At 71.3% G+C, this 56815-nt stretch carries 53 protein-coding genes (2 of these 53 only partly in view); 22 read left to right on the plus strand and 31 right to left on the minus strand.

The genetic code is table 11. The annotated features are described in order from the left end of the window. Together ACIHFD_RS09690 and ACIHFD_RS09695 are read left to right on the plus strand one after the other, a co-directional pair. Positions 1-1639, plus strand: the 3' portion of a protein-coding gene (locus ACIHFD_RS09690) for a dipeptide ABC transporter ATP-binding protein (RefSeq protein WP_397366377.1). The gene continues 458 nt to the left of window position 1, outside the view; only the last 1639 of its 2097 coding nucleotides appear in the window; its start codon lies beyond the left edge, outside the window; the stop codon is at positions 1637-1639. Continuing rightward, on the plus strand, positions 1636-2514 hold the full coding sequence (locus tag ACIHFD_RS09695) for a sugar phosphate isomerase/epimerase family protein (protein WP_397366378.1): 879 nt from the start codon (positions 1636-1638) through the stop codon (positions 2512-2514). The genes ACIHFD_RS09690 and ACIHFD_RS09695 overlap by 4 nt, the downstream gene beginning before the upstream one ends. A gap of 9 nt (positions 2515-2523) precedes the next feature. Here ACIHFD_RS09695 and ACIHFD_RS09700 read toward each other — a convergent pair whose 3' ends face one another. After that, positions 2524-3321 carry an IclR family transcriptional regulator gene (locus tag ACIHFD_RS09700; protein ID WP_397366379.1) on the minus strand — a complete coding sequence of 266 codons (798 nt, stop codon included), beginning with the start codon at positions 3319-3321 and terminating at the stop codon, positions 2524-2526. 125 nt (positions 3322-3446) lie between these two features. Here ACIHFD_RS09700 and ACIHFD_RS09705 point away from each other — a divergent pair, with 125 nt between their 5' ends. Further along, positions 3447-4256 (plus strand): alpha/beta fold hydrolase, encoded by an 810-nt coding sequence (locus ACIHFD_RS09705; RefSeq protein WP_397366380.1) that lies wholly within the window; start codon positions 3447-3449, stop codon positions 4254-4256. Here ACIHFD_RS09705 and ACIHFD_RS09710 read toward each other — a convergent pair whose 3' ends face one another. The 8 genes from ACIHFD_RS09710 to ACIHFD_RS09745 form a co-directional block, all read right to left on the minus strand. Beyond that, entirely contained in the window at positions 4257-5081 is an 825-nt protein-coding gene (locus ACIHFD_RS09710) for an IclR family transcriptional regulator (protein WP_350727480.1), read from the minus strand. It lies immediately after the preceding gene. Positions 5082-5151: 70 nt separating this feature from the next. After that, positions 5152-6102, minus strand: coding sequence for a zinc-binding alcohol dehydrogenase family protein (locus ACIHFD_RS09715; protein ID WP_397366381.1), 951 nt, complete (start codon positions 6100-6102; stop codon positions 5152-5154). Further along, entirely contained in the window at positions 6099-6980 is an 882-nt protein-coding gene (locus ACIHFD_RS09720; RefSeq protein ID WP_397366382.1) for an alpha/beta fold hydrolase, read from the minus strand. The genes ACIHFD_RS09715 and ACIHFD_RS09720 overlap by 4 nt, the downstream gene beginning before the upstream one ends. Positions 6981-6993: 13 nt before the next feature. Continuing rightward, positions 6994-7119, minus strand: a complete 126-nt coding sequence (locus ACIHFD_RS09725; protein ID WP_355200272.1) for a hypothetical protein — start codon at positions 7117-7119, stop codon at positions 6994-6996. Next, positions 7116-7964, minus strand: a complete 849-nt coding sequence (locus ACIHFD_RS09730) for an alpha/beta fold hydrolase (protein WP_397366383.1) — start codon at positions 7962-7964, stop codon at positions 7116-7118. The genes ACIHFD_RS09725 and ACIHFD_RS09730 overlap by 4 nt, the downstream gene beginning before the upstream one ends. A 9-nt stretch (positions 7965-7973) precedes the next feature. Then, positions 7974-9266, minus strand: a complete 1293-nt coding sequence (locus ACIHFD_RS09735) for a M20 family metallopeptidase (protein ID WP_397366385.1) — start codon at positions 9264-9266, stop codon at positions 7974-7976. Continuing rightward, positions 9263-10201: a hypothetical protein gene (locus ACIHFD_RS09740; protein ID WP_397366386.1), complete on the minus strand. Its 939-nt coding sequence runs from the start codon at positions 10199-10201 to the stop codon at positions 9263-9265. The genes ACIHFD_RS09735 and ACIHFD_RS09740 overlap by 4 nt, the downstream gene beginning before the upstream one ends. After that, positions 10201-11415, minus strand: coding sequence for a Rieske 2Fe-2S domain-containing protein (locus tag ACIHFD_RS09745; RefSeq protein WP_397366387.1), 1215 nt, complete (start codon positions 11413-11415; stop codon positions 10201-10203). Before ACIHFD_RS09745 ends, ACIHFD_RS09740 begins: the two co-directional genes overlap by 1 nt. 206 nt (positions 11416-11621) lie before the next feature. Here ACIHFD_RS09745 and ACIHFD_RS09750 point away from each other — a divergent pair, with 206 nt between their 5' ends. Both ACIHFD_RS09750 and ACIHFD_RS09755 read left to right on the plus strand, forming a co-directional pair. Then, the gene (locus ACIHFD_RS09750) at positions 11622-12596 is read left to right on the plus strand and encodes an NAD(P)/FAD-dependent oxidoreductase (RefSeq protein ID WP_397366388.1); all 975 of its coding nucleotides are present in this window, start codon (positions 11622-11624) and stop codon (positions 12594-12596) included. 15 nt (positions 12597-12611) lie between these two features. Continuing rightward, positions 12612-12953: an indolepyruvate ferredoxin oxidoreductase subunit alpha gene (locus ACIHFD_RS09755; protein WP_397366389.1), complete on the plus strand. Its 342-nt coding sequence runs from the start codon at positions 12612-12614 to the stop codon at positions 12951-12953. Here ACIHFD_RS09755 and ACIHFD_RS09760 read toward each other — a convergent pair whose 3' ends face one another. The 6 genes from ACIHFD_RS09760 to ACIHFD_RS09785 all read right to left on the minus strand — a co-directional run bounded on the left by ACIHFD_RS09760 (position 12954) and on the right by ACIHFD_RS09785 (position 22085). Further along, a complete protein-coding gene (locus ACIHFD_RS09760; RefSeq protein ID WP_397366390.1) occupies positions 12954-13724 on the minus strand; it encodes an enoyl-CoA hydratase/isomerase family protein in 771 nt (256 codons plus the stop codon). Between the two features lie 8 nt (positions 13725-13732). Then, positions 13733-16048 carry a CoA transferase gene (locus ACIHFD_RS09765; RefSeq protein ID WP_397366391.1) on the minus strand — a complete coding sequence of 772 codons (2316 nt, stop codon included), beginning with the start codon at positions 16046-16048 and terminating at the stop codon, positions 13733-13735. A gap of 92 nt (positions 16049-16140) precedes the next feature. Next, entirely contained in the window at positions 16141-17721 is a 1581-nt protein-coding gene (locus ACIHFD_RS09770; protein WP_397366392.1) for an AMP-binding protein, read from the minus strand. An 82-nt stretch (positions 17722-17803) separates the two neighbouring features. Beyond that, positions 17804-19756 (minus strand): ABC transporter ATP-binding protein, encoded by a 1953-nt coding sequence (locus ACIHFD_RS09775; RefSeq protein ID WP_397366393.1) that lies wholly within the window; start codon positions 19754-19756, stop codon positions 17804-17806. Then, positions 19753-21489, minus strand: coding sequence for an ABC transporter ATP-binding protein (locus ACIHFD_RS09780; RefSeq protein ID WP_397366394.1), 1737 nt, complete (start codon positions 21487-21489; stop codon positions 19753-19755). Before ACIHFD_RS09780 ends, ACIHFD_RS09775 begins: the two co-directional genes overlap by 4 nt. Next, positions 21489-22085 (minus strand): TetR/AcrR family transcriptional regulator, encoded by a 597-nt coding sequence (locus ACIHFD_RS09785; RefSeq protein WP_397366395.1) that lies wholly within the window; start codon positions 22083-22085, stop codon positions 21489-21491. Before ACIHFD_RS09785 ends, ACIHFD_RS09780 begins: the two co-directional genes overlap by 1 nt. Before the next feature lie 105 nt (positions 22086-22190). On the opposite strand from ACIHFD_RS09785, the gene ACIHFD_RS09790 reads away from it, so the two are divergent. The 5 genes from ACIHFD_RS09790 to ACIHFD_RS09810 all read left to right on the plus strand — a co-directional run bounded on the left by ACIHFD_RS09790 (position 22191) and on the right by ACIHFD_RS09810 (position 27639). Beyond that, a complete protein-coding gene (locus tag ACIHFD_RS09790; protein WP_397366396.1) occupies positions 22191-23132 on the plus strand; it encodes a DMT family transporter in 942 nt (313 codons plus the stop codon). A 105-nt stretch (positions 23133-23237) separates the two neighbouring features. Continuing rightward, positions 23238-24320 carry a hypothetical protein gene (locus tag ACIHFD_RS09795; protein WP_397366397.1) on the plus strand — a complete coding sequence of 361 codons (1083 nt, stop codon included), beginning with the start codon at positions 23238-23240 and terminating at the stop codon, positions 24318-24320. A 28-nt stretch (positions 24321-24348) separates the two neighbouring features. Then, positions 24349-25491 carry a toxic anion resistance protein gene (locus ACIHFD_RS09800; protein WP_397366399.1) on the plus strand — a complete coding sequence of 381 codons (1143 nt, stop codon included), beginning with the start codon at positions 24349-24351 and terminating at the stop codon, positions 25489-25491. Next, complete coding sequence (locus ACIHFD_RS09805; RefSeq protein ID WP_397366400.1) at positions 25488-27032, plus strand: substrate-binding domain-containing protein; 1545 nt, start codon at positions 25488-25490, stop codon at positions 27030-27032. Before ACIHFD_RS09800 ends, ACIHFD_RS09805 begins: the two co-directional genes overlap by 4 nt. Then, positions 27019-27639: a hypothetical protein gene (locus tag ACIHFD_RS09810; RefSeq protein ID WP_397366401.1), complete on the plus strand. Its 621-nt coding sequence runs from the start codon at positions 27019-27021 to the stop codon at positions 27637-27639. The genes ACIHFD_RS09805 and ACIHFD_RS09810 overlap by 14 nt, the downstream gene beginning before the upstream one ends. A gap of 28 nt (positions 27640-27667) precedes the next feature. Here the strand turns inward: ACIHFD_RS09810 and ACIHFD_RS09815 are convergent, their stop codons facing one another. Continuing rightward, a complete protein-coding gene (locus ACIHFD_RS09815; RefSeq protein ID WP_397366402.1) occupies positions 27668-28717 on the minus strand; it encodes an aldo/keto reductase in 1050 nt (349 codons plus the stop codon). A 72-nt stretch (positions 28718-28789) separates the two neighbouring features. After that, complete coding sequence (locus ACIHFD_RS09820; RefSeq protein ID WP_397366403.1) at positions 28790-30016, minus strand: cytochrome P450; 1227 nt, start codon at positions 30014-30016, stop codon at positions 28790-28792. 285 nt (positions 30017-30301) lie between these two features. Between ACIHFD_RS09820 and ACIHFD_RS09825 the strand changes: the two genes are divergently transcribed. Then, entirely contained in the window at positions 30302-30796 is a 495-nt protein-coding gene (locus ACIHFD_RS09825) for a hypothetical protein (RefSeq protein ID WP_397366404.1), read from the plus strand. Here ACIHFD_RS09825 and ACIHFD_RS09830 read toward each other — a convergent pair. Further along, the gene (locus tag ACIHFD_RS09830; protein ID WP_397366405.1) at positions 30745-32877 is read right to left on the minus strand and encodes an ATP-binding protein; all 2133 of its coding nucleotides are present in this window, start codon (positions 32875-32877) and stop codon (positions 30745-30747) included. The two genes, ACIHFD_RS09825 and ACIHFD_RS09830, sit on opposite strands and share 52 nt — an antisense overlap. 225 nt (positions 32878-33102) lie before the next feature. On the opposite strand from ACIHFD_RS09830, the gene ACIHFD_RS09835 reads away from it, so the two are divergent. From ACIHFD_RS09835 to ACIHFD_RS09845, 3 genes are all read left to right on the plus strand, one after another. Then, on the plus strand, positions 33103-34332 hold the full coding sequence (locus ACIHFD_RS09835) for an MFS transporter (RefSeq protein ID WP_397366406.1): 1230 nt from the start codon (positions 33103-33105) through the stop codon (positions 34330-34332). 514 nt (positions 34333-34846) lie between these two features. Beyond that, a complete protein-coding gene (locus tag ACIHFD_RS09840) occupies positions 34847-35026 on the plus strand; it encodes a hypothetical protein (RefSeq protein ID WP_397366407.1) in 180 nt (59 codons plus the stop codon). Positions 35027-35351: 325 nt separating this feature from the next. Further along, positions 35352-35771, plus strand: coding sequence for a hypothetical protein (locus ACIHFD_RS09845; protein WP_397366408.1), 420 nt, complete (start codon positions 35352-35354; stop codon positions 35769-35771). A 624-nt stretch (positions 35772-36395) separates the two neighbouring features. On the opposite strand, the gene ACIHFD_RS09850 is transcribed toward ACIHFD_RS09845, so the two are convergent. The 4 genes from ACIHFD_RS09850 to ACIHFD_RS09865 all read right to left on the minus strand — a co-directional run bounded on the left by ACIHFD_RS09850 (position 36396) and on the right by ACIHFD_RS09865 (position 39825). After that, positions 36396-36758 (minus strand): hypothetical protein, encoded by a 363-nt coding sequence (locus ACIHFD_RS09850; protein WP_355200293.1) that lies wholly within the window; start codon positions 36756-36758, stop codon positions 36396-36398. A 326-nt stretch (positions 36759-37084) separates the two neighbouring features. After that, positions 37085-38353 carry an MFS transporter gene (locus ACIHFD_RS09855; protein ID WP_397366409.1) on the minus strand — a complete coding sequence of 423 codons (1269 nt, stop codon included), beginning with the start codon at positions 38351-38353 and terminating at the stop codon, positions 37085-37087. Beyond that, on the minus strand, positions 38350-38925 hold the full coding sequence (locus ACIHFD_RS09860; RefSeq protein WP_397366410.1) for a hypothetical protein: 576 nt from the start codon (positions 38923-38925) through the stop codon (positions 38350-38352). Before ACIHFD_RS09860 ends, ACIHFD_RS09855 begins: the two co-directional genes overlap by 4 nt. Positions 38926-39093: 168 nt before the next feature. Further along, entirely contained in the window at positions 39094-39825 is a 732-nt protein-coding gene (locus tag ACIHFD_RS09865; RefSeq protein WP_397366411.1) for an SDR family oxidoreductase, read from the minus strand. On the opposite strand from ACIHFD_RS09865, the gene ACIHFD_RS09870 reads away from it, so the two are divergent. Both ACIHFD_RS09870 and ACIHFD_RS09875 read left to right on the plus strand, forming a co-directional pair. Next, a complete protein-coding gene (locus ACIHFD_RS09870; protein ID WP_397366412.1) occupies positions 39824-40900 on the plus strand; it encodes an AraC family transcriptional regulator in 1077 nt (358 codons plus the stop codon). The genes ACIHFD_RS09865 and ACIHFD_RS09870 overlap by 2 nt on opposite strands. A 248-nt stretch (positions 40901-41148) precedes the next feature. Beyond that, the gene (locus tag ACIHFD_RS09875; RefSeq protein ID WP_397366414.1) at positions 41149-41709 is read left to right on the plus strand and encodes a cysteine hydrolase; all 561 of its coding nucleotides are present in this window, start codon (positions 41149-41151) and stop codon (positions 41707-41709) included. Positions 41710-41757: 48 nt separating this feature from the next. On the opposite strand, the gene ACIHFD_RS09880 is transcribed toward ACIHFD_RS09875, so the two are convergent. The 3 genes from ACIHFD_RS09880 to ACIHFD_RS09890 form a co-directional block, all read right to left on the minus strand. Beyond that, on the minus strand, positions 41758-42174 hold the full coding sequence (locus tag ACIHFD_RS09880; RefSeq protein WP_397366416.1) for an HIT family protein: 417 nt from the start codon (positions 42172-42174) through the stop codon (positions 41758-41760). Between the two features lie 270 nt (positions 42175-42444). Then, the gene (locus tag ACIHFD_RS09885) at positions 42445-43485 is read right to left on the minus strand and encodes a hypothetical protein (RefSeq protein ID WP_397366417.1); all 1041 of its coding nucleotides are present in this window, start codon (positions 43483-43485) and stop codon (positions 42445-42447) included. Between the two features lie 24 nt (positions 43486-43509). Continuing rightward, positions 43510-44586, minus strand: a complete 1077-nt coding sequence (locus ACIHFD_RS09890) for a YeiH family protein (protein ID WP_397366418.1) — start codon at positions 44584-44586, stop codon at positions 43510-43512. 70 nt (positions 44587-44656) lie between these two features. Here ACIHFD_RS09890 and ACIHFD_RS09895 point away from each other — a divergent pair, with 70 nt between their 5' ends. The 3 genes from ACIHFD_RS09895 to ACIHFD_RS09905 all read left to right on the plus strand — a co-directional run bounded on the left by ACIHFD_RS09895 (position 44657) and on the right by ACIHFD_RS09905 (position 47313). Then, positions 44657-45553 carry a LysR family transcriptional regulator gene (locus ACIHFD_RS09895; protein ID WP_397366419.1) on the plus strand — a complete coding sequence of 299 codons (897 nt, stop codon included), beginning with the start codon at positions 44657-44659 and terminating at the stop codon, positions 45551-45553. Between the two features lie 45 nt (positions 45554-45598). After that, positions 45599-46066 (plus strand): hypothetical protein, encoded by a 468-nt coding sequence (locus ACIHFD_RS09900; protein WP_397366420.1) that lies wholly within the window; start codon positions 45599-45601, stop codon positions 46064-46066. Between the two features lie 134 nt (positions 46067-46200). Further along, positions 46201-47313, plus strand: a complete 1113-nt coding sequence (locus ACIHFD_RS09905; protein WP_397366421.1) for a hypothetical protein — start codon at positions 46201-46203, stop codon at positions 47311-47313. A 51-nt stretch (positions 47314-47364) separates the two neighbouring features. On the opposite strand, the gene ACIHFD_RS09910 is transcribed toward ACIHFD_RS09905, so the two are convergent. After that, entirely contained in the window at positions 47365-50139 is a 2775-nt protein-coding gene (locus ACIHFD_RS09910; protein ID WP_397366422.1) for a DUF6493 family protein, read from the minus strand. 293 nt (positions 50140-50432) lie between these two features. Next, entirely contained in the window at positions 50433-51791 is a 1359-nt protein-coding gene (locus ACIHFD_RS09915) for a hypothetical protein (protein WP_397366423.1), read from the minus strand. 336 nt (positions 51792-52127) lie between these two features. Between ACIHFD_RS09915 and ACIHFD_RS09920 the strand changes: the two genes are divergently transcribed. Next, complete coding sequence (locus ACIHFD_RS09920) at positions 52128-53189, plus strand: helix-turn-helix transcriptional regulator (protein WP_397366424.1); 1062 nt, start codon at positions 52128-52130, stop codon at positions 53187-53189. Positions 53190-53210: 21 nt separating this feature from the next. Here ACIHFD_RS09920 and ACIHFD_RS09925 read toward each other — a convergent pair whose 3' ends face one another. From ACIHFD_RS09925 to cobF, 4 genes are all read right to left on the minus strand, one after another. Continuing rightward, complete coding sequence (locus ACIHFD_RS09925) at positions 53211-54053, minus strand: SMP-30/gluconolactonase/LRE family protein (RefSeq protein WP_397366426.1); 843 nt, start codon at positions 54051-54053, stop codon at positions 53211-53213. 149 nt (positions 54054-54202) lie between these two features. Continuing rightward, entirely contained in the window at positions 54203-54805 is a 603-nt protein-coding gene (locus tag ACIHFD_RS09930; RefSeq protein WP_397366427.1) for a superoxide dismutase, read from the minus strand. A 52-nt stretch (positions 54806-54857) separates the two neighbouring features. Then, positions 54858-55292 carry a Fur family transcriptional regulator gene (locus ACIHFD_RS09935; RefSeq protein WP_397366428.1) on the minus strand — a complete coding sequence of 145 codons (435 nt, stop codon included), beginning with the start codon at positions 55290-55292 and terminating at the stop codon, positions 54858-54860. A 126-nt stretch (positions 55293-55418) separates the two neighbouring features. Continuing rightward, on the minus strand, positions 55419-56168 hold the full coding sequence (gene cobF, locus ACIHFD_RS09940) for a precorrin-6A synthase (deacetylating) (RefSeq protein ID WP_397366429.1): 750 nt from the start codon (positions 56166-56168) through the stop codon (positions 55419-55421). A gap of 62 nt (positions 56169-56230) precedes the next feature. Between cobF and ACIHFD_RS09945 the strand changes: the two genes are divergently transcribed. Next, positions 56231-56617 (plus strand): TIGR03618 family F420-dependent PPOX class oxidoreductase, encoded by a 387-nt coding sequence (locus tag ACIHFD_RS09945; RefSeq protein ID WP_364262131.1) that lies wholly within the window; start codon positions 56231-56233, stop codon positions 56615-56617. Next, a protein-coding gene (gene cbiE, locus ACIHFD_RS09950) for a precorrin-6y C5,15-methyltransferase (decarboxylating) subunit CbiE (RefSeq protein ID WP_397366430.1) crosses the window boundary here: on the plus strand, positions 56614-56815 show its start. 1013 nt of this gene lie beyond the right edge of the window; 202 of the gene's 1215 nt are visible here — the first part of the coding sequence; it begins with the start codon at positions 56614-56616; its stop codon lies beyond the right edge, outside the window. Before ACIHFD_RS09945 ends, cbiE begins: the two co-directional genes overlap by 4 nt.

Raw genomic sequence — 56815 nt, forward strand, 5'->3', positions numbered from 1 at the left:
CCCCGACGTCCGGACGAAGATCGACCATTACCCGCACCAGTTCTCCGGAGGCATGCGCCAGCGCGTCGTCATCGCGATCGCCCTGGCCAACGACCCCGCGCTGCTGATCGCGGACGAGCCCACGACCGCCCTCGACGTGACCATCCAGGCGCAGATCCTGCGCCTGCTCGCCCGGCTGCGCACCGAGCTCGGCATCGCCATCGCGATCATCACCCATGACATGGGGGTCGTGGCCGAGCTCTGCACCGACGTCGTCGTCATGTACGGCGGCCGCACGGTCGAGAAGGGCACCGTCGAGCAGGTCTTCGAGCAGCCGCGGCACCCCTACACCGCGGCGCTGCTGGCGGCCATGCCCCGCCTCGACGACGACCGGATCGGGCAGCCGCTGCCCGCGATCCCGGGAGCACCGCCCGACCCGGCCGCGCCGCCGCCCGGCTGCCCGTTCGCCCCCCGGTGCCGCTTCACCGAGGACGTCTGCGAGCACGAGCCGCCGGAGCTGCTCCAGATCGGCACCGACGGGCAGTCGGCGGCCTGCTTCGTCGCGCAGCGCGCCACCACCGACGTCTCGGTCCGCGACCCAGAGCCACCCCCCGCCGACATCTCGGTCCACACCCCAGAAGCGGCCGTGGCGGACGCCACGACGCCCGTCCTCGAGGTGCGCGACCTGCGGATCGACGTCGGGTCCCGGCGGCGCGGGCTGTTCCACCGCGACCCGCCCGTGTACGCGGTCGACTCGGTGAGCCTGTCGGTGCACGCCGGTCGCACGCTCGGGCTGGTGGGCGAGAGCGGCTGCGGCAAGTCGACGCTGTCCAGGAGCATCGTCGGGATCAACCGGGTCTCCGGCGGATCGGTCCTCGTGGACGGCGCCGACGTGAGCACGATGGGGCAGGCTGATCTCGGGCGGGTCAGGTCCTCGGTGCAGTACCTGTTCCAGGACCCGTACGCGTCGCTGAACCCGCGCCGCACCATCAGGCAGTCGCTGTCCGAGGCGCTCGCGTTCAGGGGCGTCGGCCGGCGGGAGCGCGAGGAGGCGGCGCGGTCGCTGATGGCGCAGGTCGGGCTGCGCGCCGAGCACCTCGACCGCTACCCCCACGCGTTCTCGGGCGGCCAGCGCCAGCGGATCGGCATCGCCCGCGCGCTGGCCAGGCAGCCGCGCGCGCTCATCCTCGACGAGCCGGTCTCCGCCCTGGACATGTCGATCCAGGCGCAGATCATCAACCTGCTGGAGCAGCTGCAGAACGAGCTCGGGCTCGGCTACCTGTTCATCGCCCACGACCTGTCGGTGGTGCGGCACCTCAGCGACACCGTCGCGGTCATGTACCTGGGCCGGATCGTGGAGTACGGCGACGCCGCCGACGTCTACGGCAACCCGCAGCACCCCTACACCGCCGCCCTGATGTCGTCCTCACCCGTCCCGTCGGTCTCCGCGCGCACGCGCGAGCGCATCGTCCTCCCCGGCGACCTACCCAGCCCCGCGAACCCGCCCTCGGGCTGCCGGTTCCGCACCAGGTGCCCGATAGGCCCGCTGGTCAACCCGGAACGGACGATCTGCACGGAGATCGACCCTCAGCTCACCCTCACGGCCACCGGCCAGCGGGCCGCCTGCCACTTTGCCGACAACGGAAAGGAAACCGAATGACCGCGAAGATCGCGCTCAACCCGATCCAGTGGATGGCCAGCGCCGACGGCTGGCTGGACCCGTCGCTGGCCCCCGCGCCGAAGGAGCTGCTGACCCAGATCAAGCGGGCCGGGTTCGACCACGTCATGTCGGAGGTGCCCGCCGGCCTCGACGTCGAGCAGTACCAAGCGCTGCTGGACGAGGTCGGCCTGGCGCTCGCGCCCGGCTACTTCCCCTGCCGCTCGGACGGCAGGGACGGCAACGAGGACACCGTCGTGGCCGCCGCCGCCGAGGTCGCGCGCACGCAGGCCCGGCTCGGCCTGACCGAGATCGGCCTGGGCCTGGGCATGGGCAAGGAGGCGCCGCGCGTCCTGACCCCCGCGCAGGGGCACGACGCCGACCCCTCGCGCGTCGAGGCGGTGACGGAGCTGATCGGGCGGATCTGCGACGCCATGGTGGCCGAGGGCGTCCGGCCGTGCCTGCACCCGCACGTCGGCACGTGGGTCGAGACCGAGGAGGAGGGCCGGGCGGTGCTCGAGGCCCTGCCGGAGTCCCGGCTCGGCTTCCTGCCCGACACGGGCCACCTGGCGTGGGCGGGCGCCGACGTCGCCCGGCTCGTGAAGGACTACGCCGAGCGGATCCCCTTCGTGCACGTGAAGGACTGCCGGCTCAGCGTCGCCGCCGAGGGCCGCGAGAAGGGGTGGGACTACCGGCAGACCGTGCTCGCGGGGCTCTGGGTCGAGCCCGGGCGGGGTGAGCTCGACCTGACCGGCATCATCGGCAACCTGCCCGACGCGTTCGACGGGTGGCTGATGGTGGAGGTGGACCGGCCCGACATCGCCGACCCGTACGAGAGCGCGCAGGCGTCGGCCGGCTGGATGCGCACCGCCTTCTGAGGATGATCGTCAGCACTCCCGCTCGACGGCGCGGGAGATGCCGTCGGCCGCCGCGAACAGCCCGGGCAGCAGCCGCTTCGCCACCAGGCGCGACAGCGGCGCGGCGGCCGACACGGACGCGAGGACCGTTCCATCGGCCCCCGCGACGGGCACGGCGATGCTGCCGAAGCCCAGCAGGATCTCCTGCCTCTCGATGGCGTAACCCCGTTCCCTGACGACCGCGAGCTGCCGGCGCAGGTCCTCCACGGACGCGATGGTGCGCGGCGTCAGGCGCGGCAGGCCGGTCCGGGCGAGGCGGCGCAGCCGTTCCTCGAGGTCGGGGAGGTTCGCGAGCAGGGCCTTCCCCGTCGCCGTGCACGCCGCGGGCAGGCGCCCGCCCACCCGGGAGTGGGTGTTCACGTTCTGCTCCCCGGCCACCTTCTCCACGTAGAGCACGTGACCGCGGTCGAGGACCGCCAGGTGGATGGTCGCCCTGGTGGCGGCGAACAGGTCGGTGAGGAGGGGCCGGGCCACGCGGCGCAGCACGGCGGAGACCGGCACCCGCTGGCCCAGCTCGAACATGCGCATGCCGAGCTGGTAGGAGTCCCCCTTGCGCTCCAGCAACCCCCATTGCACCAGCTCCTGCGCCAGCCGGTACGCCGACGCCTTCGGCACCCCCGAGCGCCGGCTGAGCTCGGTGAGCCGGAGCTGGACCGCCCCCGACTCGAACGCCCCGAAGATCAACTGAGCCTTGCCGAGCACCGAATTGGGGTATTCCTCCTCATCGTCGGGGCCGGCCGGCGCCGCCACGAACACCTGTGAGGACATCGGAACTCCCCTCGCGACCACTTTCCATTTGTCCCATGAATAGTGCAGAACGTCTGGAATGTATAGGTTTCGCCGGGCGGACCGATGTAAAGATCAGGTGACGACCCGGCATGAGGGAGGACCCCTTGGACATCACGGCGCCGCCGCGTTTCGGGTACGCCGACTCGCCCTTCGGCCAGCTCCACTACGCCGAGCAGGGCACAGGGCGACCCCTGCTGCTCCTGCATCAGACCCCCCGATCGTGGGACGAGTTCCGCGAGCTGATGCCCCTGCTGGCGCCCCACCGGCGCGTCCTGGCCATGGACATGGTCGGCTTCGGGGCCAGCGCGAAGCCCCCGGCGCCCCACACGATCGAGCTGTTCGCGGCCGGTGCGCTGGCGCTGCTGGACGGCCTCGGCATCGAGCGGGCCGACGTGCTCGGCCACCACACCGGCGGCGCGGTGGCCGTCGAGCTGGCGGCGTCCGCGCCGGAGCGGGTGGACCTGCTGGTGCTGTCGTCGGCCCCGTGGGCGGACGCCCGCTACCGCGCCTCCCACGCGCACGGCCCGGGGGTGGACGAGGCCGAGCCGTCCCCGGAGGGCGACCACCTGGTCAAGCTGTGGCGGCTGCGGCAGCCGTACTATCCCGAACCGGTCACCGGCCTCCTCGACCGGTTCGTCCGCGACGCCCTCGCGCCGGGGGTCGATCCGGCCGAAGGCCACCGGGCGTGCGCGCGCTACGTCATGGAGGACAGGATCGGCCTGGTGACGGCGCCCGTGCTGCTGCTGGCGGGCGCCGCGGACCCGTTCGCGCTGCCGAACATGACCCCGCTCCGGGAGCATCTCACCGGGGCGGCGAGCGTGACGTCGGCCGTCGTCGAGGGCGGCACGATCCCGCTCATGGAGCACAAGCCCGCCGAGGTCGCGGCGGCCGTGGCGGCGTTCCTGACGGCCTGATCAGGTCCGGCCGCCGTCGGCGGCCATGATCGACTTCGTGATGCGCCTGCTCACCATGCTGAGCAGGCCCACGTACTTGTTGACGTCGGCGCGGAAGGTCGGCGCCGTCACCGACAGCGCGGCGACCATGGTCCCGGTGGCCCCGGTGAGCGGGATCGCCACGCTGAGGTAGCCGACCCGGGTCTGCTCCCGCTCGACGGCGTACCCGGCCTTCCTGGCCTGCTGGATCTCCTGGGCGAGCAGCTTCGGGGCGGTGACCGTGCGCGGCGTCACGCGGGCCAGCGGGGTGGCCACGACGTCGCCGAAGAGGGCCGCCGGGCCGAACGCCAGCAGGGCCTTGCCGGTCGCCGTGCAGTGCAGCGGCATGCGCCCGGCGACGCGTGACGGCCTGGACACCTGGCCGTGGCCGGAGACCTTCTCCAGGTAGATGACCTCCAGCCCGTCCAGCACCGCCAGGTGGATGGTCTCCCCCGTCGCCTGGTAGAGGTCCTCCATGAAGGGCCGCGCCGCCTCCCGCAGGATCCGCTGGCGCGGCACGCGCTGCCCGATCTCGAACAGGCGCATGCCCAGCCAGTATTCGGACCCGCGCCGCTCCAGCAGGCCCCACTGCAGCAGCTCCTGGGCCAGCCGGTGGACCGACGCCTTGGCCACGCCGGTGCGGCGGACGATCTCGGACAGGCCCAGGCTCTCGTCGTCGGGGCCGAAGGCCTCCAGGATCAGCCGCACCTTGCCCAGTACGCTGTTCGCCGCCGCGTCGTGCTCGGGTGAAGGGACGATGGCCAGGGGCTTGACGTCAGGTGACGACGGGGAGTGCATAAGAGCCATTGCCCGATAATCGGGCCCCTGTCCGTTCCGGACAACGGCCCTGTCTCGCTGAGCGGAACGGGCCCGGCGGCTATCCGAACGTGACGACCGCACGCCCGCGTACCCGGCCCTCGCGCAACAGCTCCAGGGCCTTGGCGATCTCGGCCAGGTCGAACCGCTCGACCTCCACGCCGAGCTCGCCGGAGGCCAGGCGGCCGACCAGCGACGGGGCCACCTCGCGCGCCCGGCGCTCGTGCCGGACCATGTTCACGGGCAGCAGCGCCACGTCGTCGAGCAGCCACGACGGCAGATCGACCGTCACGGACGCGCCCAGCACGTACCCGATGACGACGGCCCGGCCGCCGGGTCGGACCCAGCGCGTGCGCTCGACCAGGCCGGCGCCTCCGAGCGTGTCGACCAGCAGGGACGCCGAGCGCGCCGAGGCCAGCTCCGCGACCGCCGCGGCGTCGTCGGCCGCCACGCCGCGCACCCCCTCGGGCACCCGATCGAGCTGGTCGGACCGCCCGACCAGCCCGGTCACCGTGGCCCCGGCCAGCCGCGCCTGCTGGGCGACCATCGCGCCGACCGCCCCGGTGGCGCCGGTCACGACGACCTCCTCCCCCGGCTCCAGGCGGGCGACGTCGTGCAGGGCGACGTACGCCGTGGTGGCCGGGACGAAGAACGACGCGGCGACCTCATGGGGCAGCGGCTCCGCCAGCGGGCTGACGGCCTTGGGGCTGACGCTGACCCGCTCGGTCCAGCAGCCGTCGCGCAGCAGGCCCAGCCCGCCCCCGCGCAGGAGCACCTGCGTGCCGGGGGCCAGGTCGTCCGCCTCCAGGACCACGCCGCTGGCCTCCACGCCGCCGACGTACGGGAGGGCCGGCTTCATCGCGAAGGACCCGGTGGCGACGGTCAGGTCCAGATGGCCCAGCGCCGCCGCCTTGACCTCGACCAGCACCCGGCCCGGCTCGTACGCGGGTTCGGGGACGTCCTCCACGACGGGGGACGCTCCCCACGCGTGGAAGCGCGCCGCGCGCGTCATCGGCCCGACGCCCGACCGGAGAAGCCCGCCGCCGAGCTCTTGGCCAGGAAGGACAGGCTGAGCGGGTTGTAGCGCGCGGCCTGCTCGTGCTGGGGCCAGTGGCCGCACTCCTCGAACAGCTCCAGCTGCGAGCCCGCGATGGCCTCGTGCATGGCGGTCGCCTCCGGCACGTCGCCGAACGGGTTCTTGCGGCCCCAGACGATCAGCGTCGGCTGGGAGATCCCGGCCAGGTCGCCGGGGCGCAGGATGTTGCGCTGCCGGGTCTCCATGTCCTGCAGGCAGAGCAGGTTGTCGACGCCTGCCACGAACGCGGGCTCGTGGTAGATGGCGTGGCGCACCTCCACCAGCTCCTCGGTGGCGTCGGCCGGGTCGGCCATCAGCAGCCGCAGCCGCTTGCGGGTGAGCTCCGCGTCGTCGCTGAGCACGGCCTCGCGCGTGCTCGTCCTGATGCGCTCCATGACCTGCGGGTTGGCGACGGTGCCGCCCGCGCAGAGCAGCTGCAGGCTCGCCACGCGGTCGGGGTGGTCGATCGCGGCGCGACCGCCGACCCAGCCGCCCAGCGACTCCCCCACGATGTGCGCGCGCTCGATGCCCACCGCGTCGAAGTACGCCAGCAGGTGCTCGACATAGCGCGGGATCTCATACGGATAGTCCGGCTTGCCGGTGTAGCCGTGGCCCAGCATGTCGATGGCGTGGCACTCGTACTGCTCCGCGTGGGCGGCCAGGTTGCGGGTGAACGCCTCCAGGTGCCCGCTGGTCCCGTGCAGGAACACCACGGGCTCGCCCGATCCGGCCCGCAGGCTGCGGGTCGGCACTCCCCCCGCGTCCACGTACGAGACGCTCAGGCTCAACGGGCTCAACTCGGTCCATATGGTCATCGTCACGTCACCTTCAACGGTCGAGAGCGGGTTTGTCCTGGTTGATGCGGTGCACCTGCGTGTTGCTGCGGGCCGCGAGCAGACGGGCGAGGAGCACGGCCAGCACGACGGCGGGCGCGGCGATCAGCAGTCGCTTCATCGGCCCGCCCCTGTCAGGAATCCGGTGACCACGGCGTGGTACGCCTCGGGACGCTCCTCCTGGAGGTGGTGTCCCGCGTGGTCCATGACGTACAGGTTGCCCCGGGGCACCATGCGCGCCAGCATGAGCGGATAGTCCGGCGTCAGGAACGCGTCCTGCATGCCCCACATGAACAGCGCCGGCGCCCGGATCTCGGCCAGCTCGGCGGTGAGGTCCTGCCATTCGCCGCGCGGCGAGTCGGACATGGCGGCCAGCGCCCGCTCCTCCGGGTCCAGGCTCTGCTCGTAACGCAGGTCCAGCGTGGACTCCGGCAGCCGGTCGCCGTCGTACCACTCCAGCCGGGTGATGAGGTCGCGCATCTTCTCCCGCGTGGGCCCCTCGCCGCCGTAGTAGACGTCCCGCGCGTTGCGGCCGCGGCGGCCGCCCTCGGGCAGGGGCGCGAGCGGGCCGTAGAAGACCGGCATGCTGCCGGTGATCACCAGCGAGCGCACCCGGTCGGGGTAGCGGGCGGCCAGGCACAGCGCGATGGTGCCGCCCCAGGAGTTGCAGACGAAGTCGGCCCGCTGCACGCCCAGCGCGTCCATGAGCGCGACGGTTCTGGCCGCGTGGAAGTCCCACATCGGGCCGGTGATGACGCACTTCTCCGACTTGCCGTACTGCAGGATGTCGACGATCAGGCAGCGGCGCTCGGCGGCGAACAGCGGCGCCACGGGGCCGAAGTCGCTCCACCCGGTGCAGCCGGGGCCGCCGCCGTGCAGGAAGATCGTGTCCGGTCCCGACCCCAGGTCGAGGTAGTGATATTTGACGCCGTCGGCGTCGGCGTACGAACCGCTGGGCGGTTCCATGGCGCCTCCTCAGTCGTTGGTCTCGTCGATCTCGGCGCGCGTGCGCGTGACGGTGTCGGCCGCCACCCGCAGGAGCACCTCGCACAGGCGGCGCATGGCCCTGACGTCGACGGTGTTCATGCCGAGGGCGAAGTCATCGGATACGGCCTTCGGCATGCCCACGCGGGCCGTCGGGATCCCGCGCGCCCGCAGGATGTTGGCGTCGGTGGCGCCGCTGTTGCCGTCGATCGGCTCGTGCGGGCGCGCGTTCACGCTCTCCCAGGCGCGTACGGCGCTGCGCACCACCCAGCTCTCCGGCGGCGTGCGCGTGCCCGGGACGGCCAGCACCATCTCGACCGCGAGCTCCGTGCCCAGCTCCGCCGACACCTGCCCGAGGTACGCCGCCAGCTCCCGCTTGGCCTCCAGCGGCGTCGTGCCGGGCGCGATGCGCAGGTCGAGGCGGATGCGGCAGGCCGCGGGGGTGACCGCGAGCATGCGCTCCCAGCCGCCCGCGATCGACCCGACGATCCCCTGGGGGGCGGCGGTCGCGGTGCGATGCCGCTCGGGGTAGTCCGCCAGCCACCGTTCCAGCCGCGTCACGACCTCGGCGGCGGTCACGATCGGGTTCCGGTACGGCAGGCGGTGCCGGCTCCCCGCGTACGTGTGGGTCCCCGGGACGACGATCTCGAACCAGCACAGGCCGACCTCGTCGTGCGCGACGAAGTCCCCCGGCTTGGCGATCACCGCGTGGTCGGGCTGCCAGCCGCGTTCGAGCAGGAACGAGCAGCCGACCCCGTGGCCCGTGTTCGCCCGGCCGTCCGGGGCGATGGCGTTGGTGGGCATGCCGCCGGCCCCGAAGGCCACCAGCAGGTCCCCGGCGAGCTGCGGGCGCAGGGCGGCCAGTGCCTCGCCCACGACCAGGACGCACGCGGCGTGACCCTTGGGGTTGCTCGCGCCGAGTCCGCTGACGTAGGGGCCCTCGCAGCGGGCCTCGGCCCGCATGTCGGGGCGCAGCTCCGGGCCGATCCAGGGCACGTCCAGGTCCGGGTCGCCGGTGGTCAGGGTGTCGATCGGGGCGTACAGCATGAGGTCGGCGCCCGTGCCGTCGCCCCTCAGCCGGCCGACCGCGTTGGCCTGGCCGTCGTCGATGCGCTGCGCGTGCGCCTCCAGGCCCGCGGCGGCGAGCCGGCCGGCCAGCCACCGGGCCAGCGGCGCCTCGCCGCCCGTGGGGCTGGCGATGGAGGTGACGTCGACCGCCGCCGCGCGCAGGCGGTCCTCGGTGATCGACGCGAGGGCCTTGCGCACCAGCTCGTCGCGGGTCATGACGCCGGCTCGATGACGGCGACTCCCATGCCGGTCAGCCACTCCGGCATCGGCTCGTACGCCAGCCTCCGCCCGGGCGCGAAGCCCAGCGCCGCCGCCATGGCCAGCCACGACCGCAGCTCCTGGCCGCCGTTGCCGGCCGCCTCCTCGATCTCCGCCGTGGACAGGCCGGCGTAACGCTCCAGCTCGCCCCGCTCCAGCGCGGCCAGGAACTCCTCGTCGAACTCGGGGAAGATGACCGGCCGTGCGGCGGTGATGATCTGCCGGCGGCGCGCGTCGTAGCGCTCCCAGTCGCCCCGGCCCTCCCGCCAGGCCTCCACCAGGAACTCCTCGTCCGGCCCGTGCGGGTCCTGCCAGCGGCTCGGCCACGGCAGCCGGTGCGAGAGCCCGCCCGAGGCGATGACCGCCACCCGCAGTCCATCGGGCAGCGACTCCACCGCGGCGGCGAGGTTGCGCCCCAGCTCGACGCAGCGCCGCATCAGGGGCAGCGGCGTGGCGAACACGTTCACCACCAGCGGGATCACGGGCACGTCGAGGTCGCGCAGCAGGTACTGGACGGCGTGGCTCTGGCCGTGGTCGATCTGCAGCTTCGCCGAGATCGCCACCTCGGTGCCCGCCGCCACCAGGGACTCCGCGATGCTCTGGGCGAGGTCGGGGCGGGTGCGCTGCGGGCCCGACGGCGTGCCGGACTCGCCGGACGCGATGACCTCGTCCACGCCGACGGTGAAAGCGGGGATCAGGTCCAGCCAGAAGCCGCGGAAGTGGTTCGACCCGATGATGACCGCCACGTCGGGACGGGCCGCGGCGAGGGCGTCGCGGGCCGTGCCGAGCGCGTCGCGGAAGCGTTCCGCGCGGTCCTTGTGCTCGACCTGGTCCCAGTGGGTGTTCATGAGCGTCGAGTGGGACGCGCCCACGCCCAGGACGATCCGGCCCATCAGCCGAGGTCCCCGGAGATCTTGAGGCGTTCGGCGCGCTCCTCCGTGATCTCCTCGGCCAGCTTGCGCCACTGCAGGAGCGAGTCGTCGGGACGGTAGAGCCGCTCCGGCGGCGCGTCGGTCACCTCGACCATCCACTTGTCCTGGCCGGAGAACTGGCCGTGGAAGAGCCAGCGGACGGCGCCGAGGTATTTGGCGTAGAAGGGCAGCGTCCTGATGCCCTTCTCGAAGTTGGCCATCACGCCGACGTAGAGGTGGTTGTCCGCGTCGACCGGCACGTAGAACTCGTAGTGGATGAAGGTCGGGTAGACGATGCGCAGGACCCCCGGCATGCTGACCGAGGCGAACCCGGGGAACTCCTCGGCGGCGATGGCCGGGTTCACCTTGCGGTGGCTGCCCGTGTTGCCGATGTTGGCGACCTGCTTCGGCGGCTTGAGCTTGAACCACGCCTGGTTGCTCCATTTGCCCAGGCCGGGGAAGTCGGCGTCCCAGTGCTGGGCGTCCTGCACCCGGTAGATCCACCGGCCGCGGCGGACGATCCGGGTCTCGTTCCACACCGGCATGGCCTTGAACAGCCGCCACAGCGCGGTGCGGTGCAGGTATTTCGCGTGTCCTTCGTCGTAGCCGTTCTCGCAGGCGAAGCGCCAGTTGCCCACGCGAGACTGGATGCGCGCGCCGATCACGGCGGGGTTGTCGCGCAGTTCCTCGGGGAGCTGGTCGTCGATGGGCGGGGCGTCCTCGCCGTCCCCCACGAAGATCCACACCATGCCGAGGCGCTCCTCGACCTCGTAGGTGGGCTGGGTCACCTTCCCGCAGATCGGCGACTGCGGCCCGTCGGTGATCACCGCCTTGAGCGCGCCGGTCTCCAGGTCGAACGTCCAGCCGTGGTACGGGCAGGAGATCGTGCCGGGGAACTGCTGGTTGCCGTAGCTCAGCGGCACGCCCCGGTGCGGGCAGCGGTCCTTGAGCGCGTAGACCTTCCCGTCGTCCCTGATGACGACGATGCGCTCGCCGAGCAGGGTGATCGCCTTCGGCTTCCCGGTGATGTGCGAGGAGAACGCCACCGGATACCAGTAGCCGCGGAACCCGCTGGCCGCCGCCTGGTAATGGGGCCAGCTCGACCAGTCCTGCCGGCCCGGCAGGCGGCCCCGCCGCGATGGCCGGCGCCTGGCGTCTCCCCCGATCGCAGCCGGCGTACCCGCCTCCGCACTCATTCTCGCCTCCGCTTCCATGGCTTGTCCGCGGCTCCCGATGCGCCGCGACACGCAGTTCACCACCCGCGGGGCCGAGCGGCCCAGTGCGGCATCCCGCCCAGCGGACCGTGTCCCGCTGAGCGAGCCGTGTTCCGGTCAGCGGGCCGCGACCCGCGGGCAGGCGCCCGGGCCCTGTGTAGCTTCCGTGGCCGGAAAGGAGAGCGACGTTGGAGATCGAAACCGATATCGCGATCATCGGAGCGGGGCCGACCGGGCTCTACGGCGCCTACTGCGCCGGGTTCCGCGGTCTGCGCACCGTACTCGTCGACGCGCTGCCCCAGGTCGGCGGGCAGATCTCGGCCCTGTACCCGGAGAAGGAGATCCGGGACGTGGCCGGCGTCCCCGGCGTCCTCGGGCGCTCGCTGGTGGCGGCGCTCTCGGCCCAGGCGGCCGCGTACGAGCCGGTCCACCTGCTCGGGCGGCAGGCGGTCGAGCTGCGCCGCGACGCGGACCCGAGGCCGGTCGTGGTGCTGTCCGACGGCACGGCGGTCCGCGCCGGGGCCGTCGTGCTCACCTCGGGCATCGGGACGTTCACCCCGCGTCCGCTGCCGGCCGGCGAGGAATGGCTCGGCCGGGGGCTGATGTACTTCGTGCCGGACCCGTCCGCGCACGCCGGCCACCACGTCGTGGTCGTGGGCGGCGGGGACAGCGCGGTCGACTGGTCGCTGGCCCTGGCGCCGCTGGCCAGGTCGGTCACGCTGGTGCACCGCCGGGCCGCGTTCCGCGCGCACGCCGGCGGCGTCGCGGCCGCCCGCGCGGCGGGGGTCCGCATCGTCGTCGACAGCCAGGTCGTCGGCCTGTCCGGCGCGGAGCGGGTCGAGCGGGCGCACCTGCGCACGCGCGGCGAGGCCGACAGGACGGTGCCCGCCGACTCGGTCATCGCCGCGCTGGGGTTCATCAGCGATCTCGGCCCGCTCGCCGGCTGGGGGCTGTCGCTGCGCGGCAGGTCCGTCCTGGTCGACCAGCGCATGCGTACGGGCCTGCCCCGGGTGTACGCGGCCGGCGACCTCGCCGAGTACGACGGCAAGGTCCGCCTCATGTCGGTGGGCTTCGGCGAGGTCGCCACCGCGGTGAACAACGCCGCCGTCGAACTGGACCCCGAGCTGTCCCTCTTCCCGGGGCACTCCACGGAAAGCGTCTGACCACAGGAGAGATTCATGAGCTACGTCATCGGCCCCGCGTGCGTCGACGTCAACGACCGGGCGTGCGTGGACGTGTGTCCCGTCGACTGCATCTACGTCGGCGACCGCAAGAGCTACATCAACCCCGCCGAGTGCATCGACTGCGGGGCGTGCGAGCCGGAGTGCCCGGTGGACGCGATCTTCGTCGACCGCGCCGCCCGGGGCGACGAGACGCGCACGCTCTTCCTCGACGACGCCAAGGCGTTCTTCGCCGAGGTGCTGCCCGGCCGCGACGCGCCACTCGGCACCCCGGGAGGCGCCCGCAAGGTCGGCGACCTCAACGCCGACACCGCACTGGTGACCGGCTACGGCGCCTGATCAGCGGCCGGTGAACCGCGGAGGGCGCTTGTCCAGGAACGCCTGGAGGCCCTCCGCGGCGTCCTGGGTGTGGATCAGCTCCAGGACCGCCTGCCACTCCAGCTCCAGCGCGTCGTCGAGAGGCAGGTCGTACCCGGCCTCCACGACGCGCTTGAGCAGGCCGATCGTCGTGGTCGGCCGGGCCGCCAGGTCCTCGGCGTGCCCGGCCACCACGCGGTCGAAGTCGTCGTCGTCCGCCACCACGTCCACCAGCCCCAGGCCGAGGGCCTCGGCGGCGGACAGGCGGGCACCGCCGATCATCAGGCGCTTGGCGCGATGCGGGCCGAGCAGGCGCGGCAGCCGCTGGCTGCCGCCCGCTCCGGGGAAGAGGCCCAGGCTCGTCTCGGGGAAGCCGATGGTCGCCGAGGAGGCCAGGATGCGCAGGTCGCAGGCGAGCGACAGCTCGGCCCCGCCGCCCAGCGCGTGGCCGTTCATCGCCGCGATCACCGGCTTGGGCGCGCGTTCGAGCAGGCGCTGCACCTCGACCCAGCGGCGCATCTTGACGTGGTTGGCCACGGACAGGTCGCGCATCACGGCGATGTCGGCGCCCGCGACGAAGAAGCGGCCGGTCCCGCGGATGATCAGGCAGCGGACCGAGGTGTCCTCGGCCAGCGGGGGGATCACCTCCAGGAACTCCTCGATCAACGCCGGGTCGACGGCGTTGGCGGGCGGCCGGTCGATGACGATCGTCGCCGTCCCCCCGTCCCTCCGCACATCCAGATATTTCGTCATCTGCGCTCCTATTCCAGTGCGCCGGCGTCACGCAGCCGGGCGAGCTCTTCGTCGTCCAGATCGAGCAGGTCCTTCAGCACGCGGTCGGTGTGCTCGCCCAGCAGCGGCGCGGGCGCCGTCAGCGCCCCGGGGGTGCCGGACATGCGCACCACGATTCCCTCGTGCCGCACCGGGCCGATGAGCGGGTGCTCCAGCACCGGGTAGAAGCCGCGCGCGGCCAGGTGCTCGTCCGCCTCCACCAGGTCCCGGCCGGTCGCGACGACGGCGGCGGCGACGCCGAGCCCCTGCAGCTCGGCCGCCAGCGCCTCGCCGTCGCGCTCCGCGCACCAGGCCGCGAGCGCGGCGTCGATCTCGTCCTCGTGGCGGCGCCGCTCCTCCAGGTCCGCCGAGGCCGGCTGCGGCAGCCCGGCGTGCGCGGCCAGCCGCCGCCACTCCTCGTCGCCCTGTACGGCCAGCGCGATCCAGCGGTCGTCGCCCCTGACCGGATAGACGCCGTGCGGGACCATGCGCGGGTGCCGGTTGGGCCGGGTCCCGGGTGGTGGGCAGGTGCGGTGTTCGCCGAGCTCCGCCTCCAGGACGGCCGGTCCCATCGACGCGGCCATCGCCTCCAGCTGGGAGAGGTCCACGTGTCCGCCGCGCCCGGCCGCGACCAGGTCCAGGACGGCGAGCACGGCCGAGTTGGCCGCCACCATGTCGCCCAGCCCGAACGTCAGCCCCTCCGGCGCCTCGCCGGGATCGGCGGTCTCGCTGGTGAGGCCGGACATGGCGGCGAGCGTGTCGGCGAAGGTCACCGCGCTCCGCCAGGGGCCGCTCTGGCCGACCCCGGCCATCGACACCAGGATGACGCCGGGCCGCAGCTCCGCCAGCCGGTCGTAGGACAGCCCCCATCTGGCCAGGACGCCGGGGCTGAAGTTCTCGATGACCACGTCGCACTCGGCGGCCAGGCGCCGCAGCACCTCGAGGCCAGGCTCGGTACGCAGGTTGAGGGCGACGCTGCGCTTGCCGCGATTGAAGTTGACGAAGTAGCCGCCGTCGTCGATCCCGGCATCGGGACGCAGCCGCATGGACGGGGCGAAGCGCGTGGGGTCGCGCCGGTGCCGCGATTCGATCTTGATGATGTCCGCGCCGTGCTCGGCCAGCGTCTTGGTGGCGTACGGGCCGGCCAGCACCCAGGTCAGGTCCAGGACGCGGATCCCTTCGAGCGGGCGCGCGCCGGGCCCGCGGACGCCGTCACGGCGGCCCCGTGGGCGTTCGCTCCGCCAGGGCGCCTCGGCGGCGGCGGGTCGCGGCTCGGTGAGGCGCACCGGGCGGGGCAGGGCCGCGAAGGGGAACCCGACGTCCGTGACGCCGCCCTCGGGCAGGCCCGCGCCCAGGACGCGGGCGAAGAACCCGCGCTCGGCGAGCTGCGGGTTGCCGGTCAGGCTCGTGGCCGTGGAGACCTCCGCCCACGGCAGCGCCCGGGCCCGCCCCTGCTCGGCGAGGGAGGCGGCGGAGCGCCCGGCGACAAACCTGGCCACGACCTCGTCCACGTGCTCGCGCCCCCGCCAGCGGAAGACGGGGTCGGACCACTTCTCCTCCGTCAGGTCCTCCGCCTCGCCGGATTCCGCCATCCAGGCGAGCAGGTCGGTCCACATCCGGTCGCTGCCGGAGTATCCGCCCGCGACGTGGCCGTCGGCGGCGCGGAAGACCCGGTGGGCCACGTGTTCGTACACGCCGCCGGTGCGGGACGGGTACCGTCCCGCGTGGATCCAGGCGATGGCGCCGGTCTCGAGCGTGGCGGCCACCGCCTCCTGCGCGGAGACGTCGATGAGCTGGCCCTGCCCGATGCGATCGCGGGCGATGAGGCCGAGCAGCGCGGCGATGGCCGCGTGCGCCCCTGCGAGCTGCGTGGCCTGCTCGCGGGGAGGGGGCTTGGGCGGGCCGCCGGGCTTCCCGCCCAGCCAGGCCATGCCGCCGGCGGCCGCGGCCACGAGATCGTCGGCGCGCCAGTCACGCCGGGGACCCGACGTGCCGAACGGCGTGACCACGACGTGGACGGCCCTCGGCCAGCGCGACGTGACCGTGCCGGAGTCCGTACGGACGCCGCGGAGCTCGCCGAACGGGCCACTCTCCATGATCACGTCCGCCTGCTCGGCGAGCCGGTCGAGCGCGGCGGGGCTCACCGGCGCGCTCACGACCCGCTTTCCCGCATGCCAGTGCAGAGCCTCCGCCCGCGACAGCCCCGGGCTCCGCGGACGCTCCACGCGTACGACGTCGGCGCCGAGGCCGACCAGCAGCCTCGCCCCGTTGAAGGCCAGATCGTCGGTGAGGTCGAGAACCCGCAACCTCGTCTCCTCCCGTGTGTGCCGGAGGCTCGACGCTAGAGCGCGCGATCGCCGGGGCGCGACCCTGCCGGTCTGTCCAGCGGTCCGCGCGATCAGGCCGTACGGGCGTCCCACGCGTCCGGCGGCACCCCCTGGTCGCGCAGGTCGCCCTTGACCACCTTCGTCGAGGCGTTCCTCGGCAGGGCGTCGAGCACGCGCACGTACCGGGGGACGGCGTGGCGCGGGAGCCGGTCCAGGCACCAGGCGTGCACCTGCGGCGGGCTGAGCGTGGCCCCGGGCGCCGCGGTCACCGCCACCAGCACCTCCTCCTCGGTCAGCTCCGACGGCACGCCCACCGCGGCCACGTCGAGCACTCCCGGCATCGCGGCCACCGCCTGCTCCACGTCCCAGGTCGGGATGTTCTCGCCGCGCCGCCTGATGACGTCGGCGCGGCGGCCGGCGAAATGGAGGAAGCCGTCGTCGTCGAGCCGGCCGCGGTCCCCGGTCACGAACCAGCCGTCACGCAGGGCCTTCCCGGTGGCGGCGGGGTCGCCCGCGTACCCGCTGAAGATCATCGACTCCGCTCGGGGCCGGACGGTGATCTGCCCGATCCGGCCCGCCGGCACCGGCTGGCCGCCGTCGTCCCTGATCACCACCTCGTACTCCGGGACGGGCCGCCCGGCCGCGCCCGGCCGCCGGGTGCCGGCCGTGCTCGCCGCCACGTCGCCGAGCTCGGTGCACGCGTACGCCTCCAGCAGCAGCACGCCGAACCGCTCCAGGAACCGCCTCGACAGGCCCTCCGGCGCCGGTCCCCCGTAGGCGCGGCGGACCTCGTGAAGGGTGTCGGAGCCGGTGGCGGGCGCCCGTTCCAGGATGGCCGCCACGGCGCCCATGAAGTTGAACGCGGTGACCCCCTCCCGCCGGCAGATCTCCCAGAACCGGGAGGCGGAGAAGCGCTGGTGGGCCACCAGCGTGGCGCCGGAGATCAGCGCGGGCAGCAGGCCCGCGTGCCGGACGTTGATGTGGTTCCAGGGGAAGACGTTGAACAGCACGTCCCCCGCCTCGTAGCCCATGGTGCGGGCCACCCGCCGGGCGTGCCGGACCCCGGCGAAGTGCGGCAGCAGCGCTCCCTTGGACCGGCCCGTGGTCCCCGAGGTGGCCATGACGACGGCGGGGTCCGCCGGTCCCGGACGCCGCGCCGGAAGGCGGTGCGGCGCGGCGAGCAGGTCGTCCAGATCGGCCGAGCCCGGCAGCTCGGCCGCCTCCCGCCCGGTCACGAGCACCACGCGGTCCATCTCCCCGGCCAGCTCGACCAGGCCGGGGTTGGCGCGCACGGCGTCCGTGCCGGCGATGAGCACGCGCGCCCCGGCGGCCCCGGCCAGCCGCCGCGCCGCGTCGAGCCGTACGTCCAGGGCCAGCGGCACCTCCACGGCGCCGAGCCTGGCCAGGGCGAACATCACCTCGACCAGCCGCGGCCCCGGAGGCAGGCACGTGAGGACCCGGTCGCCGCCCGTCACCAGGCCGGCGAGCCCGCCCGCGACGGCGGTCGCCCGCTCCAGGCACTCGCCGACCCGCAGCGAGGCGCCGCCCTCGAACCGCACGAGCTCCGCTTCTGGAGCGCCGGCCGCCCGGCGCTCCAGAAGGTCGAGCATCGTCTCCGGCGCTGCCGTGACACCGTCCATGTTCTCCCTCACGAGATGACAGGATGTCCCACCGCCGTCACAGGGACCACGGCGGGTGGATCGATGTACGGACCGCGAGCCGCCGGGGAATGCTCTAGTCCACCTCCACGACGGCCTCGGCGAACTGGGCCGAGTACAGGCGGGCGTAGGCCCCGCCCTCGGCCAGCAGCGACTCGTGCGTGCCCTGCTCCACGATCCGGCCGTCCTCCATGACGAGGATCAGGCTGGCGTCGCGGATCGTGGACAGCCGGTGGGCGATCACGAAGCTGGTGCGCCCCTCGCGCAGCGAGCTCATCGCCCGCTGGATGAGCACCTCGGTGCGGGTGTCGACCGAGCTGGTGGCCTCGTCCAGGATCAGGATCGCCGGCTCGGACAGGAACGCCCGGGCGATCGTGATCAGCTGCTTCTCGCCCGCGCTGACCGTCCCGCCCTCCTCGTCGATCACCGTGTCGTAGCCGTCGGGCAGCGTGTGCGCGATGCGGTCCACGTGGGCGGCTTCCGCGGCGGCCTCGATTCGCTCGCGGGTGGCGCCTTCCGCCCCGTAGCCGATGTTCTCCGCCATCGTGCCGCCGAACAGCCAGGTGTCCTGCAGCACCATGCCGATGTTGGCGCGCAGCTCCTCCCTGGACATCTCGGCGACGTCGACGCCGTCGAGCGTGATGCGGCCGCCGGTCACCTCGTAGAAGCGCATGATGAGGTTGACCAGCGTCGTCTTGCCCGCTCCCGTGGGGCCGACGATGGCGACGGTCTGGCCGGGCTCCACGGTCAGCGACAGGTTCTCGATCAGCGGCCGGTCCGGCGTGTACCGGAAGGACACGTTCTCGAACGCCACTCGGCCCCTGACCTGCGCCGGCCGCTCCGGCTTGGCCGGCTCCGGCGACTGCTCGGGAGCCTCCAGCAGCTCGAAGACCCGCTCGGCCGAGGCGACGCCCGACTGCACCAGGTTCGCCATGCCGGCCACCTGGGTGAGCGGCTGGCTGAACTGCCGCGAGTACTGGATGAAGGCCTGCACGTCGCCCAGCGAGATCGAGCCCGAGGCCACCTTGAACCCGCCCACCACGGCGACCAGCACGTAGTTGAGGTTGCCGATGAACATCATCGCCGGCTGGATGATCCCGGAGATGAACTGGGCGCGGAAGCTGGAGGTGAACAGGGCGTCGTTGTGCTGCTCGAAGATCTCGGCGGCCTCCTTCTGCCGGCCGAACACCTTGACCAGCGTGTGGCCGCCGTACATCTCCTCGATGTGGCCGTTGAGCTTGCCCGTCGAGGACCACTGCTTGATGAACTGCGGCTGCGAGCGCTTGCCGATGACGGTGGTGACGTAGACCGACACCGGCACGCTGACCAGCGCGATGAGGGCCAGGACGGGCGAGATCCAGAACATCACCACGAGCACCGCCACGACCGTCAGCACCGAGGAGATGAGCTGGCTCATCGTCTGCTGCAGCGTCTGGGCGATGTTGTCGGTGTCGTTGGTGGCGCGGCTGAGGATCTCGCCGCGCGGCTGGCCGTCGAAGTAGCTCAGCGGCAGCCGCGCCAGCTTGGCCTCGATCCGCTCGCGCAACCGGAACGCCGCCCGCTGCACGACGGTCGTGGTCAGCCGGAACTGCACGATGCCGAGCAGCGCCGCCAGCACGTAGATCGCCAGCACCCAGGCCAGCACCTGGGCCAGCGCGGTGAAGTCGATGCCCTGGCCGGGCACCACGTTCATCGACGAGACCAGGTCGGCGAACGTGCCCTGGCCCCTGGCGCGCAGCCCCGCCACGGCCTGTTCCTTGGTGGCCCCAGCGGGCAGCTGGGCCCCGATGATGCCGGCGAAGATCAGGTCCGTGGCGTGGCCGAGGATCTTGGGGCCCGTCACGGTCAGCGCGACGCTGGCCGTGCCGAGAGCCAGGACGACGGCCAGCAGCGTGCGCTCGGGGCGCAGCAGCCGCAGCAGGCTGCGGAGCGTGCCGCCGAAGTCGAGGGCCTTCTCGGCGGGCCCGGACATCATCCTGCCCGGCCCGAAACCGGGCTGGGGCCGGCGCGCGGGCGCTTGAGTCGTCATGCCGCGGCCTCCTGTTCGGTGAGCTGGGACAGCACGATCTCCCGATAGGTCGGGCAGGTCGTCATGAGTTCGGCGTGGGTGCCGCTGCCGACCACGCGGCCGTCGTCGAGGACGAGGATGCGGTCGGCGTCGCGGATGGTGTTCACCCGCTGGGCCACGATGACGATCGTGGCGTCGGCGATCTCCTCGGCCAGCGCCGCGCGCAGCCGGGCGTCGGTGGCGTAGTCGAGGGCGGAGAAGGAGTCGTCGAACAGGAAGATCTCGGGCCGGTGCACCAGGGTCCTGGCGATGGCCAGGCGCTGGCGCTGGCCGCCGGAGACGTTCGTGCCACCCTGGGAGATCGGCTCGTCGAGGCCGCCGGGCATCGCCTCGACGAACTCGCGGGCCTGGGCCACCTCCAGGGCCTTCCACAGCTCCTCGTCGGTCGCGTCCGGCTTGCCGTACCTCAGGTTGGAGGCGACGGTGCCGGAGAAGAGGTAGGGCGACTGCGGCACCAGGCCGACCGCCCGGGAGAGCGCGGCCCCGTCGAGCTCGCGCACGTCGACGCCGTCGACCAGCACCTCGCCGGCGCTCGCGTCGAACAGGCGCGGGATGAGGTTGAGCAGCGTCGTCTTGCCGCTGCCCGTGCTGCCGATGATCGCGGTGGTACGGCCGGGCCGCGCCTCGAAGCTCACGCCGCACAGCACCGGCTCCTCGGCGCCCGGATAGCGGAAGTCCACCGACCGCAGCTCCAGCTCGCCGAGATGTCTGTCCGGGGTGACGGGGGCCTTCGGCGGGTGCACGGTCGGCTCGGTGTCGAGCACCTCCTCGATGCGCTCGGCGCAGACCTCCGCCCGCGGGATCATCATGAACATGAACATCGCCATCATCACCGACATGAGGATCTGCATCAGGTAGGAGATGACCGCGGTCAGCGCGCCCACCTGCATGCTCCCGTCGGCGATGCGGTGGCCGCCGAACCACACCACGGCGACGCTGGAGACGTTCACCACCAGCATCACGGAGGGGAACATCAGCGCCATCAGCCGCCCGACCCGCAGCGACACGTCGGTCAGCTGGTCGTTGGCCTCGCCGAAGCGCTCGCGCTCGTGCTTGTCGCGGACGAAGGCCCTGATGACCCGGATGCCGGTGATCTGCTCGCGCAGCACCTGGTTGATCCGGTCGATGCGCTCCTGCATCGTGCGGAAGAGCGGGCGCATCAGCACCACGATCACGCCCACGATGACGATCATCACGGGCAGCACGACGAGCAGCAGCGACGACAGCGCCGCGTCCTGGCGCAGCGCCAGCACGATGCCGCCGACGCACATGATCGGCGCCGCCACCATCATCGTGAACGTCATCAGCACGAGCAGCTGGATCTGCTGCACGTCGTTGGTGGTCCGGGTGATCAGGGACGGGGCGCCGAACCTGTTGACCTCCTGGGCGGAGAAGTCCTGCACCCGGCGGAAGATCGCGGCCCGCAGGTCCCGGCCCAGGGCCATCGAGGTCCGGGCGCCGTAGTAGACGGCCACGATCGAGCAGACGATCTGGATGAGGGTCACACCGAGCATCACCAGCCCGATGCGCATGATGGTTGCGGTGTCGCCCTTGACGACGCCGTCGTCGATGATGTCGGCGTTCAGGGTGGGGAGATAGAGCGTGGCCAGGGTCTGCACGAACTGGAAGAGGACCACAAGTGTGATCTCTTTCCCGTACGGCCTGAGCTGGACCCGCAGGAGACGGAGCAGCATCAAGAGGCGCTTTCTGTCGATGGAGTGGGGGAGGGCCGCACGAGCAGCCCGTCGAGCAGAACGGAGACGATCTCCTCGTCGTCCAGGTCGCCGAACTCGCCGATCCGGCCGAAGCCGCGATGCTCGCTCGACGCGATCAGCACGAGCAGCAGTTGCGCCGTGGCCTCGGGCGAGCGGCGCAGCCGGTCGCGGTCGGGCTCGATCAGGGCGGCGAGCCCGTCCACGATCAGGCGCCGGCCCTCCATGATCTGCTTGAAGAACTCGGCGTCGTCGGCCATCAGCTCCTTGGGCACGGCCATGAGGTTGATGTTGGCCCTCATCCCCGTCCGCAGCATCGCGACCGCCTCGCTCAGCCGCGCGCGCAGCTCGGCCCGCGTGCCGATGCCCGCCAGGGCCTGCGCCGCCGGCCGCGAGTCGAACGCGACCATGAGCGTCGCCCGCAGCAGCGACGCCTTGTCGGGGAAGACGCCGAAGATCGTGCCCTCGGCCACGCCCGCGGCCTCGGCGATCTGACGGGTGCTCACCGCTGCGCCGTACTCGCGCAGCAGCGGGAGCGTGGCGGCGATGAGCGCGGCACGGCGGTCTTCCGGCGCCATGGCCGGCACTCTTCGTCTCCTCCTGTTCATAGCGGGCAATCCTAATGAGCGAGTACTCACTCGTTCAAATGGTTTTACGTCAGGACCAACCGCTACGCTCCATCCGTGCTCAAACCTTGGTTGCCCGGTTTCCTGCTGCTCGCCGCCATCTGGGGCAACAGCTTCTTCTTCATCAAGGTCGCGGTGGAGGCCCTCCACCCGCTCCAGGTCTCTTTCGGCCGGATGGTCGTCGGAGCGCTGGTGCTCCTGCTGGCCGTGCTGCTCGGCGGGAAGCGGCTGCCGCGCGACCCGCGCCTGTGGGGCCACTTCCAGGTCGCCTCGATCGTGCTCACCACGCTGCCGTTCACCCTCTTCGCGTACGGCGAGCAGTACGTCTCCTCCGTGGTCGCCGCCATCTGGAACGCCACCACCCCGCTCTGCACGCTCGCCTTCACCCTGCTGCTGCGCACCGAGAAGGCCACCGCCGGCCGAGTGGCGGGCCTCGGCCTCGGCTTCGCGGGCGTCATGGTCGTGCTCGGGATCTGGCAGCCGATGGGCGGCGGGCAGCTCGGCGGCAGCCTGGCCTGCTTCGCCGCCGCGGCCTGCTACGGGATCGGCGGCGCCTACATGGGCCGCTTCATCACCGGCCGGCGCCCCGAGCCGCCGGTCGTGCTGGCCGCCGGGCAGCTGCTCAGCGGCGCGGTCCAGCTGGCCGTGATCACGCTGCTGGCCGGGGTGCCGCTGGTGGACCCGCACGCGCCCGCCGCGGTCTGGTGGAGCCTGGCCGGGCTCGGCGGGCTGGGCACCGGGCTCGCGTACCTGCTGCTCTACTGGGTGCAGGTCCGCGCCGGGGTCACCACGACCTCCACGGTCACCTACCTGCTGCCGGTCTTCGCCGCGATCTCCGGGGTGGCCATCCTGGGCGAGGGGCTCAGCTGGAACCAGCCGGTCGGCGCCGTCGTCATCCTCGCCGCCATCGCCCTCACCCAGCGCGCCGCGCCCCGTCCCGTTCCCGCTCCGCCCGAGCAGGCCCCCGGCGCGGTGGATCAGCCGGCGCCCCAACCGTGAACGGGGGATGAATTCTGCCGTACGGTCGCCTTTCCGACCGCGCGGACCCGGCAATCGCCATCCCATAATTCCAGCCATGGGGGTTATTTCTAGAAACAGGATGCGATGAAGCGCTGGATCGGTGTCATTCTGGCGGCGGTTCTGGCCGGGGTGGCGGTCGTGGCGATCCTCCTGGGGAACCGGGCGGACGAGGCCCCGGAGGCGCTGGTGGTGCGGGGGGTCATCGGGTCGGAGAAGAAGCCGTTCTTCGACGACCCCCGGGTCAAGGCGGCCTTCGCCAAGCACGGGCTGCGGGTCGAGGTGGACACCGCGGGGTCGCGGCAGATCGTCACCGACGTCGACCTCAGCCGCTACGCCTTCGCCTTCCCCTCCAGCGTTCCCGCCGCCGAGCGGATCAAGCGCGACCGCAAGGCGGTCACCACCTATTCGCCGTTCTACTCGCCGATGGCGGTGGCCACGTTCGAGCCGATCGCGAAGCTGCTGGCGGGGGCGGGCGTGGTCCGCGATTCCGGCAAAGGCTACCAAATCCTCGATATTAGGAAATATCTGGATTTAATAGGCAAAGGTACTCGCTGGGATCAGCTTCCCGGCAATTCTGCTTACCCGGCTCGTAAGCGGGTCCTCCTCACTACCACCGACATCCGTACCTCCAACTCGGCCGCCATGTACCTGTCGGCCATCGGCTATGTCGCCAACGGCGAGGACGTGCCCACCTCCGACGCCCAGATCGCCAAGATCGCCCCGATGATCGCCCCCGCCGTGCTCGACCAGGGCTTCTCCGAGTCCACCAGCGAGGCGTCGTTCGACGACTACCTGGCGCTCGGCGCGGGCAAGACGCCGCTGCTGGTCGTCTACGAGGCGCAGTACCTGGCGCACGTCTTCGCCGGCGACGGCGCGATCAAGCCCGAGATGCGGCTGATCTATCCCTCGCCGACCGTGCTCAGCAAGCACACGCTGGTCCCGCTGACCCAGCCGGGCGACCGGGTGGGTCAGTTGCTCACGAAGGACGCCGAGCTGCAGAGCCTGGCGGCCGCGTACGGCTTCCGCACCACCGACCCTCAGGCGTTCGCCGGCCTGGTCGCCAAGACCGGGGCGCCTGCGGCGGCCGAGCTGGTGGACGTCGTCGAACCGCCCACGTACGAGCGGCTGGACCAGCTCATCACCACCATCGACTCAGCCCGGCCCTAGCCCCGGTCCAAACAAGGAGATCCCGCACGTGTCCGATCTGGTGCTCACGCCGCCCGAGCCGGTCGCCCCGGTCCCGGCCGAGACGGCGGCCACCATGCTGCCGATCGCCGGCGAGCGCGCCGCCGAGCTGGCCGCCAAGGCCCGCGACTTCGCCGGCGAGCTGAGCGGGCTCGACCACCGCTCCCCCGAGTTCTCCCGCAAGGTGCACGACATCTCCTCGATGGGCGACACCGAGATCAAGTCGGCCTCCCAGGTGGCCAACCGCATGCTCAAGCGGCCGGTCGCCGCCCTGGACGCGGCCCGGGGAGAGGGCGCCGACGCCCAGGGCAGGGTCGCCAAGGAGCTGGTGGCGCTGCGCCGTACCGTCGTGGACCTGGATCCGAAGCAGGCGGCCAGCGGGACGCGCAAGCTCCTGGGCCTCATCCCGTTCGGCGACCGGCTGCGCGACTACTTCGCCAAGTACCAGTCCGCGCAGAAGCACATCGACGACATCATCCGCGCGCTGAAGTCCGGCCAGGACGAGCTGCTGCGCGACAACGCCGCCATCGAGGGCGAGAAGGCGAACCTGTGGGAGACGATGACCCGGCTGCAGGAGTACGCGGTCCTGGCCCAGGCCATGGACGCCGCTCTTGAGGAGCGCATCGTGCTGGCCGACGAGGAGCGGGCCACGGCGCTGCGGTCCGACGCCCTGTTCACCGTGCGCCAGCGCCACCAGGACCTGCTCACCCAGCTCGCCGTGTCGGCCCAGGGCTACCTGGCGCTCGACCTCGTACGCAAGAACAACCTGGAGCTGAGCAAGGGCGTGGACCGCGCCACCACGACCACGGTCGCGGCGCTGCGCACGGCGGTCACGGTCGCGCAGGCGCTGGCGAACCAGAAGCTGGTGCTCGACCAGATCACCGCGCTGAACGCCACGACCGGTGACCTGATCCTGGCCACCAGCGAGATGCTGCGCACCCAGGCGGGCGCGATCCAGAACCAGGCGGCCTCGACGACCGTGGACCTGGACACGCTGCGGCAGGCGTTCGACAACGTCTACGCCACGATGGACATGATCGACGCGTTCCGGTCGAAGGCCGTGGACAACATGGCGGCCACCGTCGACAGCCTGTCCGCCGAGCTGGGGCACGCCAAGGCGTACCTGGAGCGGGCCCGGGAGGGCGAGCGATGAGACGAGTCCTGCCTCTCGTCCTGCTCGCCGGCCTGCTGGCGGGCTGCGGCGGGGGCGAGGAGCCCGCCGACGCGCCCGACGTGCTCCGCGTGCTGGCCGGCAGCGAGATCAAGGACCTCGAGCCGCTGCTGCGGCGGGCCGAGGCGGAGGCCGGCGTCAAGGTGCGGCTCACCTACACCGGCACGCTCGACGGCGCCGAGCAGGTCGCGAGCGGCCGCGCCGACGGCCGGCTGGACGCGGTCTGGTTCTCCTCCAACCGCTACCTGTCCCTGATCGACGGCGCGCAGGCCAGGCTGTCCACCCAGTCCAAGATCATGATCTCCCCCGTCGTGCTGGGGCTGAAGCCCGCCAAGGCCCGCGAGCTCGGCTGGGACGGCAAGCAGGTCACCTGGGCCGACATCGCGCGGGCGGCCAAGGAGGGCAGGTTCGGCTTCGCCATGACGAACCCCGCCTCCTCCAACTCCGGCTTCTCCGCCCTGGTCGGGGTGGCCGCGGCGCTGTCGGACGCGGACGGCGCGCTCAGCGCCGAGCAGGTCGCGTCGGTGACGCCGCGGCTGAAGGAGTTCTTCTCGGCGCAGCGCCTGACGGCCGGCTCGTCGGGGTGGCTGGCCGACGCCTACGCCCGCGACCGGCGCGTGGACGGCATGGTCAACTACGAGTCGGTCCTGCTGGGGATGCGCGAGCCGCTGACGCTCGTCTACCCGTCCGACGGCGTGGTGACCGCCGACTACCCGCTCACGCTGCTCGCCTCGGCCCCCGAACCCAAGAAGGCCCTGTACGGCAAGCTCACCGCCTGGTTACGCAGCCCCGCCGTGCAGAAGGACATCATGACCGGCACCCACCGCCGGCCGATCACGCCGGGCGTGACCCCGGACCCGCGCTTCGGCGGCAGGCAGCTGATCGAGCTGCCGTTCCCCAACCGGCGCAGCACCGCCGACGAACTGATCGCCACCTACCTCAACCAGGTGCGGGTCCCGGCGGAGACGCGGTTCGTGCTGGACACCTCGGGCTCGATGGCGGGCGAGCGGATCGACGCGCTGCGGCAGGCGCTGGTCGCCCTGACCGGCGCCGACACCTCCGCCTCCGGCGCGTTCTCGCGCTTCAGCAACCGCGAGGCCGTCACGATGATCCCGTTCAGCAACGCGCCGATGCGGCCGGTCCCGTTCACCGTGCCCGAACGCGACCCGCAGCCGGTGCTCGCCCAGATCAAGGCGTTCGCGGAAGGGCTGTCCGCGGGCGGCGGCACCGCGATCTACGACAGCCTGAGCGCCGCCTACGACCGCCCGGTGACGCCCGGGCACTACACCTCGGTCGTGCTCATGACCGACGGCGACAACACCGACGGCTCCGACTACGCCGCCTTCGAGGCCCGTTACCGGGCGCTGCCGGAGGACCGGCGGGCGCCGGCGTTCGTGGTGCTGTTCGGCGAGAGCGACGTCGAGGAGATGCGCAAGGTCGCCGAGCTGACCGGCGGCGCCGTGTTCGACGCCCGCAAGACGTCGCTGAGCAGCGCGTTCAAGGAGATCCGTGGCTATCAGTGAGCGCGTCGTGCGCTACCTGGGCTCGAACCGGAACATCGCCGGCTCCTGTCTGGCGCTGCTCGGCCTGGTGGCCCACTTCCTGGGCGTGGCGGGCGCGTTCTGGCCGGTGGTCGTGGTGGCGCTGTACGGGGTGGGCGCGCTGCTGGCCCCGCCGGACCGGGTCCGGCTGACGATCTCGCACGCCGAGGTGGAGACGCGGGCGCTCAGGGCCGACCTGGACGAGCTGCTGCGGCGGATCCGCGGCCGCTTCCCCGGCGACGTGCACGCGGCCGTGGACGCGCTGGCCGAGGTCCTGAGGGGCGTGCTGGACCGCGCCGAGCAGCTCACCGCCTCCCCCGACCAGCTGCACGTGGTGTCGCAGACGATCCGGCTGTACCTGCCCGCCAGCCTGGAGGCGTACGCGAACCTGCCGCGCGGTTACGCCCTCACCCGCCGCGGCGGGCGGGAGCGCAGCGCGCACGAGGAGCTGCTCGCCCAGCTCGGCCTGCTCGACGCCCAGCTGCGCAAGGTGGCCGAGGCCATCCACCGGGGGGACGAGCAGGCGCTGCGCGATCAGGGCCGGTTCCTGCGGGACAAGTTCGGCGGCTCGGAGCTGGACCTGAGCTGAGGGCTTGTGGGCTCCTGGGCTCGTGGGTTCAGCCCGCGGACCGGTCGGCGGGCAGGCGGCGCCGGCGGGCGGTGTCCGTCAACGCCGGGCGGCGCCAGGCGCCGTCGGCGCGGTAGAGGTCGGTGCCCGGCGGGATGATCTCGTCGATGCGGTCGAGGGTCCGGTCGTCGAGGGTGAGCGCGGCTCCCTTGAGCGTCGCCTCCAGCTGCTCCATGGTGCGCGGGCCGATGATGACCGAGGTGACGGCCGGGTGGGCCGCCGGGAAGGCGACCGCGAGCTCGGGCAGCGAGCAGCCGAGGTCCGTCGCGAGCTCGATCAGCTCCTCCACCACCTCCAGCTTGGTGGCGTTCTCGGGGATGGAGGGGTCGAAGCGGTTCGGGCTGAGCGAGGCGCGGCCGGTGGTCAGGTCGATGGGCTGCCCCTTCCTGAACCGGCCGGTCAGGAAGCCGGACGCGAGCGGGCTCCAGGTCAGCACGCCCATGCCGTACCGCCGGCACACGGGCAGCACGTCGGCCTCGACGCCGCGGGCGAGCAGCGAGTACGGCGGCTGCTCGGTCCTGAAGCGCCGCAGGCCGCGGCGCTCGGACACGTGGTGCGCCTCGACGATGTCCTCGGCGGGGAACGTCGAGCAGCCGAACGCCCGGATCTTGCCCTGCCCGACGAGGTCGCCCAGCACGTCGAGCGTCTCCTCGATGTCGGTCGTGTGGTCGGGCCGGTGCACCTGGTAGAGGTCGATCCAGTCGGTCTGGAGCCGCTTGAGGCTCTCCTCGACCTCCTTGAGGATCCAGCGCCGCGAGTTGCCGCGCCGGTTCGGCCCCTCCCCCATCGGGAAGTGCACCTTCGTGGCGAGCACGACGTCGTCGCGGCGGCCCCGCAGCGCCTTGCCCACGATCTCCTCGGACTCGCCGGCCGAGTACATGTCGGCCGTGTCGATGAAGTTGATGCCCTGGTCGAGGGCGTGGTGGATGATGCGGGCGCAGTCGTCGTGGTCGGGGTTGCCGACCGCGCCGAACATCATGGCGCCGAGACAGTGGACGCTCACCTCGATGCCCGTGCCGCCGAGGACGCGGTAACGCATGATCAGACTCCTAGCGATGTGGATGGGGTGCTGGGCGCGCGTCGGAGCCTACGGGCTAGAGCCGGCTCTAGATCAAGCGGCCGCCGGGAGCCGCAGGTGGACGGGGAGGGCGGACAGGCCGTTCATGAGCAGGGACGGCGTCCTGGTCAGGCTCTCCGCGGGCATCGCCAGGCGAAGGTCGGGGAAGCGGTCGAGCAGCGTGCGGAACGCGATGCGGGCCTCGACCCGGGCGAGCGGCGCGCCGACGCAGTAGTGGATGCCGTGCCCGAAGGCGACGTGCGTAGGGGCCTCCCGGGTGACGTCCAGCGCGGCCCCCATGGGGAAGACCCGCGGGTCGCGGTTGGCGGCGACCAGAGCGAAGTACACGACCGAGCCCGCCGGGAGCGTCACCCCGCCGGCCTCGACGGGCTCCACGGTGCGGTACGACAGGGTGGTCTGCACGGGCCCGTCATGGCGCAGGAGCTCCTCGATCGCCGGGTCGAGGAGCTCGGGGCGTTTGCGGAGCAGGGCGAGCTGGTCGGGGTGGGTGAGCAGGGAGCGCATGCCGTTCCCGATGAGGTTCACCGTCGTCTCGTGGCCGGCGATCACCAGCAGGAAGATCATCGACGTCAGCTCGTCCTGGCTGAGTCCCTCGCCGTCGTCGCGGGCCGCGATCAGGTCGGACAGCAGGTCGTCCTGCGGGTCGCGGCGCTTCTTTTCGATCAGTTCGCGGCTGTAGGCGAGCAGCGAGGCGACCGCCTCCTGGAACTCCTCGTAGCTGTAGATGCCGGGGGAAACGGCCGGCAGGGTCCATTCGCGGAAATCGGCCCGCTCCGCCTCGGGGATGCCGATCAGCTCGCAGATCACGCCGATCGCCAGCGGGTAGGCCAGCGCCGAGATGAGATCGACGGTCCCCCGGCCGTCGGCCTCGGCGAGCAGGTCGTCGGTGAGCTGCCGGATCCGCGGGACGAGCTTCTCGACCCTGCGGCGGGTGAACGTCGAGGTCACCAACCTGCGCAGCCGCGGGTGGTCCGGCGGGTCGCTGTTGAGCATGGTCGTGTGGATGCCGCGCGCGACGTCCTCGGGCAGTTGGTGCGCGTACGCGCCCGACGTCCAGCCGCCCTTGACCAGCCGCGGGTCGGACAGCAGCGCCCTGGTCTCGGCGTAGCCGGTCACCAGCCACGCCTGCGTGCCGGCCGGCGTCGTGATCGGGTGGACGGGCCCCCTGGCGGCGAGGTCCGCGTAAATGTGGTGCCGCTCGTCGCCGCGAATCGCGGTGAACGGCGCCGGCCCGGATTCTCTGGGCGCGGAATCAGACAAGGCAATCCCCCATTGCTTCGATCAGTGAATTCGCGGGGGGAAACGTTACTGATGGGCGATATGCGGGCCGTTGACAGAACGTAGACGCCCGGGACTACGTACTTACGTTCGACGGCTAGGTAGTCATCCGGGTATCCCTCCCGTGCCGCTCGCGGCGTCGCCGTACGCACGCTGGATCCATCGACAACACCATCGAGGAACGAGGAAAACATCAACCATGTGCAAGCACCGGCCACGGTGCCCATCCGCATACGCCGCCCATCGACTCGCATGTGGGAGTCCCGCATGAACGACCACGCCTTCATGAACCACGGCGCCGGACACCATCTCGACCTGAGCGTCCTGAGCCGGGCCTGGGACTGGATCAAGTCCAGGGTCCTGGGCGCCGACGAGAGCGAGGTTCCGGGTGAGCGGGTCGCCACCTGGTCGCTGTCACCGGACACGCGGGCGCGGCCTCTCATCCACGCCCGGCTGGCCTCATGGGGGCTCGACGGGCTGGCAGAGGCCGCCGAGCTGCTGGTGGAACAGCTGGTCGCCGACGTCGAGGAGCACGCGCCCGGGCCGTACCGGCTGACCGTCTGGGCCACCGACGGCATGCTGCGCTGCGAGGTCGAGGCGGAGGCCGCGGACGACGCGCCGATGCCGCATGATCTGCGGGTGTTCCGGCGGCTGGCCTGCTGCTGGGGCGCCGCGGGCCATGCCTTCTGGTTCGAGATCCCGATGAACGCTCAGGACAGGTGCCGCAACTCCGGTTGGGCCTCGGGAGGCCGGATCGCGTAGGTGACGGCGCGGTCGACGCCGAGCTTCGTCCCGTGGCGGAAGGCGGACGTGAACGCCGGTTTCCCGAGGGCGTGGCGGGCCTGCCGCGTGCAGCGTTCGTGCCAGGCTGCGTGGTAGCAGAGCCGTTCGGGTGAGGCGCCCGCCGCCTGCCACAACGCGTGCGCGGCGCCGAGGAGTTCGGCGGCTCTCTCGTGCTCCTCCCGGGCGCCGGCGATCCAGGCCAGCACTTCCAGGCACTGGGTGAGGCACCACCGGTCGTCGATCTCTCCGGTGAACTGCGCGGCCGACGTCAGGAGCGCTTCGGCCTGCTCGTAGTCGCCCAGGTTCCACCGCGCGACGCCGAGCGCGAACTGGGCGTACGCGCGTGACACCAGCGCATGGTGGGACTCGCTCAGGGCCAGCAGCTCCTCGCCGAACTCCGCGGCCAGACCGGGATCCTCGGTCGATCCGTACGCGGCGGCGAAATAGAGGTTGAACATGAGCCCGTCCATGTCGTTCAGGGACCGGTGGAGGGCGAGCGACTCGCGCAGCAGCGCGAGGCCGCGCCGGGTGTCGCCGGCGGTGCAGGCGGCCACGCCCGCGGTCCGGACGGCGTACGGCACGAGGTCTTCGTTCCCCGATCTGCCGGCGAGGGCTCGGCAGTCCTCCAGCAGCGGCATCGCCGCGTCGAGATCCCCCTGGCGCAGGGCGAGCATGCTGTCTGCCCACAGCGCCGTCGCCCTGGCCCGGCCGGGCTCCGGCACCAGCTCCAGACCGCGCTCGATCCAGTAGCGGCCCTCCGTGAGCGCGCCGGCGAGCACCCAGAAGCACCACATCGCCGACGCGGTGCCCAGGCCCAAAGGCGCCAGCGCCGGCTCGTTCAGGCACGCCTGGAGCGCGACGCGGATGTTGGGCAGCTCCTGGCGCAGGGCCAGGTACCGATCCAGCTGGTCGGACACCAACTGGTCGGTCCGGTGCGTCTCCGTCAGCTCGCGGTAGTGGCCGACGAAGCGCCTGCGCAGCCATTGCCGCTCGGCGGCCGTCAGCTGCTCGCAGCCGTACGCGCGCAGGCTCTCCAGCATGCGGAAGCCGAGCCCGCCCCGGTACAGGACCGACTTGTCCACCAGCCCGGCCAGGAGGTCGAGCACGTCGGCCGGATCGATGCCCTCGCCCGCGCACACCGTCTCCGCGGTGTCCAGATCGACCCCTCCGGCGAACATCGACAGCCGGGCCCACAGCCGCCGCTCCTCGGGCGAACACAGCTGGAAGCTCCATTGGATGGTCGCCCGCAGCGTCTGGTGCCGCGGCAGGGCCATGGGGCCGCCGGTGGCCAGCACGTCGAAGCGCTGGTCCAGCTCGTACGCGAGCTCCTCCAGCGACAGGGTGCGCAGCCGGGCCGCGGCCAGCTCGATCGCCAGCGGGATCCCCTCCAGCCGCCGCACCAGCCGCACCACGCAGGCGAGGTTGCCCGCGTTCAGGGAGAAGCCCGGCACGACGTGCGCCGCGCGCTCCACGAACAGGCGCACCGAGTCGTGTCTGGCGGCCTCCCGTACGGTGCGGCTGGGCGTCTGCGGGCCGGCCGGTGCCTCCTCGTGGGGCGCCGGGCCCCCGTGGAGTACCTGGACGGGCTCGGGTACGGACAGCGGCGAGACCGGGAGCACCTGCTCGCCGTGCACGCCCAGCGAGTGCCTGCTGGTCACCAGGACCCGCAGGCGGGGTGTGGCGTGCAGCAGCCGTTCCACGAAGTGCGCGCAGAGCATGTCCAGGTGCTCGCAGTTGTCCAGGACCAGCAGCATCCGCCTGTTGGACAGGTGCTCCACCAGCAGCCCCATGGGATCCGGGTGAACTCCGCGCAGCCCCAGGGCCTCGGCCACCGCCGGCTCCAGCAGTTCGCCGGTCTCCAGGGTGGCGAGCTCGATCACCTCGACGCCGTCCCGGTACTTGTTCCGCAGGTTGTCCGCGAGCCTGAGCGCCAGCCGGGTCTTGCCGACCCCGCCGGGGCCGGTCAGGGTGAGCAGCCGCGTCCTCGACAGCGCCTTGCGCGCCGCCGACAGTTCCCACCTTCGCCCAATGAAGGTGGATTTATCCAACAAAAATGTCATTGAGGGCCCTGCCACTCCCGTGAGACACCGAACGGCGCCAAGCCTCCACACCCCAGAGTATTCCTGGCCCGTTTCTCGGTACAGCCGTCCGGAGCCGCCGGAGTCGCGTATTCTCATTTCCCGGCAAAAGGCGTCACGCACCATCTTTGCCAATGCGAACCCACAAATTTGCCGGACACTTGATTTCGATGAATCGCATCGGCTCCATGTGATTCCTTATTCATCATGAACCTCACCGCGGAGCCGGCCGTCGTCCGCCGCCCGTATCGCTGGGTCGTGCTGGCGCTGGCGTGGGCCGCCTTCACGATGACCGCCGTGGACCGGTCCACCTGGGGTCCCGCCTCGGTGGCGGTGGGCGAGCACCTCGGCGTGTCGCTGGCCGGGCTCGGCGTCTTCGCCACCGGCTACTACGTCGGCTACGTCGTCTCCAATGCCGCGGGCGGCGTGCTGACCGACTGGCTGGGCTCCCGGGTGGTCGTCGGCTGCTCGCTCTTCCTCGCTGGCGGGTTCATGATCCTTTTCGGCGGGACGGACTCCGTGGCGATGGGCATCGCATTCCAGGCCGGGGTCGGGGTGTTCGCCGGGTGCGACTACTCGGCCGGGGTCAAGCTCATCTCCCAGTGGTTCCCGTCCAAGGACCGCGGGTTCGCCATGGGCGTGTTCATGACCGCCACCTCGCTGGGCACGGTGATCGCGAACGCGGTCGTCCCGAGCCTCATCGCCGCCTCCGGGTGGCGTACGTCCTACCACGTGTTCGGCGCCGCCTCGATGGTCGTCGCGGTGCTGTGCCTGCTTCTGCTACGCGACGGCAAGGCCACGTCCGCCGCCCGCGCGGTGCCGGACCTGCGCCCGCTGGCCCGTGACCGGGACCTGTGGCTGCTCGGCCTGGCCGGGTTCGGCGCGCTGTGGGGCACCTACGGCTTCATCACCTGGTCCAACGCGCTGATGATCAAGGGCGGTCACCTGACCCCCGTGCAGGCCGGCACCGTGGTCGCGATCTTCGGCGCCACCGCCATCGCGGCGAAGCCGTGCATGGGCATGGTGTCCGACCTGTTCGGCGGCCGGCGCAAGCTCCCGGCCGTCGCCGTGCTCGCCGCCTTCGTCGTGACGCTGCTGGTGTTCGGCACTCGTGACAGCCTGAGCGGGTTCCTGTGGGTGGCGCCGTTCCTGGGGATCGCGGCGTACGTGTACAGCCCGCTGATGATCGCGCTGATCCCGGAGCTCGCCGGGGTCCGGCTCGCCGGGTCGGCGGCAGGCGCGACGAACGCGTTCTGGCAGCTCGGCAGCACGATCGTGCCGGTGGTGCTCGGGGCGGTGTTCCAGGCGACCCACTCGTTCTTCTGGGCCTTCGCCACGCTCGCCGCGGGGCCGCTGCTCGGCCTGGTCCTCCTGCTGGGGGTCCAGGAGCACAGGGCCGGCGCGCGCGTCCCCGCCGTGACGGCTCTCACGGGGTAAGGACCGTGCGCCCGTCCCGCTTCTCTCGATCGAGGACGCCAGCGGTCGACAAGATCGCGCTCGAAGAGCACGTCGGGGCCACCGACCCGGACATCGTCGAGCAGTCGGCCACGCACTTCACGGCCGACGCCTGGCCCGCGCACCGCGAGCCGACCGGGCGTGCTGACTCAACGACCACGCGGCCGAGCAGATCGCCCGGCTCGCCTTTTTCGCCGCCCTGCCCATGCGGGGCCCGACGCGGCCGTGACCGGGCTGGGGCTGGTGTGCGCGCTGATCAACGGGTTCTCGCAAGTCGGCGCATGTTCTCGGCCGACTGCGCGAGGCCGCCGCCTGGAGCCGAACGAGAACGACCTCGTCAAGATCGGCCGTACGAACGCGCGGCCCACGACGTCGGCGCAGACCGAGAAGGCGGAACGGCGAACGACGCCACCCCCGGACCCAGGCGGACGCCCCGCCGAAGACCTCGGCGCCCGCCCCCAAGCCGACCCGCACCAAGAAACCCGCGAGCGCCGCGGTGAGACGAGCAGCGCCGCCGCCGGGACACCGGCCGACGCCAGGATCGTCGTACGGCGGAGCCCGGACTCCGGAGGGCGCGGACACCGGAGGGCGCGCGGACGAGGGCGGCGCGGTCGGCGACGGCAACGCGGTCGGCGAGGTCAGCCGGGCGACCAGGTCGTCGGCGCTCGGCCGCTAGGCGGGATCTTTGGACAGACTGGCGGTGACGAGTTCGAGCAGCGTTCCGGCCGACCCGGAGATCTCCGGCTCGTACGGCCCTCGTCCTCCACCAACGGCTGATTCACCGAGTCCCCCAACAGCACCAACAGACCGGGCAAAAAGCTGCCAGCGCGACAGTCGGGATGTCCCACACTCGCGATCAAGAAGCACTTGTTTTCCGCGGAGATCACAATCTCCGTACAAATGCGGACAAATGTTGACCGTTCCACTTTCCTGATGGTTAATCGGAAGGGAGTGCACCGCTTTCAACGGGGGAAGCGGCTCTTCATGGCCATGGGGGAAACATGACCAGGAGTCTTGTCGGCATGCTCTTAGCCGCCACCGTCACGACCGGGGTCATCGCGGTGACGCCGACGGCAGCCTCGGCATCCGAGTTGGGGCAGAGCGCCGCTCGTCCACACCTGCTCGACTACAAGATCTACTTCGGTAAGTGCGAGGACACCTGCCGCATCAAGGTGCGGATCAAGAGCGTCACCCGCCTGAAGCTGTACGACGTCAGCCTGAACGCCCGGCTGTGGGTCAACGGCAAGAAGGTCGGGTCCTGCTACGACTACGTCGGCAGCATCCGTCCCAAGGGGGTCCGCTGGGCCGGGTGCACCGTACGGTCGTCGAAACTGTCCACCATGTGGAACCGCTACCTCGACGGCGAGATCGACTTCAACACCGAGACCAAGACCAACGTCCACTACGAGTGGTATTCGTGACCGGCGGCCCAGGGGCTCTCTGACCTGCTTCAGCGTAGGAGGCAGGCCGTTCAGTGGCCTGATCGTTCCGTACGGATTCCGCAGCGAGCGTTGGGGGATCATGATTCCCCCAACGCTTGCTCAATGCGTTGGTTGGCCGCCTCGCGCTCGCCGTCGATGCACTTGGCGTAGATCTTCAGGAGCACGTCCCACGCTGTGCCCGTCCCGCTCGGCGACCTCGAGGCGTACACGCCGGCGTTGAGCCACAGCGACGCCGCCGCATGCCTCAGGTCATAGGGCCGCCGCGCCGGAGGAGAGGCGACTTGCTCGGGGGCGAGCCCGAGAAGGCTCCCTTCTTGTCCTGGGGAATGGGGCAGCCGGTCATCCCTGCATAGTGGATGTCCGGCTGCGTGCATTACTTGGAGGACAACTCATCGTTGAGAGGAAAGCGGCCATTCACGGGAAATCCCCGCAGCACACAACCGGGAAGCCGTCCCAGACGAAAGTTCTGATCGCATCGCTGAGGTTCCGGGCTCAGCCCGAAGGTGCCAACGCAAGGGCAGGCCGCCCCCGGCGAAGGCTTCCGACACAGCACCAGCGTCGGGCTTTCGCCCCGGGCGATAGATAATCTGGCGTTCATAGAGGCTAGAAGCAGTCTTTTTGGGGCGTGCGTCCCGAGGCCTCGATCTCGACGGTCTTGCTCTTGGAGCTGCCGGGGGCCGTGAGGATCATCGCGATGTGCAGCTTCTTGCCGGCGTGGCTGCCGCTGCCGCTGCCGCAGACCGAGCGCGCCTGCTTGGTGAGGTGGTGGAAGCGGTAGATGACCTTCTTCCAGTTCTTCTCCGGCGTCATGACCATCCACTCCTCACCGTCGGTCTTCTCGTCGGTGCAGTGGCTGACGCCCTGGCAGGGGTGGGTGTACTGCTTGACGGACGCCTCGGCGGGGTGGCTCAGCAGCGCTCCCGTGGCTGCCGCGGCCACCAGGCCCAGGGCAAAGGTCTTCATCATGTGCACTTAGATGTTCGCGGCAACCTCAAGGTTCGCGGCTGTCTGGGCTTACTTGCCATCGCTCTGCGCTCAGTTGACTACGTCGACTGGCGAGCAATGCGGTGAATCTTTCCGGTCGCCGCACCAGCTGTCACTGCTCGGCGCGGCGATCCCAGGCCGACGCCCAGCCACCGCGCCGCGCGGCTGCGCAGGAGGTGGCAACGGCGAGATGCCCGGCTGGGCGGGTGAGGTTGTAGGAGGTGGCGGCCAGGGTCAGCCAGGCCGCGTTCGCGGTGAACTTCCCCGACGACAGGTGAGCTACGGCGGAGTCCTCGAGATGGTCTGTTTCAGGATGCCTTTCGGTCGGCGGGCTTCTCGATCTCGGTGGTCACCCGTGCCCTTCGGAAGAGCACCGGGAGCCACAGGAGACATGCCAGCAGGGGGACCGCGGCGTAGGTGGCCATGCCCATACTGGAGCCCAGCCCGTCCATGAGCGTGCCGAGGACGAGATAGCCGATGCCGATGAGCGCCGACTCCACGAATGCGATCATCGACAGCAGGCTCGCCCGGTGGCGCGACGGCACGGCCTCGTTGAACACGTTGTCCACGATCACGGCGGTGATCTCGGGAATCCCGACCAGGGCCAGGAACGCGGCGATGGTGACCCAGACAAGGCCGAGGCCGCTCAGGCCGAGTGCCGCGGCGAGCGTCAGGAGGGACACCGGGACTATGACCCGATACCCGATGCGCCGGTCCGCGCGGTCCGACAGCAGCGGAGTGAGCCCGCCGGCGAAGAATCCCGCCGATATGACCACGCTGACCAATGCGATGCCCGCTCCCTGATCGGAGAGGGTCTTCTGCGCAAAGATGATGTACGGCGTCAAAGTCGCATGCATCAATCCGGACACCACGACAAGCGTCACGAGCGCCGGCGTGGCGACCCGAAGCATCGCCCGCCATGCTGTGGCGTCGCCGTGCTCCTCGGCTCCGTCCTGCTCGTCCACCGCGTCCGCGCCGCGGATCTCGGGCACCCGTGACATCAGCACCACCACGGCCAGGGCGAGGCACGCCGCCGAACCGACGTAGACGACTCCCCAGGAGATCTGCTGCAGTTGGCCGCCGAGGACGATGGCGGCCCCCGAGGTGACCGTCCCGAGCATGGTGAACCGGGACTTGATCTTGACGTAGCTGGCCGTCGCACCACGACGCACGAGCAGGTCGTACAGCAGGGCGGTGTCCGAACCGGACACACATGCCATGCCCACGCCCTGCCCGATGCACAGCGCCAGGAACACCCAGTAGTTGGAGAACGCCACCTGGCCGAGCAGACATCCAGCTATCAGCAGCTGGCCGATCACGATGCTGGCACGCCTGCCGATTCGGTCGGCGATGACCCCCGTCGGCAACTCCGCAAGTCCGCTGACCAGGTAGAGCAGTGTCTGCAGCAGGGCCACTTGCTCGGCGGAGAAGCCTCGCTGCTGAAGGAAGAGGACGAATACGCCGCGCTGGAACAGCGTGTTGGCGAGCACGGCGTATACGTAGAACGGGCGCGTGACACTTCGTGCTGCATTGTCGACTGCAGCCGACCCGCCAAGGGCCTCCGTGGTGCCGGTCATGCTGCGGGCTCCCTGGTGACTCCGATGATCATTACTGTTGGGACTCCGCCGCCAACCGGCACCTCCAGTCCATACTTCGCGCAGGATATCGGGCCGGCCATCCGGGAACCGTTGCCAGCGCCGCGGCCGTCCTCGGTGGAGGTGTCAAATGCTGGGAACAGTAGCGTGCATCTTCTGGAAGCGGTTGCGTACATCTTGGAGCCAGCGTGCTCCACGGTCTTGCCCGGCTTGACCTCCTGCCCGCCGTACAGGAAGACCGGGCGATCAAGGCCGCGTTTCGCGATTTCCCCGAGGTCGGTGAAGAGATGGCCGTCCATGTTCAGACCCGCGTCGATCGGCTGATCGTCCAGCATGGCCTCAGCGGCGGTGAAGCCGCCAAGGGAGTGGCCGAACATGCCGACCTTGTCGAGATTCCATCCGCGCCTTCCCAGCTCGTCGAGGACGAACCGGGCATCGCCGAGGCGCGCTTCGGCCGCCTTGCCCAGCTGGTCCATGGGGATCTCAACGGGATTCTCGACCCATCCGCCCGGAAACTCCACGGCGGTCTCAAAGCCCTCGCTCTCAACTGCCACTGGAAGTGATCTTCAGTGGGAAAACCTCAGGGTGCCCTGGAGAGTGGTTCGCATTGCTCGGGTTCGCATCAACCCGGCCGGTGCTCTCGTGGTGCCACGAGCCGGCGTGTAGGTGCTCGGCACAGGTGCCTGAACGAGATTCTCATCGACGGGCTGAAGTCCTGAAGGTCACCAGCCCACGGGGCCGTTCACGTCGAAGAAGCTGCCGCTGGGACCGTCCGCCGGGAGCGTGGCGGCGCGCACGACGACCTTCGCGCCCTGTGATGGATGCAGCGTTCCGAGGTTGTTGTTCAGATCGGTGGCGTTGTACCCGGGGCACACTGAGTTGATCTTTATTGGCGTGTCGTTGAGTTCGATGGCGAGCCATCCGGTGAGCCCGTTGAGGAGGGTCTTCGACGTGGGGTAGGCGAAGGACGGGAACGCTCCCAGAGGGTTGCCTGGAGATACGAGCGTGGTGATCGACCCCACCGTGCTGCTCACGTTCACGATGCGCCCGGCCTGCGCCTTCTGCACGAGCGGCAAGAACGCCTGCGTGACCCGCAGCGCCCCGTAGAAGTTCACGTCGAACGTGTGCTGGATCGTTTCCAGCCGCACGGTACTGGGAAGGCCTTCGCCTTCCCCGATCGCAACCCCCGCGTTGTTGACCAGCACGTCCAGTGCGTCGGTCTCGTTGCCGACGTGCACCGCAGCAGCCCTGACGCTTTCTGCGTCGGTCACGTCGAGGCTGACGAAGCGAACGTCTCCGTCATTGGCAAGTTCCTTTGCCGCGGCTTCGCCACGCCCCTGGTGGCGGCATCCCAGCCAGACGGTGAAGCCCTGCTGCGCGAGTTGACGTGCGGTCTCAAATCCAATGCCCTTGTTCGCGCCGGTGACGAGCGCCGTTTGCTTCGTGATGTTCATGAACTCAATGCTGCAGCACCAGGGCGGTACGATCCATCATGTGAAGTCCCCGATACTTTACGCATCGTCCAGGAAGGGATCAGCGCTCGGCTCCAACGATCCGATCGCTGACGCCATCGGTCTTCTGCGGCCCCACATCGTGGTCGAAGCCGGCCTCCACGCTGCGGGGTCGTGGGCGGTGCGTTTCGATCCGTTCCCGCACGTGAAACTCGGCGTCGTCGTGCGGGGCGAATGCTGGCTGGCCCTCGAAGGGCACGAACCTGTGCTCCTCAGAGGGGGCGACTTCTTCCTCCTGGGCAACCCTCCGCCCTACGTGCTGGCCAGCGAGCTCACCGCGACACCGCGCGCCGCGAAGTCGCTGTGGGACAGCGCTACGAACGGCGCCGTGCGTATCGGACCCGAGGCCGAGGAAGACACATTCCTGTGCAGTGGGCACTTCTCGTTCGACGACACGAATGCCTCGATCCTGATCGATGTTCTACCGCCGCTCGTGCACGTCCATGCCACAGATCCGCGAGGCAAGCTGCTCGCGCACCTGAGCGAACTGCTGGTCACCGAGGTCGAGACCACCGCCGTCGGGGGCACTCTGGTCCTGGACCATCTCGCACAGATCCTGTTCGTCCATATGCTGCGCGCCCACGCCGACCAAGCCGGTCGGCCCACCGGCTGGCTGGGAGCGCTCAGCGACGACGGCATCGGTGCCGCACTTCGCGCCATGCACGCAGACGTGGCGCACCGTTGGACACTCAAAGAGCTCGCCGGTATCAGCTGCATGTCCCGCTCGGCGTTCGCCGCATCCTTCAAGAAGCAGGTCGGAACCGCACCACTGGAGTACTTGATCGAGTGGCGAATGAGCCTCGCCCGCGATGCCCTGCGTCGCGGCACTCGATCGATCTCCGAACTCGCATTCGCGACCGGCTATGAATCCGAGAGCGCGTTCAGCACCGCATTTCGCCGCGTGGTCGGCTCCTCACCCAAACGATTTCGCGATGCGGCACATCGCGCTGCTTCGTGGCAGGGCGATGGATCAGGCACCCGGCGGGTCGGCGCGGTCGGACAGGAGGAGGTCGAGTGAGCGGGCCTTCTGCAGCGTGTGGGGTGCGAAAACTCGGATGTGGCCTCGGGTCTGCGGTTATCCGCCCTATGCGGCCGGCTGTGGTGGACATGGAGATAGCCCGGCCTACGACCCAGGCCGCCTTACGCCGCGGCCGATGGCCCTTACGCGAATCTGTCCCACTATCGTCGTACTAGATCGACGACAACAGTGCCAAGGATACGACCGTGAGGATGGCCGATGGCGCGCCGTACAGACAAGGAAAGCGTATGACCAGCACCGCTCTCATCGTCGGCGACCTGCAGGCGGGCATCGTGGGCAACTACCCCTTCGCCGCCGGCGTGCTCCCCGTCGTGGAAAAGGTTCTCCCCGCGGCCAGAGCCGCCGGAATCCCCGTGATCTTCATCCGTTTCGGGCTCCGGGCCTCAGGCCTTGATGTGGCAGCGGGAAACCAGCTGATCAGCGGCCTGCACGGGGCGGGGACGCGGTTTCACGAAGATTCTCCCGAGACGCTCGTGCACCCACGCATCGAGCCGTTGCCGGGCGAGGCCGTCGTCCTCAAGCGCCGCGCCAGCGCGTTCGCGGCGACCGACCTCGATCGGCTCCTGCGGGCCCAGCACATCGACTCGATCGTGCTGACCGGTGTCGCGACCGGGGCGATGATCGCCGCTACCCTCTACGACGCCTCCGACCGCGATTACCACGTGACCGTGCTCAGCGACGCCTGCGCCGACGGGGAACCGGACGTGCACGATTTCCTGATCAACCGCGTCTTCCCGGCCAGGGGCGCCGACGTCCTCACAGGCCACGCGTGGACCGCCCGCCTATGACCAGCCGTCAGCATTGAAGGACTGGAAATTTATCCCAGGCGGGCCGGTTCAGAGATGAGGGCTCAGGCGCTTGGCGATCCCGTCAGTCTCATCGAGGTCCAGACGAGGCACCTCGCCTGACCGCGTGCCGCCGTCGGGAAGAGTGCCGGCGACATGGAAGTGAACATGAGGGACGGTCTGGTGCGCGGGCGCTCCGTTGTTCTGCCAGACGGCGATGCCCCCGGGGTCGTAGGCGGCTGTGATGGCCCGGGCCGCCCGCCGCACGGCGTTCATCAATTGCCGCTCCTCCGCCGGGACCACGTCCATGACCGTCGGGCGGTGGGCGACCGGGATCACCAGCACGTGCCCCTGCCCACGCTGCCAACGGGTGACCAGGATGGCGACCTGCTCCCCCTGTTCCAGGATGGTGACGGGGTGCAGCCCGGCGAGGTAGTCGCAGAAGGCGCACCGGTCCGCGGATGGCATGGATATCGGCATGTTCCGATCTTCCCGCATATCCCGTAGGTGGCGTCAAAATCGCTCGCGGCAGGCACGACACCAGCTGTGCCGCTGCACCGCGACCGCGTGTGCTCGGCATGCCGAGCACACCGGCGCAAACCGTACAGCTGCCACCAGAAGAACGGCTGATCCTGCGAGAACAGCCCATCGTTGCGGAACTCCACGTGCACGTGACGAGACCCGCTTGCTCGTGACCCGGCGGGCCAGGATCCGGGCCTCCTCGGCCCCTGGCGTCACCTATCTGAGGGCGAAGACCGCGGAGGTGGAGTCGCTCTCGCTCTGCCGTACGGCGCCCGCGGCCCAGACCTCCGTGGTGCCGGGGACGAGCGCCAGGTCCCACAGCTTGATCACCTTGCCGGCGACCTGAGGGGCGCTCACCGACCACTGACCCGCTGCCGAGCGGGACAGCACGCGGGAGCTCGTGTCATCCGGTGGATCCGCGATCACCCGGATGCCGCCCCGGCCGTCCGCGACCGCGTCACCGAGGCGCCACGCGGGTGTCACCGGAGCCGGGAGAGCGACGTCGACCGGTGACCAGGCGCGGCCGTCGAAATGCGCGGCGAACAGCTTCTCGTCGCGGTCGCCGAAGACCCAGACGTCATTCTTGGCCACCGCGAGAATGCCGGTCAGGCTGACGGTCTCCTTGTCGCGGCCGGTGGGAAAGGCGGCTTTCTTCCAGGCTTTGCCGTCGAAGTGGGCGACCCTGCAACAACCGATCGCCCAGACGTCCTTCTGCGACACGGCGCTGGTCCGGACGACGTCCCTCGGCGCTCGACGCTGCCAGGTGCGGCCGTTCCAGAACCAGGACGCCGAATGGCCGTCCGAGCCGAAGGCCCAGACGTGGTGGCGGCCGAGCACCAGGCCGCGGCTGAGGTTGGGGTGGGGTCCCATGGCGGATCTGCCCGCGTCCGTCCAGCGACGGCCGTCGTAGCGGAGGGCGGCGGACTCGCCGGTGTCGCTCGTGGTGAAGGCCCATACGTTGCCGGGCGAGGACGCGCCCGCCGAGCCGATGGCGCCGTAGTGGCGGCCGGGCAGCGCTGCGGCCCGCCAGGCTCGGCCGTCCCAGTGCTGCGCCACCGGACGGGCGGTCCCCGCGCATTCGTCGTCGATGGGCTCGCTCTGGCCGAAGACCCAGACGTCGCTGCGGCTCTGCGGAACGACCGCCGACATCGAGTCGCAGCCGCCGAAACTGTGCATCCGGATCACTTCCCAGACCGACTGGTTCACCGGGGGCGGGACCGCGACCAGACCGACCGTCAATAACATTCGTGTCAGCACAGCACCCATCATGCTGTCCGCGCGTCACCCGAGCAGCCAGACCCCCGCCAGCGAGATCGTTCCGATGAGCCCGGTGGCGATGCCGCCGAGCAGCATGACCCGGCCGCCCTTGAGCAGCTTCCGCAGGTCGATCCCCGTGCCGAGGGCGAACAGGGCGGCGGCCATCAGCGCGTTCGTGACCGCCGGGACGTTCCCGGTCACCACCGGGGGCAGCAGGCCCGTGCTCCGTACGGCCACCATCGCCAGGAACCCGGCCACGAACAGCGGCACGATCGGCGGCCTCCTCCCGGGAGCGGCGGCAGGCGGTGCCACCGGACGGGTGAGGGTGGCAGCGCGTCCAGCGGACCCGGCCAGCCCCGCCGGAGCAGGCACGGCCACCGTCGGCTGGCCGGGGGCGCTGCGCGGGCGGCGCAGGGACGTGGTGACCGCGACGATGGGGGCGAGCAGCACGACTCGGGCCAGCTTGACCGTCACCGCCGTCGCCAGCACGCCCGTGGCCGCGCCGATCGCCGCCACCTGGGCGACCTCGTGCACGGCCGCTCCCGCCCACACCCCGAGTTGCTCGTACGACAGCCCCAGCCAGGACGCCAGCAGCGGCAGCACCACGATGGCCGCGCTGCCGTAGAGGACCACCACGCTCAGCGCGCCCGCGGCGTCCTCGTCCGAGCTGTCGGCACTGTCGTGCATGGCCGCGATCGCCGCCGCCCCGCAGATCGACACGCCGGTGGCGACCAGCAGCGACGTACCGGGGGAAAGGCCGAGGCGGCGGCCGGCCAGTGGCGTGAGCACGAACGTGAGCCCCGTGGCGGCGGCCACGACCGCGAGCGCCTGCCACCCGAGCGCGAGCACCTGCGGCACCGCGATCTGCAGCCCGAGCAGCACGATCGCCGCGCGCAGCACCCGCCTGGAGACGAACATCAGCCCGGGACGCAGCGGCGCGCGGATCACCCCGGCGGTGGCCAGCGCCGCCCCCAGGACCACCGCGGCGGTGGCCGGGCTGAGCCCCGGCACGAACCGGTTGACGGCCAGGGCGGCCACCGTCGCCAGCGCGCACGCCACGATGCCCGGCAGGCAGGACGTCTTGGAGGGGGTGGGAAGCATGATCCCAGTCTTCGGGGCCTTCGACAGGCCCGGTAGCCGCGCATTGCCTGGGAGGTCATAGCCTGTGGCTATGACTGCGCTGCCCGATCTCGACTCCCTCAAGCTCCTCGTGGACGTGGGCGAGCTCGGCAGCCTCGGGCAGGCGGCCAAGCTGGCGGGCATCGCGCAGCCGTCGGCGAGCAAGCGCATCGCCCAGCTCGAACGGCGGCTCGGCCTGCCGCTGCTGGAGCGGACGCCGCGCGGCTCCACGCTCACCGCCGAGGGCAAGATGGTGGCGGGCTGGGCCGCGCAGGTGCTCGCGGCGGCGCAGGAGCTCATGCGGGCCGCCGAGGCCGTCCGGCACGGCGAGGCGGCGCACCTGCGGGTGGCCTCCAGCATGACGGTCGCCGAATACCTGGTGCCGCGCTGGCTCGGGGAGTTCCAGAGCCGGGAGGCCGGGGTCCAGATCGGCCTGGACGTGCTGAACTCCGCCGACGTGGCGGCGCTGGTGCTGTCGGGGGCCGGGGGCGTGGAGCTGGGGTTCGTGGAGGGGCCGACCGTGCCGGACGGGCTGGCCAGCCGGGTGGTGGGCACCGACAGGCTGGTCGTCGTGGTCGCGCCGGGCCACCCGTGGGCGCGCCGCCGCACGGTGCTCAGAGGCGCCGAGCTGGCCGCTACCCCGCTGGTCGTACGCGAGCGCGGCTCGGGTACCCGCGAGACCCTGGACGTCGCCTTCACCGGGCTCCACCAGGCCAGCCCGCGCCTGGAGCTCGGGTCGAACTCGGCCGTCAAGGGCGCCGCCCAGGCGGGCGCGGCCCCGGCGGTGCTCAGCGGGTACGCGGTCGAGGCCGAGCTGGCCACCGGCCGCCTCGTCGAGGTGCCGCTGGCGGGCCTCAACCTGGTCAGGAACCTGCGCGCGGTCTGGCGCCGGGGCCGCTCCCTCACGGGCCCCGCCGCGAGCCTCCTGACCATCGCCAGCCGCCCCTGACGGGGTCTGCGCGCTTACCGAACAAACAAGGGAGAATCCTCAGCGATGAACATTACTCCCGCCCAGTTGCGCGACCTGGCCGGCCGCGCCGACGCACTCCAGGCCGAGGCCCGTGCCCTGTACGCCGGTCTGCCCGCCGATTCACCCGAACGCGCCCATCTCCAGGCGGCGCACCACGCCGCCGAATGGCTGAAGCGAGCGGGCGAGGACCTGCTGCGCGCGGCCGGAGACCTGGCCCAGTATCGGGCCCTGGCCGAGTCGACGTGCGCCTTCCCGTGGGGCGTCTGTCCCGAGCACGGCAACACGGTCTCCTCCATGGCCAACGTGTCCACCTGCCGGGTGTGCCGCCGTACGTGGGACTACAACCGGCGCGGCCAGAAGTGCGGCGAGCCGGTGACGTGGAAGGTGACCGACCCGGTGGGGACGGAGTCGCTGATGTGCGACGGACATGTCCTCGGCGCCCGCGCGGCCATGCAAGGCGCCACCTTCATGCGACTCGACGCAGGGACGTAACCAGGAAATTACCCCCTCATCTCGCCACAAAAGCGCTGATCAGCGACCTGCAACAGCCGTAAACAGCCCCCAGATCAGCGATGCATCCTGCATCCTGGGCATGCATTCGCGTTTTCCCCCTTCAAGGAGCTGCCGTGACCCGGTATGCCGTCGATCACGCCCGAAACGCGCTCGTCGCCCACTGGAGCACCGGCATCGGGGACGTCGCGGTCACCGTGGCCACTCTTCCCCCGGCCCGCGCCTCGGACGCCCTGCGTCTGGCCGCCCGCCTGACCGAGCTGTCGCAGGCCTGCTGGCGCTGCTACACCCACCCGGCGAGCATCTCCGACCAGCATGGACCGGGCAGCATCGGCTGGCACCGGCAGCGCGAACGCGACGCCTTCACCGGCGTCGTCCCGATCCTGACCGCCTCCACGCACGTCCCCGTACCCGCCAAGATCGGGGAGATCGCCCAGCGCACCGGCCGCGCGCTGCGCGCCCTCGACAGCCCGGAGCTCACCGTTCGGGTCGTCGCCGACGTCGCCGCCGAGTTGTCGGCCGTCGAACAGGCCGAACGCGGCGACCTGTCCGGACGCGCCCAGCAGGCCGTCACCCTCAGCCGCGAGGACGCCTCACCCCTGCAGGTGGCCCAGGCGGACGCCTTCCTCAACCGCCGGCCCTTCGGCTGCGAGGAGCTGATCACGCAGATCGACCCCGCCGCGGCCGCCATCGCCGCCGCGCACTGGCTGCACGCGGCGGCCGCCGCGACGGGCCGCCGCGTCCGGCAGCATCCGGTGCAGGTCGTGGCCGAGGGCGACCACCTCAGGCCCCTCGCCGTCGAAAGCCTCGTCGAGATTGTGAGCGCCATCAGCTTCGGCGCCACACCGCGCCAGACGGTCATGCCGCTCATCCGCCACACCCTGCACGTCGCCGAGGGCCACCTCTGCGGCGTGACCGACGCCAAGCGGCGCATCGCCGCCGCCGAACGCCTCGTGGCCAGGACCCGGATCGACCACCCCCACTCCGGCTCCGACTCCGTCTGCCTGCCCATCGCCTCGCTCGACCCCGCCCGGCCGGCCCTCGACCTGCTCGACAACCTCATGGCCGGCATCCACGGCTGCTGGCTGCACTACGCCGGCCATGCGCGCACGCAGGACGCCTCCTCCTGGCACGATCCGGACGACGACCGGCGGCAGGAACGCCATACCGAGCTGTTCCTCACCGAGGTCCGGCAAGAAGCGGCCACCCGCCACCAACACCTGCTCTGACGCGCCTGCGCCCTCAGCGAGGCGCGGCCGGCCCATCGAGTCGTGGGGCCTTCACGCCCGGCCGAGGTGCTCGTCCAACCGGCGGGCCGCGCGGATGAGCCCGCTCGACCCGTCACGCGCGGCGATGCCGGCGACCTCGGGGATCGTGCCGCGCGCCCCGGCCCAGCCGGCCACTTCGGCGGCGAACTCCAGCGCCCGGGTGTGGGCGGCGTTGGCCCGCTCCCCGGGCCGCGGCAGGAAGACGGGCAGCAGGCCGCTCATGATCTGCCAGACCTCCCGGTGCGCGCCCTGCCGCGCGCACTCGTCGAGCGCCTGCAGCACCGGGCCGAGCTTGACGTCGAGCAGGCGCAGGCAGTGCCCCAGCTGCCGTCCGCACTCCGCGGCGGGCAGGGCCTCGGTGGCGGCCGCCCGCAGCAGCAGCTCCCGGCAGTGCTCGGCGTTCCAGCCGCGCTCGCCCAGCATGATGCCCACAAGCAGCGCCATCCCTTCGCCCGCGGGCCCGTCCTGGTGGCAGAGCCGGGTCGTGTGCGGGCGCAGGTGGCCTGGCCCCTCCCAGCCGTCGTACAGGTGCGGGATGAGGTGCATGGCCACGACCTCCCGGTCCGAGGGCAGCACGAGCCACCACGACGACTCGTAGGAGCCGTGGTGGCTCGGCCGGTGGAGGGGCGGGTCACAGAACAGCGCGTCCACGAACGCCACCCCCGTCGGCTCCCGCCGGATGCGCGGGCGCGGACGGCCGCCGGGCGCGGTGGGCCATTCGACGCTCGTCACGGGTTCCGGCCGTGCCTTGAGCCAGCGCACCAGCGTGGCACCCGCCTCGGAGGTCAGCCGGCCGGCGCGGGCCACCACGCCGGAGTCCACCTCGCGCGGCAGTCTCAGCAGCGCCTGCCCCAGGTCGGCGGGCAGGGGCCGGACGCCGTTCCGCTCGTAGCCCTCCAGCCTGGCGACGAGCTCGGCAGGGTCGATGTGGCCGGAGGTGAGGGTAGGCGTGGCCAGCAGGTACGGCGGCAGCGTCCCCTTCTTCAGCGCAGCGTGGATCTCGGCGCAGCGCTGCAGCATGGCCCAGTGAGGCGGTGAGACCAGCGCCGAACTGGGCAGCCGCCCCACGGAGGCGATCGGCAGCAGGCCGGGCGGCTTCTCCTCCCGCCTCTTCTTCCGCACCGGAGCGAAAAAGACCCGCTCCCCTTCCTGCGGCTCCTCCGTGTCGAGCCGTTCCGCGCCGCCGAGGACCAGCCCCAGCTCAGCCAGGCTCGCCGCGAGGCCACGGTGCACGCCGGGGGTCAGGATCCCGGGGCGCACCCGGCTCTCAAATGCCCGGCGCTCGGGTTCGCAAGGACCCGGCGGCTCCTGGCCAGGACCGGCGGCCTCGCGCAGCAGCGCCTCCGTCCACTGCTCGACGTAGCGCCACTCACCCGTCCCGTACAGATCCGTCGTGTGCGCCGGAGGCCGCCTGGCGCCGGGGTGGCGGACGAAGCCGTCGAGCCAGCGTTCGAAGGCGAACTCGTGGTGCAACTCGCGGAAGGTGCCGGCCAGGTTGTCCATCGCCGGGCGGACCGGACGACGGCGGGGCGCCTCGAACGCCGGCAGCGTTCCCGGCTCGAAGGCGTCGGCCGGCGCGGCGTCGGGCTCGACCTGGCCGTAGGCCGGGGTCAGGCGGGCCACCAGGTCGGGAGGCAGGACGGCCGCCGCCTCGCGCACCGTCTCCGCACCCACGGGCGAGAACCGCCGCGCGTGCTTGACCGCCCAGCGCACCGAACGCTCCCTGACCTCGTACGACTCACACAGGAACGCCGAGGCGAGCGCGGGCGCCAGGTGGTCGAGGTCGTCGCCGGCGTCGCGGGCGGCCTGGTCGAGCAGGGTCAGGCCGGCACGTACGAGCTTGCTCTCGGATCGGAACAGCAACGCCGCCACCGCGTCGTTGACCTCCTCACCGCTCAACGCGACACCGGGGCCACGCAGCATCCGCAGGGCCAGCTCGGCCACCGGGCCGGGGGCGGCGGGCAGCAGCCGTAGGTAGTCACCGATGCGTTCCCTGCTGGGAGCCGGGTCGAGCAGGTCGTGCAGGCGTACGAAGAAGCGCAGGTCGGTGGCGCTGCCGCCACGCAGGAACCGGCGGATGCACCCCTCTACCAGCACCTCGCGCTCCACCGGCGCCGCCTCGGTGAGGGCGCGCAGCCAGGACCGGCCGGAAGGCGCGTCGATCCGGTCGTCGCGCAGCGCCCGGCCCACGCCTTCTGCCTCGAACAGCCGCGGGACCAGGTGCCGGGCCAGCGGGTCGCGGGCCAGGTCGGGCTCCGTGGACACCCAGGCGACGACGAGCGGCTCGTGGTCGGGCGGCTCGGCGCCGGTGCGGCGCAGCAGCTCCAGCGCCAGCGCGACGGTGCCGTTCTCGAGCTGGAGCCGCGTGGCGCGCAGGCGTCCGGTCAGGTGCGCGGCGAGATCGGCCTGCCACTGCGCCGGCCGCGCGGCGATGACCCTCAGCAGCGGCTCGAGCGGCATTTCCTGGCCCCACTCGGAGAAGTCCCGCCGCAGGAGCCAGTCGGCGACCGCGGCCGCCCCGCCCAGCGTGCCGGCGCCCGCGACGCGGAGGGGCCCGATCCAGTTGTTCCGCGTCCTCCAGTCGACGTGGCGCTCGTGGCGGTAGTGGTGCCTCTGCCGCGCCGCGTCGAAACGCGCGTGAGCGGCCTGCCGCGCCTCGCGGATGTACGGGCGCATCCGGCGGGCGACCTCGCGGCGCTCATCCGCACCGAGCCGCAGCACCTCATCGGCCACCACAGACGCGTCAGCGGTGCCGACGGCCCGCTGAATGTCCTCCCACCCGCTCACGCTCGTGCCTCTCCGTCGTCGAGGCGGTGCGCGGAGATCTTCTCGTGGGGTGGGCAGGCGCGGCTGTGCGCCTGCACGGCAGTCGTCATGAGGCGAACACTAGAGATCACCACCGACAAACGCGTGGACGCCATCTTCTGGGTCCTTGGCAGCTCACCGGCACGCACCAGCTCGGCCGCCTCGGGGCCGTCAGGGTAGCGGGCGACCGGGGGCGCCCAGGAGGAAGCCGGGCACGAGCGCGTACGGGCGCGGGCCGAGGATGCGCTTCCCCGGCCCGCCCTACCGGCCCCCTCCTATGACGTCATCCGGGTGAACTGGCTGATCGCCCCACGCGCGTGAACACCCAAGCTGTAGACGACCTGCGAACTGGCGGGAGCGAGCACCGGGCCGGCGTGGTTCATCACCCCTGTCAGCCCGATCGGGCGGCACCATTGCGGCAGGCCCTCCCCGATGCACCCGGCGTACGTCAAGTCCCCTTGGGGGGAACGGCGCAGGTGGGTGACTGCTCCCCACGCGAAGGCCTGGCCTTGGACGCTCCCGTAGACGCTCGTGCCGTCGGCGCTGACCGCCACGTCGACGTACTGGCCCTGGGGACCGGCGGCACGGCACCCTGCGCCGTAACCGATGCAGCCCCAATAGGCGATATCGCCGGTGGTGGTGTCGCGGTGCAGATGAGTGACGCCACTCGGTCCCGACACATAGAGGCTGTCGCCGGCCTGGGTGATCGCGCCCTGGGTGATGCCGAGCAGGCCGTCGGTGACGGGGATCGCGCAGCCGCCGACCCCGGACTCACCCACACAGCCCGCCTCCGTGAGCGAGCCCGTGGTGAGGTCGCGCCGGAAGTGCGTCACCGAGCCGGGCCGCTGGGCCACGACGTAGAGGCTGCGCCCGTCGGCGCTGACGACGACGTCGCCCGAGGAGGTCATGACGCCGGTACGGCCGATCGAGGTGCAGCCCGGCGTCGCCTCGCCGATGCAGCCGCTGTAAGCGAGGCGACCGGTGACACCGTCGCGCCGCAGGTGGTAAACCGCGCCTTTGCCGCCACCTGCCGCGTACAGGTACAGGTCGCGGCCGTCCGCGGTCGCCGTCAGCGCGTTCTGCGACGTCGCCCAGGGAGCGAGCCCGGGCAGGGCCGCCACGCTGCCGCACGACGGGTCCCAAACGCAGAAATCCGTCACGAGGTCGCCGTTGGCCGCCGTGCTGAAGCCGACCACGGCGGCGGGAGTGGCCACGTACGCGTGGACGCCCGCGGTCACCACGGAGCCGGCGGCGTACAGGCGGCCCGGGGTCTCCACGTTGTCCACCTTCGTCGGGCGGCACCCCGCAAGCCCACCCATGCAGCCGGTGAGGGACAGCGTGTCGTTCGCGGCCCGGCGGAACGTGGAAATCGCCGGCTGCGCCGTGCCCGACCCGCCATCGCCGCCGGCCACGACGTAGACGGTGCCTCCGTTGCCCGACAGCGTCGCCGCCGACGCCCAGTCCAGCGGATTGACCGGGCCGATGTCCACGGCACCGGGCACGTTCTGGGCGATCGTCCGGACGAAGACGAGGTCGCCCACCGCTGCCTGCGCGCTGGTGGGCAACCCCACGATCAATGCCAGTGCCGCGGCGATCCCCGCGGCACACCTTCTTGTACGGCCAAGTGCCTGCACGTTGCGCTCCTTTCGTCAGATCGACGATCGGAGATGGCCTGGCTGTTGGGAACGCGCTCCGAATTATCCGTACAAGACCGTACAGGAGCCGGCCGTTTTCGCCGCCCGCCACAAAGACCGGCACGAGACCGCCACACGCATCTGGCCACCTTTTCCCGACGGACCTAAAATAAATAGTCCGGCGCACGGCAAACGAGCCGCACCAATCACTTCTATAGCGACAAATTTGGCCATGTACAGCAGCTACCCAAATGCCGCCCATTAACTCAGTAAACCCCCATTGCCGCAAAATCGCAGAAAGGCCCGAAACGCAATGGTCGACACTCGCAGCATCAGGTGACGGACGGTGAGGGGCGAATCGCCCGCGAGCTGCGCGCGGCGCTCGGTCCGCCCGCCACTCCGGCCGACGTGGGCGCGGCGATCTCGCAGATCGTCGGACGCCAGGTGCCGCACGACGCGCTCCGGCTGGTCGCCCTCAACCCGGCGATCGGCATGGGCCTGGGCGCGTTCAGCTTCTGGCACGAATACCAGCCCGCGCTGATCAGTGCCCTGGTGCTCAACGGATATCTGCACGGCGACCCGTGCCCGCTGCCGGCCCTCGCCCGGCAGAGCGTGCCGGTGTGCGTCGTCGGAGCGGGCGCCGGCGACGACCGGCGCAACACTCTGATCCGGCGGGTCCTGGCCGCCCACGGAGCCGGCAGCGAACTGCGCCTGGTGATACGGGACCGCCACGGGGTCTGGGGCCTGCTCGGCCTGCTTCGCGCCGAGGGCGCCAGGCCCTTCGGCGAGCGGGACTTCCACCGGATCCAGCGACTCGCCCCTGCCCTGCCGGCGGCGTTGCGCGGGTATGTGACGGCCGGCCCGCTGACACCCACCGTCCCGGCGCTGCCGACGGGAGTCATCACGATCAGCCCTGACCACACGGTCCGCTCCATCTCGCCTCAGGCAGGGGCATGGGTGCGGCAGATGTGGCCCGCCGCCGGGAGCGGGGTGCCGGACTGGATCGCCGACGCGTTCTGGGTCGGACTGTCCCTGCACGTACGGGCGCATACTCGCGATCCGCGCGCCTGGACGCCGCTGATCTGCGCGCCGGCGGCGAATTTCGGGCGCTGGATATTGATCCATGGCCAGCCGCTGGACGAGAACGGCGACAGCGACGTGGCCGTTCTCATCCAGGCGGCAGGCGGCAAACTGCTGCTGCCGTCATTCTGCGATTGGTACGGCATCACCACCGGCGAACGCCGCGTCATCGAATACCTGTACGCCGGGGCGTCGGCGAAACAGATCGCCCGATTTCTGGACCTGTCCACCTACACCATCAACGACCACTTGAAATCGGTGTACCGCAAGACCCGGGCACAGAGCCGGGACGAACTCATCGCGGCGATCGCCGGCTGACCGCCCGTTCCGGGACGCACATCACGGCCACCCGGCTCCAGGCACCTCGACCTCGACCGTGAGCACCTGGCCGGAGCCGGGCACGACCAGGTCGGACGACGTCATGCCCTGCCACTCCGCCGCCACGACGAACAGCGTCCTCCCGTCCGGCCCGCCCAGAGCACAGGCGAAGCCGCCCCGGTCGAGCTCGACGGTCTGCAGCGCCTTGCCGCCTTCGGCCACGCGTACGCAGCGCCGATTGGGCACGTCGGCGTACCAGACCGCGTTCTCCTCGTCGACGCAGATGCCGTCCGGGGTGCCCTCGCCGAGCTCGGCCCAGACCCGGCGGCCGGACAGCGAGCCGTCCTCCGCGATGTCGAAGCCCACCAACTGGTGGCGGTAGGAGTCGGCGACGATGAGGGTGGAGTTGTCGGCGAGCACCGCCATCCCGTTCGGGAACGCGATGTCGTCGGCCACCTGCCGCACCGCCCCGTCGGGCGTGACCTGGTAGACGTAGCCGGGCTTGAACGACTCCCCCGCCATCGGGTCGAAGCCGCAGCGGTTGACGTAGGCGTTGCCGCGGCCGTCCACCACGATGTCGTTCCACCCGGTCCGGCCGAGATCCGCGTGGGTGACCGGCGACCCATCGGGCTCCAGGCGCAGCAGCCGGCCGTCGGGGGACGACACGATCAGGAGCCTGCCTTCCGGCGACCACGCGGTGCACAGCGGCAACGACGCGACGCGCGCCACGACCTCGCTGTGACCGCCCAGATCGACGGCGATGACCTCACCCGCTGACCAGTCGGAGAAGTACAACCGGTCACCGTGCCACCGCGGCGACTCCACCAGCCCTCGACCCGTCAGCAGCGTCCTTGTCCCGCTCATCCGCACCGCGTCCTTTTCGTCATGAGACGTCGTCCTGTCGTCTTCCATACGAACGGCCGCCGGTCAGATCGACAGATTGAGCGGCGCCCGCCCACCGGTCCCGCGGACCAAGCTCGGACCGGTGGGCGGGCACCGCCGGCATCGGGCCGTCAGGCGCCGCGGGCGGCGTCGTAGCGGGCGATGACGTCGTTCCAGTTGATCAGGCCCCAGAGCTTCTCGACGTAGTCCGGGCGCACGTTGCGGTACTGCAGGTAGTAGGCGTGCTCCCAGGCGTCGAAGACCAGCAGCGGGACGGTGTTCATGCCGACGTTGCCGTGGTGGTCGTAGACCTGCTCGACCACCAGGCGGCGGCCGAGCGGCTCCCAGGCCAGCACGCCCCAGCCGGAGCCCTGCACGGTGGCGGTGGCGGTGGTGAGCTGCTTCCTGAAGGCGTCGAAGGAGCCGAAGTGCTCGGTGATCGCGTCGCCCAGGTCGCCGTCGGGGCGGTCGCCGCCGTCCGGGGACAGGTTCTGCCAGAAGATCGTGTGCAGGACGTGCCCGGACAGGTTGAACGCGAACGTCTTCTCCAGCCCCACCAGGCCGCCGAACTCGCCCTTGTCGCGGGCCTCGGCCAGCCGCTCCAGGGTGTCGTTCGCGCCCTTGACGTAGGCGGCGTGGTGCTTGGCGTGGTGCAGCTCCAGGATCTCTCCGGTGATCGCGGGCTCCAGGGCCGCGTAGTCGTACGGCATGTCCGGAAGGGTGTATTCGCCCATGGGCGTCTCTCCTCAACAGAAGCTACTTGCAACTATCTTGCAAGAACAATAATCATGCAAGTAGCGCGCGTCGACATCGGCGGCAGTGGCCGCGCAGCACCTGGCCGACAGGGTCCATCGCGAAGCCGGTGCTCTCCATGACCGTCGCCTCCGCCGTGGCGAGGTGATCCGCGGGGAGCTCGACGAGTACGTCGCAGCGGCGGCAGATCAGGTGGTGGTGAGGCGTCGTCGAGAGGCCGAAGAGCGTCTCACCGGCGTGGTCGACGCTGTGCAGGACGCCGCGGGCGGTCATCACCGTCACGTTCCGGTAGACGGTGGACACGCTGATCATCTCGTACGTGGAGGTCACCAGCCGGTGCAGGCGCGGCACGCTGAGGTGGGTCGCCGCGTCGCGCAGAGCGGTCAGGATCGTCAGCCTCGGCACGGTCTTACGCAGGCCGAACCGGGTCAGCGTCTCCCCCAGGTCCGCTTCCTCGCTCCTGCCCACCCGGCCACGGTCGCGAACCCGCCTCGCCCCGATGTGCGCCCCCTCCCCGTTACGCCTCCAGATGATCAGTTTGCAGTGAATATGCTCTTGCAAACAATGGGCGATTAAGCGACCGGGGACGGACCGTCAGTGCTCCAGGCGACGCAGCAGGTACGTGTCCATGATCCAGCCCTTGCGGGCCCGCGCCTCGGCGCGCAGTTCGCGGATGCGGTCGCCGACCTCGGCCACCGGCCCGGAGACCAGGATCTCGTCGGGCGTGCCCAGGTAGGCGCCCCAGTGGATGTGGAAGTCGTCGAGCCCGGCGAACGAGCAGTGGGCGTCGAGCATGACCACCACGTCGTCGGCGGTGGGGCCGTGCTCGGCCAGGCGCCGCCCGGTGGTGAGGTGCACGGGCCGCCCGACCTGGGTGAGGCCTGTGCGGTGGCGGGCGGTGAGCGCGGCCACGCTGCTGATCCCCGGGATGACCTCGAACTCGAATGTCACGTTGCCTCGCAGGAGGATCTCCTCGACGATGGCAAGCGTGCTGTCGTACACGCCGGGGTCGCCCCACACCAGGAACGCCCCGGTCTGGCCGTCGCGCAGCTCGTCGCGGATGAGCGCCTCGCAGGCGAGCGCGCGCCGCGAGCGCCAGTCCTCCACTGCGGCGGTGTACGCCGGGGTGGTCCGGTCGCGCTCGGGATCGCGGGCCTCGGCGATCCGGTACGGCGCGCGGCCGTGCTCGGCGATGAGATCCAGCCGGAGCTGGACCAGTTCATGCTTGACCTCACCCTTGTCCACGATGAGGAACACGTCCGTGGCGCCGATGGCCTTGACCGCCTGCAGGGTGAGATGGTCGGGATCGCCGGCGCCGATACCGATGACGAGTAGCCGCTTCACCCGCAAGATTCTGCCAGAACGGCAGATATACGATATGCCTCGCAAATCACCCAAGGAGGGCCGTGAATCTCGTCGAACAGGGCGACGCCTTCGCCGCGTTCTGGCAGGAGCGGCACCTGTGCACGCTCTCCACCACGCGCCCCGACGGCCCGCCGCACGTGGTGCCGGTGGGCGCGACGCTGGACCTGGCCACCGGCATCGCCCGGGTCATCACCTCGGGCACCTCGGTCAAGGCCGGGCTCATCGGCGCCGACGGCGCGCCGGTGGCGCTCTGCCAGGTGGACGGCCGCCGCTGGTCGACGCTGGAGGGCCGGGCGGTGCTGCGTACCGAGCCTGAACAGGTGGCCGACGCCGAGCACCGCTACGCCGCCCGCTACAAGCCGCCGCGCCCCAACCCGGCGCGGGTGGTCGTGGAGATCCAGGTGACGCGCGTCCTGGGCAACGTGTGATCACGGTCGTCGGCATCGGCGCGGACGGCTGGGACGGGTTGTCCCCGGACGCGCGGCGCGTGCTGGAGGCCGCCGAGGTGCTCATGGGCGGGCGCAGGCAGCTCGACCTCGTGCCCGTCCCGACCGCCGAGCGCGTGGCCTGGCCCTCCCCGCTGCTGCCCGCGCTGCCCTCCCTCATGGAGACGTACGCCGGGCGCG

This window comes from Nonomuraea sp. NPDC051941 (assembly GCF_044593615.1).

Bases quoted from the DNA above. Each gene is read 5' to 3' on its own strand.
- ACIHFD_RS09755 (WP_397366389.1), top strand. From the start codon at position 12,612: ATGAGCTACGTCATCGGCCCCGCGTGCGTCGACGTCAACGACCGGGCG.
- ACIHFD_RS09760 (WP_397366390.1), bottom strand. From the start codon at position 13,724: ATGACGAAATATCTGGATGTGCGGAGGGACGGGGGGACGGCGACGATC.
- ACIHFD_RS09775 (WP_397366393.1), bottom strand. From the start codon at position 19,756: ATGACGACTCAAGCGCCCGCGCGCCGGCCCCAGCCCGGTTTCGGGCCG.
- ACIHFD_RS09930 (WP_397366427.1), bottom strand. From the start codon at position 54,805: ATGGGCGAATACACCCTTCCGGACATGCCGTACGACTACGCGGCCCTG.
- ACIHFD_RS09735 (WP_397366385.1), bottom strand. From the start codon at position 9,266: ATGACCCGCGACGAGCTGGTGCGCAAGGCCCTCGCGTCGATCACCGAG.
- ACIHFD_RS09815 (WP_397366402.1), bottom strand. From the start codon at position 28,717: ATGCGTTACCGCGTCCTCGGCGGCACGGGCATCGAGGTGAGCGTCCAC.
- ACIHFD_RS09795 (WP_397366397.1), top strand. From the start codon at position 23,238: ATGAAGCGCTGGATCGGTGTCATTCTGGCGGCGGTTCTGGCCGGGGTG.
- ACIHFD_RS09850 (WP_355200293.1), bottom strand. From the start codon at position 36,758: ATGATGAAGACCTTTGCCCTGGGCCTGGTGGCCGCGGCAGCCACGGGA.
- ACIHFD_RS09845 (WP_397366408.1), top strand. From the start codon at position 35,352: ATGACCAGGAGTCTTGTCGGCATGCTCTTAGCCGCCACCGTCACGACC.
- ACIHFD_RS09890 (WP_397366418.1), bottom strand. From the start codon at position 44,586: ATGCTTCCCACCCCCTCCAAGACGTCCTGCCTGCCGGGCATCGTGGCG.
- ACIHFD_RS09805 (WP_397366400.1), top strand. From the start codon at position 25,488: ATGAGACGAGTCCTGCCTCTCGTCCTGCTCGCCGGCCTGCTGGCGGGC.
- ACIHFD_RS09745 (WP_397366387.1), bottom strand. From the start codon at position 11,415: ATGAGTGCGGAGGCGGGTACGCCGGCTGCGATCGGGGGAGACGCCAGG.
- ACIHFD_RS09730 (WP_397366383.1), bottom strand. From the start codon at position 7,964: ATGGAACCGCCCAGCGGTTCGTACGCCGACGCCGACGGCGTCAAATAT.
- ACIHFD_RS09855 (WP_397366409.1), bottom strand. From the start codon at position 38,353: ATGACCGGCACCACGGAGGCCCTTGGCGGGTCGGCTGCAGTCGACAAT.
- ACIHFD_RS09865 (WP_397366411.1), bottom strand. From the start codon at position 39,825: ATGAACATCACGAAGCAAACGGCGCTCGTCACCGGCGCGAACAAGGGC.
- ACIHFD_RS09895 (WP_397366419.1), top strand. From the start codon at position 44,657: ATGACTGCGCTGCCCGATCTCGACTCCCTCAAGCTCCTCGTGGACGTG.
- ACIHFD_RS09710 (WP_350727480.1), bottom strand. From the start codon at position 5,081: ATGGCTCTTATGCACTCCCCGTCGTCACCTGACGTCAAGCCCCTGGCC.
- ACIHFD_RS09875 (WP_397366414.1), top strand. From the start codon at position 41,149: ATGACCAGCACCGCTCTCATCGTCGGCGACCTGCAGGCGGGCATCGTG.
- ACIHFD_RS09900 (WP_397366420.1), top strand. From the start codon at position 45,599: ATGAACATTACTCCCGCCCAGTTGCGCGACCTGGCCGGCCGCGCCGAC.
- ACIHFD_RS09740 (WP_397366386.1), bottom strand. From the start codon at position 10,201: ATGGGCCGGATCGTCCTGGGCGTGGGCGCGTCCCACTCGACGCTCATG.
- ACIHFD_RS09870 (WP_397366412.1), top strand. From the start codon at position 39,824: ATGAACTCAATGCTGCAGCACCAGGGCGGTACGATCCATCATGTGAAG.
- ACIHFD_RS09715 (WP_397366381.1), bottom strand. From the start codon at position 6,102: ATGACGCGCGCGGCGCGCTTCCACGCGTGGGGAGCGTCCCCCGTCGTG.
- ACIHFD_RS09880 (WP_397366416.1), bottom strand. From the start codon at position 42,174: ATGCCATCCGCGGACCGGTGCGCCTTCTGCGACTACCTCGCCGGGCTG.
- ACIHFD_RS09695 (WP_397366378.1), top strand. From the start codon at position 1,636: ATGACCGCGAAGATCGCGCTCAACCCGATCCAGTGGATGGCCAGCGCC.
- ACIHFD_RS09780 (WP_397366394.1), bottom strand. From the start codon at position 21,489: ATGCTGCTCCGTCTCCTGCGGGTCCAGCTCAGGCCGTACGGGAAAGAG.
- ACIHFD_RS09725 (WP_355200272.1), bottom strand. From the start codon at position 7,119: ATGAAGCGACTGCTGATCGCCGCGCCCGCCGTCGTGCTGGCCGTGCTC.
- ACIHFD_RS09925 (WP_397366426.1), bottom strand. From the start codon at position 54,053: ATGAGCGGGACAAGGACGCTGCTGACGGGTCGAGGGCTGGTGGAGTCG.
- ACIHFD_RS09700 (WP_397366379.1), bottom strand. From the start codon at position 3,321: ATGTCCTCACAGGTGTTCGTGGCGGCGCCGGCCGGCCCCGACGATGAG.
- ACIHFD_RS09720 (WP_397366382.1), bottom strand. From the start codon at position 6,980: ATGACCATATGGACCGAGTTGAGCCCGTTGAGCCTGAGCGTCTCGTAC.
- ACIHFD_RS09825 (WP_397366404.1), top strand. From the start codon at position 30,302: ATGAACGACCACGCCTTCATGAACCACGGCGCCGGACACCATCTCGAC.
- ACIHFD_RS09835 (WP_397366406.1), top strand. From the start codon at position 33,103: ATGAACCTCACCGCGGAGCCGGCCGTCGTCCGCCGCCCGTATCGCTGG.
- ACIHFD_RS09785 (WP_397366395.1), bottom strand. From the start codon at position 22,085: ATGGCGCCGGAAGACCGCCGTGCCGCGCTCATCGCCGCCACGCTCCCG.
- ACIHFD_RS09830 (WP_397366405.1), bottom strand. From the start codon at position 32,877: ATGACATTTTTGTTGGATAAATCCACCTTCATTGGGCGAAGGTGGGAA.